Genomic DNA, 51,045 nt, shown 5'->3' with positions numbered 1-51,045 from the left:
TAATTACGCACTCCAGATCCGGATGAGCCCGTTTGCGTCGCGTGATGTGAACGGTGAGCGCAACAAAACCCCGGGGCCCTTTGGGCCCCGGGGATTCTTTCTTCCCGCCGTCCCACCGGAATTCGCGGTACCCGCCCCTACCAGCACGAGCAAGGGTAGCCTTGTCAAATGGGTGACGGGTCACCTATGGTGCTCCCGTGCGGCGGTGCGCCGCGTCAACGACGAACGGGAGTTCAGGATCGTGAACAACAACCATGGCCGGAAGATGATCGCCAAGGCGGTGGCGCTCGTGGCAGCGACCGCGCTGGCCGTGACCGGCTGCTCGCGCGGCGACGGTGGAGCCGAAACGGCCGCCGCCGGCGCGAACGGGGAAGGCGTCGAGCGAGTTGCGGCCGTCGGCCTCGGCGACGCCGACACGCTGCTGGCACTGGGCATCGACCCCGTGCTGATCGCTCCGTGGGGCGCCGAGGGCGACGTCGACGAATCCGGGGTGGGCCCGTGGTCGATGGAGCTGCTCGGCGACGCCAGGCCCGACGTCGTCTACGGCACGGGCACCGGCTTCACGGCCGAGACCGTGGAGAAGATCGCCGCGTCCGACCCGACGCAGATCATCGCGGTCAACAACGCCGTCGACGAGCAGGCCAAGAAGGACCTCGAGGCCATTGCGCCGGTGACCCTCCACGACGACGAGTACGCCGATTGGCAGGTGCCGTGGGATTCCCAGGTGCGAACCATTTCGGAGGCCGTCGGCAAGCCCGAGGAGGGCGCGAAACTGATCGCCGACACCGAGGCGAAGTTCACGGAGTTCAAGAAGGAGCATCCGGAGACCGCCGACCAGACCGCGGCGATCGTCATGCCCTACGACGGAAGGATCGGCCTGTACACCGACGGCGACGGCCGTGGCCAGTTCGTCGAGAATCTGGGCTACACCATCCCCGATGATCTGCAGAAGACCGACGACGGCACCTTCTACAAGGATTTCGCGCCGGAGAATTACGCGGATCTCAACGACGTCGACGTGTTGTTCGTGCTCGACTACATGGGCGCCGTCGATGCATTGAAGAAGGACCCGACGTTCATGAATCTCGACGTGGTCAAGGATGGCCGCGTGCGTTTCCTCGGTTCCGACACGGGCAACGCCATGAGCATGCCGAACCCGGTCACCATTCCGTGGACGATCGACAAGTTCGCCGACCAGCTGTGACCGGAGCCCGCCGCGTCTGGCCCGTCGCCCTCGCGGCGACGCTGATCGCCTGTGCGGCGGCGTCCGTGTTCATCGGCGCCAGGCCGACGTCTCCGACCGAGGTGCTCGCAGTACTCTGCGACGGGCCCTCCGCGGCGACCAGCGTCTTCGGTGACCTGGTCCACGTGGTCTGGGAGCTGAGGGTGCCCAGGACGATCCTCGGATTGGGGGTCGGGGCTTCGCTGGCCATGGCCGGGGCGATCGCGCAGACGTGGACGCGCAATCCGTTGGCGGACCCCGGGATCATCGGCATCACCTCCGGCGCCGCCTTCGCGGTTGCGGTGGGCCTGACCGCCGGGGCGGCGGGATCGTTCGCCCGGGCGCCGTTGGCCATGGCCGGCGCCGCCGCGGCCGCGCTTTTCGTGTTCGGGGCGTCGCGCGCATCGGCGGATCCGTTGACCCTGATCCTCGTCGGCGTCGGCGCGTCGGCGGCCTTCACCGCGGCCACGACGCTGCTGGCGCTGCAATCCCATGCGGTGCTCGACGGCATGCGGCAATGGACCGTCGGTTCCATGTCGGGAAAGGCGGCCGAGGACGCGGCGCTGGCGGTCGGCGGGCTGGTCGTCGGCGGAGTCATCGCCGCCACCTTCGCACGGTCGATGGACCTGCTGACCATGGGCGATGACGTCGCGGCGGGGCTCGGTTCATCGCCGGGGGCGGTCAGGGCCGCGATGCTCGCCGCCGTCGTCGTGCTCGCCGGCTCCGCGACGGCGGCGGTGGGGCCGGTGGCCTTCGTGGGATTCGCCGCTCCGCACCTGATCCGGCCGTTGACGGGGCCGTCGCTGGTCCGGTTGCTGCCGGCTGCTGCGGTCGCGGGAGCCGCGCTCACGGTCTTCGCCGACGTCGTCGGACGGATGGTGGTGCGGCCGGGCGAGGTCGAGGTGTCCATCGTGCTGGCCCTCGTCGGCGCCCCGTTGTTCGTGTACGCGGTCCGAAAGGGGGAGCGTCGTGCCCGCAGCTGATCGCAGGATCATCGCCGCCGGGCTCACCGCCGCAGGATTCGGGGCGGTCGCGGCAGTCGCGTACGTGCTCATGCTCGGCCTCGGTCCGGTGTCGATCCCGCCGTCGACGGTCCTGTCCGTGCTCATGGGCGGCGGCACCGGTCGCGAGATCGCCGTCGTATGGGATCTGAGGATGCCGGTGGCCATCGCCACACCACTCGTCGGCGCGGCGCTCGGTCTGGCCGGGGCGTGGACGCAGACGTCGTCGCGCAACCCGATCGCGTCACCGGACGTGCTGGGCGTGTCCGGGGGAGCGGCGGTGGCCGTGGTGCTGGGCACGCTGGTGGCGCGGCCGGAGTTCGCCGATGGAATCCCGACGTTCTGGTGGCGCTGTCTGCTCGCGATGACGGGCGCCGCGGCGATCGTCGCCCTGTTGTTCGCATTCGGCGGACTCGGCACGTCGAGCCGGGTCATCCTCGTCGGCGTCGCCCTGTCGCTGATGTGTCATGCGGCGGTGTCCTACCTCATGGTCCGCGCGGACCTGTCGCGGGCGGCCGAGGCGCAGACCTGGCTGGCCGGGTCGACCGGCCTGGTCCGCTGGGAGGCGATTCCGCCGCTGCTCGCCGCCACGGTGTCGTTTGCGGCGCTCGGTGCCTGGTGCACGCGGGACCTTCCGTTGCTGGCGCATGACGACGATTCGGCGCGCGCGCTCGGCGTCGACGTCGACCGAGTGCGGGCCACGCTGCTCATCGCGTCGACGGGCCTCGTCGCGGTGACCGTGTCGGTGGTGGGGCCCATCGGGTTCGTCGCGCTCGTCGCCCCGCAGCTGGCGCGGCTGGCGTCCCGAGCCCCCACCGCGCCGCCGGTGGCATCCGCCGCCGCGGGCGCGGCGCTCATCTCCGGGTGTGCGGTCATCGCGTCGCTGCTCCCGGTGACCGTGCCGGTGGGCCTGATCACCGCCATCATCGGCGGACCCGTTCTGGTCGCGCTGGTCGTGCGCGGATCGATTTCGAGGAGCATCCCATGAACATCACCGTCGAGGCGGTCGTCGCCGGATATGGCGAGGGCCCGGACATCGTCCGCGGGACGTCGTTGACCGCGTCACCGGGAGACGTGACCACGCTGCTCGGGCCCAACGGCTGCGGCAAATCGACTCTTCTGCGGACCATGTCCCGTCTGCTCGTGCCGCGTTCGGGTCGGGTGCGCATCGGCGACGTCGACGTCCACTCGCTCTCGGCCCGCGACTGCGCCCGCCGCGTGGCCGTGCTCCCTCAGCATCCGGTGGCGCCGGAGGGGCTGACCGTCGGTGAACTCGTCGCCCGCGGCCGACACCCTCACCGTCCTCGGTGGCGGGGGATCTCGGCCCGCGACCGCGCGGTCGTCGCCGAGGCGCTGGAACGCACCGGCACCGCCGAGCTCGCCGACGTCGACCTGGCCACCTTGTCGGGCGGGCAGAGGCAGCGCGCGTGGTTGGCCATGGCGGTGGCGCAGGAGACCCCGGTGCTGCTTCTCGACGAGCCGACCACCTATCTCGACCCCGCGCACGCCATCGAGATGCTCGACCTGGTGCGCGGGCTCGCCGACGAGGGCCGCACCGTCGTGATGGTGCTGCATGACCTGTCGATGGCGGCGATGTATTCCGACCGCGTGGTGGTGATGAAGGACGGTGCGATCCTCGCCGACGGCGGCCCCCGCGACGCCATCACCCCGGAGCTGCTCGCCGAGGCCTACGGCCTGCGCGCCGACGTCCTCGACGACCCGACCGGGGGGAAGGCGCCGCTGATCGTGGCCCGCGGCACCGTCTGAACCTTCAGGCGCCTTCGCGGCCGGCGCGCCAGTATCCCATGAACGAAACCCGCGACTTGTCGACGCCGAGGTCCCGCACCAGATGGCGGCGCAGCCCGGTCACCGCAGAGGCTTCTCCCGCCAACCACGCGTAACCGCCGCCGTCGGGATGATCTGCGGCGAGGTCCCAGACGACTTCTCCGGCGTCCGCCTCGACATCGTCGGGTCCGTCGTGCCCGGCGGTTCGTCCGCGGAGGAATCCCGGTTCGTCGGCGAGGAAGGCGCGCACGGCGTCGGAAAGCAATTCGCCGGGGGCGATGTCGTCCGGGCGGGCCAGCCTGACGACGTTCCATTCGGCGGGGGTGCGGAGATCGTCGAGATCGCGCAGATCAGGCGCTTCGACGACGATGCGCACCCGTGCGTCGGCGGGAACTCCGCCCTGTTCGACGATCCCGGCGATGGCGGGCAGGGCGGTCTCGTCGCCGGCGATGAGGATGGACGACGCCGCGCCGGGCCGCCACTCGATGCCGCCGAGACGCCCCGCGGACAACTCGTCGGGGCCCAGGATGGTGAGCGGATCGCCCGGCCGGACCTGCGCCAGCCAGCGCGCGGACGGGCTCGTGGTGCCGTGGGCGACCAGATCGACGTCGAGGGCCGTGCCGTCGGGGTCGATCCGGCGCACCGTATATGTGCGCACGTGCGGGGCGTCGGGCGCGGACTTGATCGACCGCAGCCGAGCGAAAGCGGTGTCGTCGCCGGCACCGTCCGCGTCGAAGAGATCCGGGCCGAGGTCGGGCAGGGGCAGTGCGCGATCGGTGACGTCGTCGATGCGGGGGAAGAAGAGCTTGATGCGCTGGTCGAGTCCGCCTCGACCGAAACGGCGGAGGCAGTCGCCGCCGAAGGTCACGCGGACTATGTTCGGGCGCGACCGATCGATCGTCGTGACGGTGGTCCGGAAAAGCCGGAAGGGCGCCAGACCGGGGGAGGAAGCGCTGATGACTTCTTGACTCATGAGGGTAGGCTACCCAAAACATCGATGCGCCTCCAGTGTTCGAGCGGCCCCACCGCATGGGATCCGGGGGTGGCTGCTGGCTAAGGTAAGACTTCCTTGCCGCCAGCATCGACCCGGGAGGTTCCCCTTTGCCGCTCATCACCGCGCCGGCCACGCCGCCGTCGATTGCGCCGCCCGCCTTCGACGCGACGACGTCGCCCGCGAAGTATCAGCTGCGGGTGATGTTCTCGCGCAAGCCGGTGACGATCCCGGCGATGCTGCTGATGATCGTGCACCAGGTGTGCGAAGCCCTGGTGCCCGTCGTCGCCGGGCGCACGGTCGACACCGCCATCGCCGACGGCAATTCCACGGCGCTGTGGTCGTGGATGCTCGTGCTGGCGGCGGTCTTCCTGGCGCTCGACCTCGCGGCACGCTTCGGCGGCCGTTTGGGCACCATCGCGATGCTCACCGTCGAGCACGCCCTGCGCATGCAGCTCACCGACCGCATCATCGACCGGCGCGGCTTCACCAACGGCACCCGTCCGCCGGGCGCGTTGCTGGCCGTGGCCACGACGGACGCGCAGAACACCGCCCGCGCGGTCATGGTGGGTCTGCGCCCCGTGGCGGAGGTCGCGGCGCTGATCTTCGCGTCGATCATCCTGCTCACCGTCTCCGTGCCCGTCGGCCTCGTCGTCCTCGTCGGCGGCGCCCTGCTCACCTGGGGGTCGATGGCGGCGGGGGCGCCGCTGCGCCGTCGGGTGGGCCGTCGTCAAGCCGCGGCCGCCCGGGCGTCGGCCACCGCAGCTGACCTGGTGGCGGGTTTCCGCACGTTGGCGGGTCTCGGCGCCCGCCGCACCGCCGCCTCCCGGTACCGGGCACGTTCCCGCGAGGCGCTGGACGCCACGGTCCACGCCGTCGACGCCGAGGCCCGGCTCATCGGCTCCGTGGAGGTCCTCGGCGGCGTGTTCGTCACCCTCGTCGCAGTAGGCTCCGGCGTCGCGGCGATTCAGGGACACCTCACCGTCGGCGAACTCATCACGGTCGTGGGGCTCGCGCAGTTCATCATCGATCCGATGACGGCCCTGGGCAAGAACGCCTCGGCGGTGTGGGCGACGTCGGTGGCCTCGGCCGAGCGTGTCCTCGGCCTGCTCCGCGAGCCCTACGCGGTGGAGGAGGACGGCACTCCGGTGGGCCGGGATCTGCGTGACGACGACCCCGCCCGCATCGTCATCGACGGCGAGGCCGTGTCGCCGGGGGCGCATCGCGTCATCGCCGTCGGCGCGGAGGAGATGCAGACGATCGTCGACGCGCTGACGATCACCCGTCGCCCGCAGGCGGGCACGTACTTCGTCGACGGCGTGGACCTGGCGGAGGCCGACCTCGGCGACGTCCTGGACCGCGTGGTCACCGCCCCGCATTCGGCGGACCTGTTCGATGGCACCGTCACGGAGAACCTGCTGGCCGTGCGCCCCGACGCCACGGGGCCGGAGATCGACGCCGCGCTCGCCGCCGCAGGCTGCATCGACGTCATCGAGGTACTGCCCGACGGCACGGACACCCGCATCGGCGACGCGGGGGTCATGCTCTCCGGCGGCCAGCGACAGCGCATCGCATTGGCCCGGGCCCTGCTGGCGGATCCGCCGGCATTGGTGCTGGTGGATCCGACCACGGCCGTGGACTCGGTGACGGAGCAGGCCGTCGCCCGCGGCGTCGCCCGGCACCGAGCCGGCCGCACCACGATCGTGCTGACCTCCGCCCCGGCGTGGGCGGCCGAAATGGAGGTGGCGTGACATGCGCGCCATGAATCGCCTGGCCCGGGCACTGCGGCCGACGTTCGCCGCCGACAGCCGCGACGCCTCCGTCACCGCCGACCGGTTCCCGGTGGCGAGTGCGGGGGAGACCCTCCGGCACCTGCGCACCCTCGTGCGCGGGCGCGGACTCCGGTTGGGCGTCGCGGTCACCGTGCTCATCGGCGCCGCGTGGTGCGGCGTGCTCGTGCCCAAGCTGATGGGCGGCATCGTCGACGTCGTCGCCGGGGGCGGCACCACCGGCGACATCGGGGAACTCGCCCTGCGGATGGTGGCCGCGGCGATCGGCTCCGGCGTGCTGTCGGCGGTCGGCTTCACCCTCGTCGCCCGGCTCGCCGAGACCGCCATCGCCGACCTGCGCGAGGACATGGTCGCCACCGCGCTGGGCCTGCCCGTCGAGCGCGTCGAACGGGCCGGCGCCGGCGACGTGGTCTCCCGCGCCACCGACGACGTCGCCCAAGTGTCCGCGTCGGTCACCCAGACCCTGCCCATCGTCGCCGGCGCCGCGTTCACCGTCCTGGTGTCCATCGCCGGCGTCGGTTCGGTGGATTGGCGGTTCATGGTGGCGTTCCTCATCGTCGCGCCGGTCCACGTCATCGCGGTGCGCGGTTACCTGCGCACCGCCCCCGCCGTGTTCGCCGCCGAGCGCGGCGCGATGGGCGAACGCGCCCGCACGGTGCTGTCGACCATCCACGGCCTGCCCGCGGTGCGCGCGTTCGGCCTCGCCGCTTCACGACGACACGGCATCGCCGACTGGTCCTGGAAGGTCGTCCGCCACGGCGTCGACGCCCGCATCACCAACAACATCATCATGGCGCGCATGCACCTGGCTGAGTACCTGGGCATGGCGTCGACGCTGGTGCTGGGCTTTTATCTGGTGCGCGCCGGGCACACCACCATCGGCGGCGCCACCGCCGCGATGCTGCTCTTCATGCGCCTGTTCGCACCCCTGACGCGCATGGTCATGGTCCTCGACGTCGCCCAGTCCGGCGCGACGTCGCTGACCCGCATCGTCGGCGTGCTCGCCGAACGTCGCCCCGAACACGCCGACGCCGACCCCGATCCCTCCGCCGGCGTGGAACTGCGCGGCGTGAACTTCTCCTACGGTCGCGGCAGCGCCGTCACCGACGTCGACCTGATCATCGCACCGGGGGAGACGGTCGCACTCGTCGGATCCTCCGGCGCCGGCAAGTCCACCCTCGCCGCCATCGTCGCCGGTCTGCGCATCGCCGACTCCGGCACCGTCTCCGTCGGCGGCCAGGATCTTACAGTCGACGCGGAAGCCGCCCGCGGGCGCACCGTCGCCCTGGTCACCCAGGAAGTCCACGTCTTCGAAGGGGCCCTGCGCGACGACCTGACGCTGGCCGCCCCCGACGCAGACGACGCCGCCGTCGTCGACGCCCTCGAGCGGGTCGGGGCCGACTGGTTCCACCGCCTGCCCGACGGCCTGGACACCATCGTCGGGCTCGGCGGCCACCGTCTCGACCCCGTCGCCGCCCAGCAGGTGGCGCTGGCCCGGGTGCTGCTGTCCGACCCGCCGGTCATCGTCCTCGACGAAGCCACCGCCGAAGCCGGATCCGTCGGCGCGGACTCCCTGGCCGACGCCGCCGACGAAGTCACCCGCGACCGCACCGCCCTCATCGTCGCCCACCGCCTCGACCAGGCCGCCGCGGCCGACCGCATCGTCGTCATGGAAGGCGGCCGCATCGTCGAATCCGGCCCCCACGCCGACCTCGTCGCCGCCGGCGGCCGCTACGCCACCCTGTGGGCCGCGTGGTCCGAAGGCCGCAGGAAACAAGCCTGATCCGCCCCCGAACAACGGACAAACGCCCGGCCCGCACACTCCGAAGGGAATGTGCGGGCCGGGCGTCGCAAAGCGGGGGAGAGGCCGTCGGCCCCGGACCCTACTTCTGCTTCATGGAACCGGTCTCGACGAAGCGCTGGTGCCAGCCCAGGGCCTCCTTGAGGTCGTGCGGGGTGTGCAGCGCCGACTGGCCGCCCTTCTCGGCGCGCTCCACGTACTCGTACAGCGCCTCCTTGTAGTCGGGGTGCGCGCACTTGTCGATGACGACCTTCGCGCGCTGGCGCGGGCCCAGGCCACGCAGGTCGGCCAAACCCTGCTCGGTGATGATGACCATGGTGTCGTGCTCGGTGTGGTCGTGGTGCGACACCATCGGCACGATGGCGGAGATGTCGCCGCCCTTCGCCGTCGACGGGGAGACGAAGGTGGAGATGTAGGCGTTGCGGGTGAAGTCGCCGGAACCGCCGATGCCGTTCATCATCTTCGTGCCCATGATGTGGGTCGAGTTCACGTTGCCGTAGATGTCGGCCTCGATCAGACCGTTGCAGGAGATGACGCCGAGACGACGGATGACCTCGGGGTTGTTGGAGACGTCCTGCGGGCGCAGCACGATCTTTTTGGCGTACTCCTCGGCCTGGTCGTTCATGCGCTCGGCCGCCTCCGGGGACAGGGCGAACGAGGTGGCCGACGCCACCGACATGGTGCCCTTGTCCAGCAGCTCGACCATGCCGTCCTGGATGACCTCGGTGTAGGAGGTCAGGTTCTCGAAGTCGGAGTCCAGCAGGCCGGCGAGCACGGCGTTGGCGATGTTGCCGACGCCCGACTGCAGCGGCAGCAGGTTCTCCGGCAGGCGACCCTGGGCGACCTCGTTTTCGAAGAAATCGATGAGGTGGCCGGCGATGGCCTTCGAGTCGTCGTCAAGCGGCTTGAACGGCGAGTTGCGGTCCGGGGCGTCGGTCTCGATGACCGCGACGACCTTCGACGGGTCGATCTGGATGGCGGTCTCGCCGATGCGCTGGCCGGAGCCGACGATCGGGATGATCTGGCGGTTCGGCGGCAGGCCCGGGTTCCAGATGTCGTGCATGCCCTCCAGGCCGAGCGACTGCCAGGAGTTGACCTCGACGATGATGCGGTCCGCGGCGTTGAGGTAGGAGACGCTGTTGCCCACCGAGGAGGTGGGGACCAGGCCACCGGACTCGGTGATGCGGGTGGCCTCGACGACGGCGACGTTGAGCTTGCCGAAGAAACCCTCCTCGGTCTGCGGACCCGAGTGCGACAGGTGCATGTCGGAGTACAGCGACGTGCCGTCGTTGATGGCCTTGCGCATGCTCGGATCGGACTGGTACGGCATGCGCCAGGCGACGCCGCCGGTCTCGGCCAGCACGGCGTCGAGTTCCGGAGCGGTGGAGGCGCCGGTGAGGACCTTGACGCGGAACTCCTCGCCGCGCTCGGTGGCCTCGGTGATGCGCTTGGCCAGCGCGCCGGGCAGCTCCTTCGGGTAACCGGCGCCGGTGAAGCCGGAGAAACCGATCATGTCGCCGGGGTTGATGAAGTTCGCGGCCTCATCGGCGGTCATCACCTTGCCGCGGAGACCCGCGTGTGCGATGCGGTCGGTCATGTCGTTGATTCCTCCTGGATTGTTCGGGCCAATGTGCGTGCGGCCTCGTGCGTTCGCCGGTGCGTGATCTCCGGCATTGGTCCACCGTCGAGTGTGGGCGATCACACCTTCGGTTTGGCCCTGAATCTACCAGATCGCTAACGGTGGTTCTCGGACCGATTTCGGGGTGGTTGGCGGCGATGCTTCCCGGATGGAAAATATTCATGAAGGGCCATTGGCGGGCGCACGTTTCGGTGCGGAATTCCCCTGTGGCGCACGTCGTGGGCTATCACTGTTGTGCTGCATGTCACGTCGTCGTCGGCGGGTGTCGACGATCGGGGGAGGGTGTCCATGGCGCCGATAAAACTATGCATGACGACGGATAGGATTGGGGCAGCGGCCCACCGTCGCTTCAGCCCGTTTTTTTCAAGGAAGGATTCACGATGCCCGATCGCATCGCCCACGCGGGTCTCCGCGGGAAGATCATGTCCGCCGAGGAGGCGGCCGCATTCATCAACCACGGCGACCTGGTGGGTTTCGCCGGTTTCACCGGCGCGGGCTACCCCAAGGTCGTTCCCCCGGCCCTGGCCGAGCGCATCAGGGCCGCCCATGCCCGTGGCGACGAATTCAAGATCAAGATGATGACGGGCGCGTCGACGGCCCCGGAGCTCGATGGTGCGCTGGCGGACGTGAACGGCGTCGAGTGGCGCATGCCGTACCAGTCGGATCCGCACATGCGCAATCGCATCAACGCCGGTGACGCGGGATACTCGGACATTCACCTGTCGCACTCGGGTCCGCAGGTCGAGCAGGGCTTCTTCGGTCCCGTCGCCGCGGCCGTGGTCGAGGTGTCGCGCATTCGCGAGGATGGTTCGCTGGTGTTCGCCTCCTCCGTCGGCAACAACCTGTCCTACCTCAACGCCGCCGAAAAGATCATCATCGAGGTCAACTCCTGGCAGTCAGAGGATCTGGAGGGGATGCACGACATCTACGACGTGGGCCTGCCTCCGCTGCGCAAGGAGATCCCGATCACCAACCCGGGCGATCGCATCGGCTCCCCGTGCATGACCGTCGACCTGGACAAGGTCGTCGCCGTCGTGGAAACCCACGCGGAGGATCGCAACTCCGCGTTCAAGCCGCTCGACGACGATTCGAAGGCCATCGCCGGCTACCTGCTCGATTTCCTCGACGGCGAAGTCAAGGCCGGCCGTCTGCCGGAGAATCTCCTGCCGATGCAGTCGGGCGTGGGCAACATCCCCAACGCCGTGCTCGCCGGCCTGTTGGACTCGAAGTACGAGAATCTGACCTCCTTCACCGAGGTCATCCAGGACGGCATGATCGACCTGATGGACGCCGGCAAGCTGACGGTCGCCTCCGCCACCGCGTTTTCGCTGTCGCCGGAGTACGCCGCGCGCATGAACGAAAAGGCGGCCGACTACCGCGAGAAGATCGTGCTGCGCCCCCAGGACATCTCCAACAACCCGGGGCTGGTGCGCCGCATGGGGCTGATCACCACCAACGGCATGATCGAGGCCGACATCTACGGCAACGTCAATTCCACGCACGTCGCCGGCTCGCGGATGATGAACGGCATCGGCGGTTCGGGCGACTTCACCCGCAACGCCTACATCTCCACCTTCGTGTCCCCGTCCATCGCGAAGGGCGGCGACATTTCCGCCATCGTGCCGATGGTGTCCCACGTGGACCATACCGAGCATGACGTGATGGTCATCATCACCGAGCAGGGTCTGGCCGACCTGCGCGGACTGGCCCCGCGCCAGCGTGCCCGGAAGGTCATCGAGAACTGCGCGCACCCGATGTACAAGGAGGCGCTCCTCGAATACGTCGAGCGCGCCGAGAAGGCCACCCCGTTCATGCACACGCCGCATGACCTGGACACCGCCGCCGACTTCCACCGCCGTTTCCTCGCTAACGGCTCCATGAAGCCGGAGTAGGCCGGAGCCCGTCGGTTACCCGCGTTCGGCCAGCAGCGCCATGGTCTCATCGTCGGTGAGCATGGCGGCGTCGAACGCGGCCACTGCGGCATCGGCGTCGAAGTTCACGCCGATGAGCACGACCTCGTTGGACGGCGCCACATCGGTGCGTGCCCACTCCACGGCCGGCTGGATGGACAGGTTCGGGCCGGCCTGGCTCCACACCTGCGCGATCTCCAGCCGGTCGGCGATCCAGCAGTGGCCCTTCGACCGCACCAGCCCGCGGGTGCCGCGCAGTGCGGCGATGAGGCGATCCCGGTCGAAGGGTCGGTCACCGCGGAACGTGACGGAGGAGATCCCGTACTCCTCGGTCTCCGGGGTGTGGGGAGCGGCGAGTTCTTCGGCGTAACCGTGGTAGGTCGCGGCGGTGGCTTCGTCGTAAAGCCCCGCATCGAGGATGACGCCCGCGCCTACCTCGCCATCGGTGACGCGCAGGATGCGCGCCCGGGGATTCATCGCGCGCACCGCATCCTCCGTGGCTCGGGCGACGCGCTCGTCGACGAGATCCGTCTTGGTGACGAGGATGAGATCCGCGAACTCGACCTGATCGACGAGAAGATCGGACACCGTGCGCTCGTCATCCGGCGTGGCCTGGCGATCGGCGTCGGCCAGCGCCGTGCCCGAGCGCAGCATGGTGAGGAACTGGGAGGCGTCGACCAGCGTCACCATCGTGTCGATGGGGGCGATGTCCGCCAAACGCGTGCCGTCGTCGAATTCCCACTCGAACGTCGCGGCGACCGGCATCGGCTCCGAAATGCCCGTCGACTCGATGACGATCTGGTCGTACTTGCCCGAACGGGCCAACGCTCCGACGCCCTCGACGAGGTCCTCCCGCAGCGTGCAGCAGATGCAGCCGTTGGACAGCTCGACGAAACGATCCTCGCCGCGGGTGAGATGCGATCCGGCGGCGATGAGCTCGGCGTCGACGTTGACCTCCGAGAAATCGTTGACGATGACGGCGAGTTTGCGGCCGCCGCGATTGGCGAGCAAGTGGTTGAGCAGCGTGGTCTTTCCCGAGCCGAGGAATCCGGAGAGGACGGTGACGGGGGTTCCGGCGGAGACGGGGGCGGGGTTCGTGTTCGGCATGGGGGACATCATCACGCAAGTGAAAACCGATTGCAACAAGGTGGAAAAGTCCCGCTGGATGACCGTGGCCTGAATGTGACCTGAACGCAGGCTTGACATTGATGGTGGATTAGGTCACAAAAGTAGGTAACCGTCAACGGTGCAATTCACGGTTTACGAGGGTGAATGACGCAAATTCGCCCGTTCCACCAGGCAACCGACGGGCGGAACCCTCCCACAGCCCCGGGCCACCACCCCGGGACCGACGAAAGGCAGGACCATGAAGTCACAGAAGAAGGCGATCCTCGCCGGACTCACCGCCATCGCGGCGAGCGCCGCGATGGTCGCGTGCAGCTCCGACGACGGAACCGGAGGAGGCGGCGACGGATCCGCCGTCATCAACGCCTACGGCTGCGAACCGCAGTCGCCGCTGCTGTCCACCGACACCAACGAAGCGTGACCAACGAAGCGTGCGGCGGCAACATCATCGACGTCCTGTACACCGGCCTGGTCACCTACGACGTCAACGGCGAAACCGACATGGCCGTCGCCGAGTCCATCGAGGCCAACGACGACGCCACCGAGTTCACCATCAAGCTCCGGGACGACTGGACCTTCACCAACGGCGAGGCCGTCACCGCCGATTCCTTCATCGACGCCTGGAACTACGCCGCCGCCTCGAAGAACGCCCAGAAGCAGCAGTACTTCTTCGAAAACATCCAGGGCTACGACGAGGTCGCCGAAGAGGGCGCCACCGCCGACGAGATGTCCGGCCTGGAGAAGGTCTCCGACACCGAATTCATCGTCAAGCTGACCAACCCGGAGGCCTCGTTCCCGATGCGCCTGGGCTACGCCGCGTACTACCCGTGGCCGTCCGTCGCCTTCGACGACGTCGAGGCCTACGGCCAGGCCCCCATCGGCAACGGCCCCTACAAGCTCGAATCCGACTCCGCCTGGCAGCACAACGTCGGCCTGAACACCGTCGTCAACGAGGACTACGCCGGCGACGCCCCGGCCAACGGGGGCGTGAACTTCGTGTTCTACCAGAACCTCGACACCGCCTACGCCGCCCTCCAGTCCGGCCGCCTCGACGTCATGGACACCATCCCGACCTCCGCCCTGTCGAACTACGAAAACGACTTCCCGGACTCGCACGACTCCAAGGCGAAGATGGTCTCCCAGACCTTCGTCATCCCCGAAAACCTCGAGCACTTCGGCTTTGACGAGGAAGGCAAGCTCCGTCGTCAAGCAATCTCCCTCGCCTTCGACCGCCAGCTGATCGTCGACACCATCTACGCCGGCGCCGCCGACCCCGCCGTCGACTTCGGCGTGCCGACCCTGCCCGGCCTGCAGTCCCCGGACAGCTCCGACACCATCGGCTACGACCCCGAACGCGCCAAGGAGCTGTGGGCCGAGGCCGACGACATCAACCCGTGGTCCGGCAAGTTCGAAATCGCCTACAACGCCGACGGCGACCACCAGGCATGGGTCGAGGCCGTCACCAACGGCATCGCCGACACCCTCGACATCGAAGCCACCGGCAAGGCCTACCCCTTGTTCAAGGGCCTGCGCGACGACGTGACCAACAAGACCATCGGCTCCGCCTTCCGCTCCGGCTGGCAGGCCGACTACCCGTCGCTGGCCAACTTCCTGGAGCCCCAGTACATGACCACCGGCTCCTCCAACGACGGCGGCTACTCCAACGAGGAATTCGACCGCCTGCTGGCCGAAGCCGCCGCCGAAACCGACGAGACCAAGGCCAACGAGCTGTACAAGCAGGCCCAGGAAATCCTCGTCGACGAGCTGCCCGCCATCCCGATGTGGGTTCCCCGGGCCTCCTACGCCTGGAACCCGGACGTCTCCGGCGTCGACATGCTGTGGAACGGCACGTTTGACTACGCACCCATGAAGAAGGGCTGATCGCGGTGCCGTGGTACATCGGCAAGCGGCTGCTCCAAATGATCCCGGTGTTCTTCGGGGCCACCTTCCTCATCTACGCGATGGTGTTCCTCACCCCGGGCGACCCGATCCAGGCGTTGGCGGGCGACAAGCCCCTGACGCCGGCGGTCGAAAACGAGCTCCGCGAGCGATACAACCTGGATAAGCCGTTCCTCGTGCAGTACCTCATGTACGTCGGCGGCATCTTCCAGTTCGATTTCGGGCAGACCTTCTCCGGTCGGCCCGTCACGGCCGTTTTGGCGGAGGCGTTCCCCGTCACCATCAAGCTGGCCCTGATGGCGCTGGTGATCGAGACGGTGTTCGGCATCGGCTTCGGCGTCATCGCCGGCCTGCGCAAGGGCGGCTGGTTCGACTCGACCGTCCTGGTCGCGTCGCTGTTCATCATCGCCGTGCCGATCTTCGTCATCGGCTTCGTCGCCCAGTACCTCTTCGGCATCAAATGGGCGGTGGTGCCGCCCACGGTGGGCGGAAACGCCGGCTTCATCGACCTGATCATGCCCGCCACCGTGCTGGGGCTGGTGTCCTTCGCCTACGTGCTGCGACTGACCAGATCCTCGGTCGCCGAAGCCGTCGGCTCGGACTTCGTCCGCACCGCCTACGCCCGCGGCATGTCCCGCAGGGAAGTCGTCGCCTCGCACGTTCTGCGCAATTCGCTGATCCCCGTCGTGACGTTCATCGGCGCGGACCTGGCGGCCCTGATGGGAGGGGCGATCGTCACCGAGGGAATCTTCAACATCCCCGGCGTCGGCGGCCTGATCTTCCGGTCCGTCACCATCGGCGAGACGCCGACCGTCGTCAGCGTGGTCACCGTCCTGGTGATCATCTACATGGTGGCCAACCTGCTCATCGACCTGCTGTACGCGGCACTCGACCCGAGGATCCGATATGCCTGACCCAAGAAACGTCCCCGCGGGCACCGGCCTCGCCGCCGACGACCCCAGGCTGGTGCGCGGCCATGCGCCCGTGTCCACCGAGGACGTGCTCACCCGCGACCAGAAGCTCCCCGACACCGTGCCGCTGGGCATGTGGGGGGAGGCGTGGCGACGCATGCGCCGGCGCCCCCTGTTCTGGGTGTCGATGGCGATCATCGCCCTCGTCGCCGTCGTCGCGATCTTCCCCGGCTTGTTCACGTCGGTGGATCCGCGCGCCGCGGACCTGCGCAACTCGCTCGGCGACCCCGTCGACGGGCACCCGTTCGGGTTCACGCAGCAGGGCTACGACGTCTACTCGCGCGTCATCTACGGCGCCCGCCCGTCGGTGATCGTCGGCGTGTGCGTGACGTTGCTGGTGACGCTGCTGGGCATCCTCGTCGGCGCCACCGCCGGTTGGGTCGGGGGCATCCTCGACTCCTTCCTGTCGCGCATCACCGACATCTTCTTCGCCATTCCGCTGCTGCTGGCCGGCATCGTCCTGATGCAGGTCTTCCCGCAGCGCGACGTGTGGACGGTGACGCTGGTGCTGTCGCTGTTCGGCTGGCCGTCGATGGCCCGCGTGGTGCGGTCGGCGGTGCTGTCGGTGAAGAACAACGAGTACGTCATGGCGTCGCGCGCGCTGGGGCTGTCCGGCGGGCGCATCCTGCTGCGGCACGTGCTGCCGAACTGCCTGGCGCCGATCATCGTCATGGCGACGACGTCGCTGGGCATCTACATCGTCGCCGAGGCCACGCTGTCCTACCTGGGCATCGGCCTGCCGCCGACCGAGGTGAGCTGGGGCAACGACATTTCCGTCGCCCAGAACACCCTGCGTCAATCGCCGGCGACGCTGTTTTACCCGGCCGGCGCCCTGGCCATCACCGTGCTCGGCTTCATCCTGCTGGGCGACGTGGTCAAGGACGCCCTCGATCCGAAGGAGAGGAAGAAGTGAGCGAAGCCCGCGAACCCGCTCACGCGGACGAGCCGCTGCTGTCGATGCGCGGCGTGGACATCGCCTTCGGCGGCAAGAAGGACCCGGCGCCGACGGTCTTCGACGTCGACCTGGACATCTATCCGGGCGAGACGGTGGCCATCGTCGGAGAGTCCGGTTCCGGCAAGTCGACGCTGGCGCATTCGATCATCGGCCTGCTGCCGGGCGGCGGTCACGTCACCGGCGGCACGATCACCTTCGACGGCGAGGACATCACCCATGCGTCGCAGCGCCGCATGACGGAGATCCGCGGCGCGGAGATCGGTCTGGTTCCGCAGGACCCGATGTCGAACCTGAACCCGGTATGGAAGGTCGGCCACCAGATCAAGGAGTCGTTGCGCGCCAACGGCATCGCCACCGGGTCAAAGGCGCACGCCCGCGCCATCGAGCTGTTGGAGGAGGCGGGGCTGCCCGACGCCGCCCGCCGCATCGACCAGTACCCGCACGAGTATTCCGGGGGCATGCGCCAGCGCGCGCTCATCGCCATCGGGTTGTCGGCGCGGCCGAAGCTGCTCATCGCCGACGAGCCGACGTCGGCGCTGGACGTGACGGTGCAGCAGCAGATCCTCGACCACCTCGACGGCCTGACCAAGGAGCTGGGCACGTCGGTGCTGTTGATCACCCATGATCTGGGCCTGGCGGCCGAGCGTGCGTCGCGGATCATCGTGATGAGCCAGGGCCACGTCGTCGAGTGGGGTCCGGCGTTGGAGATCCTGCAGGATCCCCGGCACGAGTACACCAAGCGTCTGGTGGCGGCGGCACCGTCGTTGCGGGCCCGGCGCGATGACGTCCTCGACGCGCGTGCGGAGGTCCGCGAGGAGGCCATGGTCCAGGCGACGGAGGTCGTCGAGGAGCAGGAGCTCGCGCCGGAGGTGCCGATCCTCGAGGTCCGCGAGCTGACGAAGGTGTTCAAGGTCCCGGGCGGTCGCCCGTGGAAGAAGGACACGTTCACCGCCGTCGACGACGTGTCGTTTTCCATGCCGCGCGGCACGACGACGGCCATCGTCGGCGAGTCCGGTTCGGGCAAGTCGACGGTCGCCCAGATGGTGCTGGGTCTGTTGGAGCCGACGTCGGGCACTGCGGTGTTCGACGGCATCGACGTCGCGAAGCGGTGCGCGCACCGGCGGGGCGAGTCCGGCGAGCTGGATTTCCGGCGCCGGGTGCAGCCGATTTTCCAGAATCCGTACGGTTCCCTCGACCCGATGTATTCGGTGTACAACACCATCGCGGAGCCGTTGCGCATTCACGGCATCGGCGACGAGAAGTCGCGGCAGGAGCGGATCAACGAGCTGCTCGATCGCGTGTCCATTCCGCGGCAGATGGCGCACCGGTACCCGGGTGAGCTGTCCGGCGGTCAGCGTCAGCGCGTGGCCATCGCCCGTGCCCTGGCGTTGAATCCGGAGCTGGTGGTGTGCGATGAGGCGGTCAGCGCGCTGGATGTGCTGGTGCAGTCGCAGATCCTCGATCTGCTCAATTCGCTGCAGGCCGAGCTCGGTTTGTCGTACCTGTTCATCACGCATGACCTGGCGGTGGTCAAGCAGATCGCCGATCAGGTGCTGGTGATGGAGAAGGGCCGCATCGTCGAAACCGGCGGCACCGACGAGCTCTTCGAGAATCCGACGGAGCCCTACACCCGTCGCCTCATCGATTCGATTCCCGGTGGCAGCATCGAGCTCCACGCGGGATAGGGTCACCGCTTTTTCGCTTGACGACGCCCCGTCCCCGACCTTCGTGGTCGGGGGCGGGGTTTCGCCGTGGTGCGGTGGTCAGCGAAGGTCGTCGTCCTCGAGTTCGTCCTCGAGTTCCAGGATGGCGTCGCGGAACGCGCCGTCAGACAGTCGGACTTCGCCGGTGATGGGGTGCGTCGCGAACGTCACGGCCTCGATCTCCATGTCGCCGCCGTTCCAGTGCATGAACCACGTGCCGGGCATGCCGGTCGGGTCGCGTCCGGCGCGAACGGCAGCTTCGAGGCGACCAGATTCGAGTCGCCCTTGAACGACCACAGCATCGCCCCGGTTTCCGGGTGGGTCATGATGTCGACATCGCAGTGCAACAGCTCGGTGTTTTTGCGGGCGGCGTCGTAAAGCAAATCCACGTCCCGACCCTCGACCTGGAGATCCGACAGGTACGCCAGGTGCGGTCCCATCTTCATCTGCAGGACCTCGTGGAACGGGCCGAACTTCCGCGCGTAGGTGTAGGCGTCGGGTCCGAACTCGGCCGGCAACTCCCACAGCAGGCGCGAGTACGTGTTCCGCAGTAGTTCGACCTCGCCGATTCCCGGCACGTCCGGCGGCCCGTCCACCGCCGGCTTGATGAAGTCTTCGATGATGCGGCGCCATGTCGTGCACGGGGCGTTGCCGAGGATGTGCTCGAGATCGTGCGTGTTGAAGATGGTTCCGTTGTCCAGCTCAAGGCGGGCGCCGACGCCATCGTCGACGATCCCCTCCACCGTGATGCCGGACCACTTGAGCGTGCGGATGATCATTGCCAGGGACGGCCGTGCCGTCGTCGTTTCCCCCATGGCACGAAAAACTAGCGGGACCGAGGCGGGTCCGCAGAAGTGCAGTCACGGGGGTACGGCGACGGGGGAGACTGGACGTCGTTGGCCGCTGGTGGCGCCGGGTACTATCGTGGGCGATATCAATCGGCGCTGGCGCCACGGAAAGAAGGGCGGCACGCGATGATCCGCAGCGAGAAGGACGAGAAGGAACCGCTTTTCGACGACAACCCGTGGGACGACGGAAAGCCCGGAAATTTCGGTCCTGCCGACAACCGCCTGTCAGCGGGGATGAAGGCGGCGATAATCATCGCCGCGTTGGTGGCGGTCATCGCCGTCGCCGTGGCGGTGGCCGTTGTGGCGTTGACGGGGAACGACGGGGAGCCGGCGGCGGCTGCATCGTCCGAAACGGCGGGTCCTGCCATGGGCTCCACTTCTTCGTTGGAGACCGATGCCGAGACCGAACCCGAAGAACCGGCCATGGATTCGGCGGCGATGCTCGAGGGGGCCGGTTTCGACGTGGTGATTTCCGGGCCCGCCCCGAAGGCCGTCGAGAGCTGGGGCGACTACCGGCTGGAACGTTCGACCGATGGGCGTGTCCGCGTATTCGAGCACACGGGCCCGATTCAGGCGACGCTTGATGGCGGCCAGTGGCCGATGTCGATGAACTCCTGCGGCTCCGTGATGTACCTGGTGGTGTTCAGGGGCGCCAACGAGAACGTCATGCTCAACGCGAGCCTGGTCGATTCCGTGGGCACCGTCGTCGCCTCTCAGCAGGGCGATCGGGGTTGGATGCTGCTGACCAACTGCGCGACCCCGCAATGGGAGTTCATGTCGTCGACGGACGAGGGCAATCTTGATGACGTCGTCTACGACGTCCACGAGTACCGGCAGTCGGCGACGGGTGCGGGCGCCGCTCCGGCGGCGGCCCCGGCGACGGAGGTCGCTGCGGAACCGACGGTGGTGCGGGGTCACACGGGGCTTGGCGCCATGGCTGACATGAGCGACGGCACCGTGCAGCAAAGAGATGAATGCATCGACGAGCGCGCGCTCATGGGAGAGCGGTGCTGCGGTGGCCTTTACGGTCGCCAGGAGTGTGGCGAAGAGTTGTGGCAGGAGTTGTGTAACTCGGTCCCGCCACCGTGACCCCGCCAATCTCATTTGGTAGGATTGCCGCGTCCATATAGTGAGAAGGGATCCCGTGACAATGAGCGACACCACCGGCACCACCGGTCCGCTGAAGATCGCCGTCATCGATGGCGACGGCATCGGCACCGAGGTCACCGCCGAGGCACTCAAGGTCCTCCGCGCCACCATCGGAGACTTCGAGACCACCGAGTACGACCTGGGCGCCCGCCGCTACGAGCGCAACGGCGAGCTGCTCACCGACGCCGACCTCGACAGCCTGCGCGAACATGACGCGATCCTCCTGGGCGCCATCGGCGACCCGCGCAAGGTGCCGCCGGGGGTCCTCGAGCGCGGGCTGCTGCTCAAGATGCGCTTCGCCCTCGACCACCACGTCAACCTGCGCCCGTCGAAGCTGTACCCGGGCGTCGAATCGCCGCTGAAGAACCCCGGCGACATCGACTTCGTCGTCGTCCGCGAGGGCACCGAGGGCGCCTACACCGGCAACGGTGGCGCCATCCGCGTCGGCACGCCCCAGGAGGTGGCCAACGAAACCTCGGTCAACACCCGCTTCGGCGCCGAGCGCGTGGTCCGCTACGCCTTCGACCTGGCCATGACCCGCCGCAAGAAGCTCACCCTGGTGCACAAGAGCAACGTGCTTGTCTACGGTGGTGGCCTGTGGCAGCGCACCGTCGACGAGGTCGCGCGGGAGTACCCCGAGGTCACCGTCGACTACAGCCACATCGACGCCGCGACCATCTACATGGTCACCCAGCCGTCGCGCTTCGACGTCATCGTCACCGACAACCTCTTCGGCGACATCATCACCGACGAGGCCGGGGCGATCTCCGGCGGAATCGGCCTCGCCGCGTCCGCCAACATCGACGCTTCCCGCACGAACCCCTCCATGTTCGAGCCGGTCCACGGTTCCGCCCCGGACATCGCCGGCCAGGGCATCGCCGACCCGACCGCGGCGATCCTCTCCGGCGCGATGATGCTGCGCCACCTCGGCCGCGAGGACGACGCCGCCCGCATCGAGCGTGCCGTGGAAGCCGACGTCGCCGCCCGCGGTGACGCTCCCATCGTCACCTCCGAAGTCGGAGACCGCATCGCGGTCGCCGTCGCGCAGGGGTAGGTCCACTCCGCAAGCGTCCATGGGGTGGCGGTGGCGCCGCCCCATGGAACGGCGCCGGGGACTGCCCTACGGTGGGTCAGGTTAGGCTAAGATTGGTCCATTCATGAAGTAGGTCCCAACCTTTTCCACCGTCAGGATTCAGCATGTCCCACGCAGACCACACCCGGCACGGCTTCGACCTCGAGCGCGCAATGGCCTCGGCGAAGGCGGACTGGGAAGCGGGTGCCACCCTGGGCACCCTCCGCCGCAACATTGACGAACTCGACGAGGAGATCGTCGCCCTGCTCGCACGCCGCCAGCACTGGGTCACCCTCGCCGCATTCGTGAAACGGGAATCCGGGGAAGAGGCGGTGCGGGCGCCCGAACGCGTCGACGAGGTCCTGGGCAAGGTGAAGGCTCTCGCTGATGAAAACGGGCTGTCCCACGACATCGCCGAACCCACCTACCGCGCTCTGATCGCCGCATCCATCGACCATCAGCTGGGGGCGCACCGCCTGTTGCGGGCCCGGAGCGCCGCCCCGCGGGTCACCGCGGGACGATGAGGGGGCCGCCCGCAACCGGATCCTCCACGATGAGGGCATCCAGGCCGAAGACGTCGGCAAGCAAACCCTCCGTGAGCACCTGCCCCGGCGACCCGGTCGCCGCGATCGCCCCCTCGTACATCACCACCAGATGATCCGAGTGGCGCACGGCCAGGGTGAGGTCGTGGAGGACCATCACGACCGTGCGCCCCAGGCGGTCCCGCAGAGTGCCGACCAGCTTGAGCACGTCGATGGCGTGGGCCAGATCGAGGTACGTGGTCGGCTCATCGAGCAACAGGGTCGGCGTCTGCTGGGCCAGCACCATCGAAATCCAGACCCGCTGGCGTTGCCCTCCCGACAACGACGACAACGGGCGCTCCGCCAGATCCGAGATGCCGGTCAAGGCCAGGGCCTCCGCGACCTCCATCTCGTCCGACCCCGACCACTGGCGCAGCCAACTCTGATGCGGATGGCGCCCCCTGGACACGAGATCCGCCACCACGATCCCATCCGGGGCCAACGGCGACTGCGGGAGCATCCCCACCATCCGGGCCAGCTCCCGCCGCGCCACCGACGTCACGTCGCGCCCATCGACGTGCAGGGAGCCCTCCGCCGGGTGCGTGCGCGCCAATGACTTCAGCAGCGTCGACTTCCCGCAGCCGTTGGGGCCGATCACCGTGGTGACGGCCCCCTTGGGGATGTCGACGTCGACGCCATCGAGAATGACGCCTCCGCCGTAACCGGCCCGCAACCCGCGCGCCCTGATTCCGATTTCGGTCGTTGTGGTCATGTGGTGGTCCTCCGATTCGAGCGGATGAGCAAATGGATGAGGAACGGGGCGCCGATGGCGGAGGTGACGATGCCCACCGGCAATTCCCACGGCGCGATGCCGCGGGCGATGACGTCGGCCACCGTCACCAGCGCGGCACCCGCCGCGGCGGAAGTGGCCAGGGGAGGGGACGGTACGCCGGCGAGCCGCAGCGCCAACTGGGGCGCGACGAAGGCCACGAATCCGATCGGGCCCGCCGCGGCCACCGACGACGCGGCCAATGCGACGGCCACGAGCAACAGGGCGACCTGGCTGAGCTGGACCCGGCCGCCCAGGGCCGACGCCGTCGCCGGCCCGAGCTGCAGGACGGACAAGCGAAACGCCATCCACCCGAACAGGCCCATGGCGACGGCGACGCACAGCGCCACCGCCGCCAGCCCCGACCACGACGCCCCCGACAGGCTGCCGGACAGCCAGGTCCGCGCCGCGGCCGCATCCCGCAAATCGGACGCCGCCATCAAGTAGATGATGTACGCCTGCAACAGCGCCGACACGGCGATGCCGATCAGCACCAGCCGGAAGGGATCCACGCCGCGGCGCCACGCCAGCAGCCAGATCGCCGCCGTCACCGTCAACGCGCCGGCGAACGCGGCGAGCGGGATGCCGACGCCCGACAGCGTCGGCGCCGCCGCCCCGTAACCGCCGCCGCCGAGAACCGTGCCCGCGACGATGATCGTCACCGCCATCGCCGAGGCGCCTTCGGTGATGCCCAGGACATCGGGGCTGGCCAGCGCATTGCGCGCGATCGACTGCGTCAACGCCCCGGCAATGCCCAGGGCGGCGCCCACGATCACGCCGCCCACCACCCGGGGCAGGCGCGAACCCAGCACCACCGTCCGGTCCAGCGAGGAGCCGCCGCCGAAGAGGACCTCGATGACGCGGGCCGGCGAAATCGCGTAGTCGCCCATGCCCAGGCCGACGACGACCGTCGCCAAGCACAGGATCGCGAGGCCACCGGCGGCGAGGGCCGCACGCGGCCGCCACACCGCCGACATGCCCGCGAACCGCAGGGGCGGACGCCCCGGCACCATCGGTGGGCCGATCAATTTGGGGGTCATGCCGTCACCAACTTCCTGCGGCGCACGACCGCGATGAAGAACGGGGCGCCGACGAACGCGAGCACGACGCCGACCTCGAGTTCACCCGAAGGGATGATCACGCGCCCGACCACGTCGGCGAAGGTGAGCAGCGCGGCACCGGCCGCCGCCGAGGCCGGTAGCAGCCAACGATGGTCCGGCCCCGTGAAACTGCGGACCAGGTGGGGGACCATCAGCCCGACGAAGCCGATCGGCCCCGCCGCGGCCGTCGAGGCCCCGGCCAAAACCGCGACGATGACCATCGCCGCGATCCGGGCCACCGGGACGTTGACGCCGAGCCCCGCCGAGACGTCGTCGCCCAGGGCCAGGAGATTGAGCGTCGGGGCCGTGGCGAATCCCGCGAGGATCCCGATCGCCAGAATTGGGGCGATGGTCAGCGCCACCCCCAGATCGCTGGCGGCCACCGACCCCACCGTCCAGAACCGCACCCGGTCGAGGGCCCGCGCATCCGACAGGACCAGCGCGGACGTCAGCGAAGCGAGCAGGGCGGTGATGGCTGCGCCCGCGAGGATGAGCGTCAGCGGGTTGAGCCCGCCCCCGAAGGAGGTCACGCCGAACACCGCGAATGCCGCGATCGCCGCGCCGACGAAGGCCAAGGCGGCCGTCGCCGGAGTGGACAGCGAGCCGGCGAGCAGTGTCCCCGCGACCACCGCGAAGGCGGCACCGGCGGAAATCCCGAGAATCCCGGGCTCCGCGAGGGGATTGCGGGTGTGGCCCTGGATGATCGCCCCCGCCACGCCGAGCGCGGCGCCCACGGACAACGCCAGGATGGTGCGGGGCACCCGGAGGTTGGCGATGATCTCGCCGTCCGACCCGCCGCGCGACCCGGTGCGCAGGGACTCCAGGGCCGGCCCGATGGCATCGGCCAGTTGATCGGCCGACATCGGCCTCGAGCCGATGGCCAGGCTTAGTGCCGAGGCCGCGATGATGAGCACGGGCAGCGCGATCATCCAGCCGGATCTGCGCCGGCGGCATGGTGCGCCCGCGACTCCGGCGCTCGGGGCCCGGACGGTTGTGTGTGACATGTGATTCTCCGCAATAGGGGTTCCATGAATGGGGGTTGCATGGATGCTGGCCGGGACATAGATTAGCATTCAGGTAAGGCAAGCCTGCATTATCTTTGAATGGTGGGCCTAAATCCCGTGCGTGGCGCGGGTGGCGCACCCCGGAACGAGTTAAGGAAACCAGATTCAGTGAAGCGAACCATTGGGAAAGTCGCGGCGATCGTCGCGGCGGCCGGCCTCCTCCTGACCGGCTGCTCGAAAGTCGATGAACCCGCGGAAGGCGACCGGAAGGACGCCGGAACGGTCAGCATCGCCCACGCGTGGGGAACCGACGAATACCCCGTCAAGCCCGCCAAGGTGGTGGCCTCCGGCGTCGCCGTCGACAACCTCCTTGCCCTGGGCGTGACCCCCGACGTGGTCATCGAAACCCCCGAGGACAAGGACGTCCCGTGGCGCGCCGAGGCGCTGAAAGGGGTCGAGCGCATCGACGTCCCCGATTTCCGCACGGTTCCCGTCGAGAAGATCGCCGCCGCGAAGCCCGACTTCATCGTCGGCGACTTCTGGCGGATCACGCAGGAGACCTACACGAGCCTCAAGGAGATCGCCCCGACCCTCGGCGGCATCGGCGCGGAGGGCGAATCCCTCGGCTGGAAGCCGCAGCTGGAGGCCCTGGGCAAGATCTACGGCAAGGAGGGCGAAGCGACGAAGGTAATCGACGAAGACGCCGGGCGCTTCGACTCCGTCAAGTCGGACCTGCCGAAGCTCGAGGGCAAGACGGGCGTCATCGCCCAGTATGCGCCGCAGCGGGGCATGGGCGTGGTCGCGGATCCGGAGGAGCCGGGCAACTCCGCGCTCTATGACCTGGGCATGAAGGTGCCCGATTCCTTCGCGTCCCTCCCGCAACGATCGGGTCGCGCCATGGTGTCCCCCGAGAACATCTCCGTGATCGACGCCGACTTCATGGCCGTGTACGCCGTCTCCGGCGGTCCCGACGAGATTCGCGCGATCCCCGGCTTCTCGGACCTTCGCCAGGTCAAGAACGACACGACCATCTTCGGCGATGCCGTGCTAGTGCAGGCGCTGAACAACCCGAGTTCCCTCAGCCGCGCCTGGGTGCTCGAGCAGCTCCGCCCGACCCTCGAAAAGGTCGCGAAGCAGTAGTCCCCGACGGGCCCCGCCCGGCGGGGCCCGAAGAAAGGTGCAAACGATGAGTTCGAAACTGCTGCGGCGCTGCTCCGTGGCGTGCGCGCTGAGCATGTCGCTGGCTTTCGCGGCGGCTCCGGTCGCCGAAGCCGGCGTCGTGCGGGGCCCCGGTCCCGCCGCGTCGATCGATGAGTCCGAGAAGCTGCCGGTCATCTACGTCTCTGGCTCGAACGAGCCGAAACAAATGGCGGATGCCTTCGCCGCCTCGATGCGGCGCTTCGACGTGGACGTCCACCCGTTCATGGTGTGGGAGCCGTCCGATCCCGCCACCAGCCCCTATGTCACGGTGAAGGGAAATTCGGCCCGGATTCCAGCTTTCATCGAGAAGCTCAAGGCCGAGACCGGCCACGACAAGTTCGACGTGGTCACGTATTCGCAGGGTGGCCTGGTGACGAGGTACTGGCTGAAGGACTTCGACGGAGCGCGCCACGTCCGAAAGGTCGTGAGCCTCTCGGGGCTGATCAAGGGGTCGCCGTTCCAGGCCGATGCGGTGCGCAACGGCCAGTGCCCGCCGCCCGGGCTGGAGCTACTCGTGCCCCCGGAACTGGCGAAGAACCCCTCCGACGCGTGCCTGGAAATGTCCTCGGAGGGTGATGAGGTGCGCCGGTTGAACACCCCGTCCGAGGCGTTGCCCGGCATCCGGTACTACAACATCACGACGACCCTGGAATACGATGCCTCGCCCTACCGCATCAATCTGATGGACGGTCCGGGCGACTACTACAACATCGTCACACAGGACCTGTGCCCGAACGATCCGGTCGTCCATCTGACGATGACGATGACCCCGTCGGTGCAGTCCCTCGTCGCCTCCGCACTGAAGGGGGGTCCGCTGGAAATGAAGTGCATGACCCCCGATTCTCCGCCGGGGGCGCCGTCCCTGAAGGACGTCCCGCCGGTCGAAAACGGCCCCAAGGTCATCTGATCCGGTGGCCGGGCCGATGGGCCCGGCGGAAATGAAGCGGTGCCCTCCTCCTCGGCGGGCACCGCTTTCGCGTGCGCGGGGGCTTTCCTTCCGGGGCCGTTCAGGGCGGATGCCGCAGTGAAAATATGATTATTGCCACAGAGTGAGGAAAGCCTGGCCATAGCAAGCGAGGGCAACCTAATATCTTGCTTTGGCCCGGCCCCGGTTTCCCCGGAGGCCGGGAACCGACACCCCGGGGCCGCCGTACGCGGCGCACCCCCAGAAAGGAACCAATCAGATGACGAACCTCATGATCGTGGGCGCCGGGCCCAAGGCCGTCGCCGTCGCGGCCAAGGCGCACGCAATGCGGGAAGTCGGCCTGGATGCGCCGGAGGTCACCGTGGTCGAGCCGCACGGGATCGGCGCGAACTGGCGGGCGGTCGGCGGCTGGACCGACGGCAAGCACCTGCTGGGCACCCCGCCGGCCAAGGACATCGGCTTCCCGTACCGGTCCGAGATCGCGGGAACGCTGGGTCCCGCGGTCGATCAGCGCCTGCTGGCCAATGGATGGGTCCAGTACCTCATCGAGTCGGGCCGCTACTCCGAATGGATCGACCGCGGCAACCCCTGCCCCCGCCATGACCTGTGGGCCGACTACCTCGAATGGGTCGCCGGCCGGGTCGGCATGGACGTCATCGCCGGAACGGTCACCCGGGCGTCGCGGCACCCCGGCGATCCTGCGGCGTGGAGCGTCTCCATCGACGAAGTCGGCGGGGGCACGCGCACCATGTCGGCCGACGCCCTGATGATCACCGGACCGGGCCGCAGCGACCGGCGATTCGCGGAGATCCCGGGGGTGCTCTCCGTGGCCGCCTTCTGGGAGACGGTGGTGGCGGGTTCGCTTCCCGACGCCGCCCGTGTCTCGGTGATCGGCGGTGGGGAAACCGCGGCCAGCGTCATCGACGAGCTCGTGCGCCACGACCTCGAGATCATCGACGTCATTTCGCCCCTGGCCGCCATCTTCTCCCGCGGTGAAAGCCAGTTCGAGAACGCCCTGTACACCGATCCCCGGAAGTGGGCGATGTTGGACGACGACGAGAGGCGGGACGTCATCCGCCGCACCGACCGCGGTGTCTTCTCCGGGCGCGTGCAGGGATCCCTCCATGCCGAGGATCGGGTGCATCACGTCCACGGCCGCGTCGAAAGAGTGAACGCGGCGGGCGACGGCGGGCCCGCGCTCGCGGTCACCGTCGTCGACAGCCGGCATTCGGCGCAGGTGCTGAGCACGGACCTCGTCATCGACGCCCGCGGCAACTCCCCGATGTGGTTCGCGGGCTTGCTCGGCGACGACATCGTCGCCGAGCTCCGCGTCGCCGCCGGGGGCGACTTGGCGGTCGAATCCGTGGAGGCGGTGATCGGCCGCGACCTTTCGGTCGAGGGGATGACGCCGAAGCTCTTCCTGCCCGGCCTCGCGGGCATGGCGCAGGGCCCCGGGTTCGCCAACCTGAGTTGCCTGGGCGAGCTGTCGGACCGCGTCCTCGGCGGTTTTCCGCCCGCCTCCGCGCAGCGCGCACTCGAAGCCCGGGCGGAGGTGAAGGCATGAGCCGGGCCCTGGCTCGCTTCGCCGCCCGCGTCATCGGCCCGGACCGGCCGCATGACCGGGTCGCGGCGGACGCGGCGGCCGTCGTGGGCCCCGAATCCGTGCGCGTCGCGGATGACCCGTCCACCCCGGTGCCGGCGATTCTCTGCGCCGACGCCGACGCCGATGCCGGCGAGGACCTCGGGGAGCCCCGCGTCGCCGTTCATCCCCGGCCCTCGGGAACGCTGGTGACCGTATGCGGGAACGATGCGCCGTCCGTGGCACATCGCATCTGCGCGGGGTCGGGCGACGGCGTAACCGCCGCCCCGACTCCGTCCGGCGACGCGGCGGAGAACGCCGCCCGGTTCTGGACCGATGAACTGGAGGGGACCGTCGGCGTGCCCGCCATCGCCGAAGTGCCCGGCATCGAGGAGGACCGGGCGATCGGCGTGGCGAAGGGGAGGGTGCCGCGCGAGGCGTTGGGCGCGAACCCCGTCGCGGCGTTGGTCGCGGCAGTCGCGGCCTGCACCGGGGCACCCCGCGATTCGGTCGTGGGGGTCGTCCCCGAGACCGGCCCGGACACGTGGTCCGGGCAACCCCTGCCCGTTCGCGTGCGGCCGCGGCCGGGGCAGTCCCGCGAAGACGCCGCCGCCGAAGCTCTCGCGCGGATCGCAGCGGCCGACGATGGCGTCCGCTGTGTGGGTTTGCCCGGCATCGTGGCGGCGCTGGGCAGGCCGCCGTTTCCCGTGGCCGTCGTCATTCGGTCGCCCCACGATTGCGGAGGGGCGCGGATCGTCGACGATCGCGCCCCCGTGCCGGAATTTTGCCTGGCCGGAATCGACGCGGTCATCGGCGACGCCTCTGCGGTGTCCCTGAGCGTGCGTGCCCGCGGCGGGCAGGCCGGCGCCCGCTCACTCCTCGCCGCGGTCACCGCCGCGATCGAGGGGGCCGGGCAGAAGGCCGCCCCGTCCGGCGCATCGGAACTGGGCGCATCGGAACCCGGCGCGGAAGCCGGCTCCGGGGCGCCCGGAGGCGCCGCCGACGCGAACCTCGGCGTCCTGTGCGCCGCGGTGGCCGAAGTCCTCGACCTTCCGGAGGAAAAGGCGCCGGGCCCCGGCGACGACTTCTTCCGGCTCGGCGGCGACAGCATGGCCGCGTTGAGGCTCAGCGCCGCGTTGTCCGCGCGCGGGATGTCCCTCGAGGTCCGCGGCATTTTCGAGCATCCGGTGCTCGGCGAGCTCGCCGGCCTGATGCGCCCCGGCGCCGCGGATGGGTCCGGAACGGATGCCGCCGGCGGGGCGGCGGAGACGGCCGCGTCCGCCGAACCCATGTCCGCGTCCGGGCTCAGCGCCGAGCAGCTCTCGGCGCTGCTCGGGGAGGAGAACCGATGACGGGTGCCATCGCCGACGTCGTCGCGCTGACCCCGCAGCAGTCGGGCCTGTGGGCGACCGGCGCCGCAACGGAAGAGTATGACCCTTACCTGGTCGTCCTCCGGCTGCGGCTGACCGGTCCCGGAGCGCTCGATCGCTTTCGGGAGGCCCTTGGCACCGTCGTCGGGCGCCATCCGCACCTCGGGGGCCGGGTGCTGTCCGCCGGCGTGCCCCACCCCGTGCTCGTCGTGCCCGGGGCGCCCCGGTTCGACTGGTCCGAGATCGACGCCCGTGGGGCCGCGGATCCCGGCGCCGAATTGCAACGGCATGCGGAGCGGGAGCAGGCCCGGCCCCTGGACACGATCGCGGGCCCGTTGACCAGGGTCAAAGCCGTCCGGCTCGGTGAATCTGAGTGGGGGATCCTGATCACCGTCCATCACATCGTCATTGACGGATGGTCGATCCCGATCTTCCTGGGCGAGATCGTCGCGGCCATGGCAAACGAGGCCGACGAGCTGCCGCCGGCGCCGCCGATCCGCGATCACGCCGCTTGGGTGGCCGCGGCGGATCCCGGGGAAGCCCGCGACGCCTGGCGCCGCGCCTTCTCCGGATTCGCCGAAATGCCGATGGTGGGGCCCGCGGGAAGGCCGGCGGGCGCCCCCGAAGTGGGCGAAGTCGTGCTCGGCGAGGCCGATACCGCCGGGCTGCTGGCCTTCGCCCGGGAATCCGGTTTGACCGCGAACACACTCATGCAGTTGGCGTGGGCGCGGATCCTGTCGGGGCTCGTGGGCCGCGACGACGTGTGCTTCGGGCAGACCGTCGCCGGCCGGCACCCGTCGATCCCCGGTGCGGACCGCATGATCGGGGGCCTGGTTTCCACGGTCCCGGTCCGCGTGGACGTCGGCGATGCGTCGCCCGCGGAGGCGGGTGCCCGTCTCCAGTCGGTCACCGGAGCCCTGCGGGACGCGGATCACATCGGCATGTCCGACATCATCAAGTCGATCGGCGCGGGCGACCTTTTCGACACCCTCCTCGTCTTCGAGAACACGCCGCGCGGGGACGCCCCCGCCCACGGCGACGATTTCGATTGCGGCGGCGGTGCGCGCCTGGGCCTGGACCGCATCGACTCTCCCAGCCACTATCCGCTGACGGTCGTGCCGGTCATCGAGGGCGGGCGCCTGGTGGTGCGGGTCGAATCGGCTCCCGGGTCGGGATTCGACCCGGACATCATGGCGCGCCGCTTCGTGGCGGTTCTCGGCCGTTTGGCGGGGGCGGGCTCGCTCGCTTCCGTGGACGTACTGCTCGATTCCGAGACGCCGATCATCCGGGGCGCCCGGCCGGATCCCGGGCCGGGGCCGGAAACGGCGGATGAAGCGCTGCGCGCCATCGCGGACGAGTGCCCCGGTGCGGACGCGATCGTCGACGTGCACGGGACCGTCGATTTCCGGGGCGTGGCCGAGCTCGCCGAGGCGATGGCGTCGGGGCTGCGCGCCGCCGGGGTCTCCGCCGGCGACGCCGTGGCCGTGATGCTGCCGCGGGATCGCCGCGTGCTCGCGGCCCCCTTCGCGGTGGCGGCCCTCGGGGCGCACACCATCCACATCGATCCGGATTCGCCGCCGCAGCGCGCCGCGGCGATCATCGAGGATTCCGGGGCGCGCCACCTGTTGGCCGCCGACGGCGTCGCCGGCCGGGTGCGCGCTTGCCTGGGGGAGGACGACCCCGGGAACGCGCCGTCGTCGGAAGAGGACGCCAACTGGCGCTTGACGACGGCCATGCCGGACCTCTCCGGCGAACTGCGCTGGTGGGGGCCGCTGCGTGCTTCGGCCGGGACGAAAGCCCCGGCACCGGAGGACCCCATGTACGCGGTGTTCACCTCGGGCACGACGGGCCGGCCGAAGGGCGTCCTGGTTCCGCACCGGGCGCTGCTCAATCTGTGGCGGCACCACGGCCGGAACATCCTGGCGCCGCTCGCCGCCGAACTGGGGCGGCAAGTGCGCGTCGGGCATGGCTGGTCGACCGGGTTCGACGCCGCGTGGCAGCCGGGGATCGCCCTGCTCAGCGGGGCGACCGTCGTCATGCTGGACGGCCCCGACCGCTCGGATCCGGCGCGGCTGGTCGCGGCCCTGCGCGACAACGCCATCGATGTCTTCGACACCACCCCGTCGATGCTGGCGGAACTGGAACGCGCCGGGTTCTTCGCGGAGGGCGCGCCCCTGTCCGTCCTCGCATTGGGCGGGGAGGCCATCTCCCGCGACGTCTGGCGGAGGCTGCGCGGCATGGCCGGCCTCGAGGCGATCAACTGCTACGGCCCGACGGAAACCACGGTCGAGGCCCTCATGGCCCCCTTGTCCGAGTACCCGGAGCCGACGATCGGGCGACCGTTGGACGGGATGGCCGTCGCCGTCGTCGACCACCGTTTGCGCCCGGTGCCGCCCGATGGGTCGGGCGAACTGATCATCTCGGGCCCGCAGTTGGCGATCGGCTACATCGGCCGGCCCGAACTGACGCGGCGTTCCTTCGTAGAAAGTGAGGGCCGCCGCTGGTACCGCACCGGGGACATCGTCCGCCGCCGCAGCGGCGACGGGCTGCTGGTGTTCGGGGGGCGCGCAGACGAGCAGATCAAGATCAACGGTTACCGCGTCGAACCGGCCGAAGCCGGAGTGGTGCTCCGCTCCATCGACGGAGTCGAGGCCGCCGAAGTGATCGCGCACCGGGTCGGCAACCGGATGCGGCTGGCGGCCCTGGTCGTCGCATCGTCGCCGGTGGCGGACATCCGGGCTGAGGCGGCGAAGCTGCTGCCGTCGTACCTGCTGCCCTCGCCCGTGGTCGAATGCGCGTCGATCCCGCTCAACCGCAACGGCAAACTGGACTCCGCCGCGGCGGCGGCGATGGTCCGCGAAGAGATGGCGCGCACCGACGGGGCGCCCTCCACTCCCGAGGAGAAGGCGGTGGCCCGGTGCGTCCGCGCCATGACGGGCATGGACGTCGCATTGTCCTCCGGTCTCGCCGACGCCGGCATCGACAGCCTCGGCGTCATGGATCTCATCGTGCGCCTGCGCGCCGAGGGGCTCGACGTCGGCGCGGCCCCGGCATTGGGCGCCGCGGACCTCAGGTCGCTGGCGGCGATCGTCCGGCCGATCGCGGCCGAGCCCCCGGCTCCCGCTGCCGGCGCCGACCCCGGCCGGCCGATCGAACTGGCCCCGCTGGCGGCCCGGTTCGCGGTGCTCGGCGGAGCAGTTGAATCGACCCATTCACAGGGCCTGCGCCTGCGCCCGGGCATCTCGGCCGATGCCGCCGAGTCCGCGTTGCGGCGCGTGATCGGCGCGCACCCCGCACTCGGCGCCCGGTACGACGATTCCGGCCCCCGGGCACGGCTGATCCCGCGGGAGGACCCGGAATTCGTCTTCCGCATCGCCGGATCCGGCGAACGGGACGAGGGCGGCGTCCTCGATGCCCACCACGGCGCACTCGATCCGGCCGCCGGCCGGATGGTGGCCGCCACCTATGGCGGCGGAACCGAACCCTGGCTGGTGGTCACCATCGCCCATCTCGCGGTTGACATGATGTCGTGGCGCTTCATCCTGGAGGATCTCGCGCTGGCCCTGGGCGGGCAGCCGCCCCTCGGCGAAGAAGCGCGCGGCGATGCCCCGCACGGCCCGTCCGAGACGGAAGCCCCCGGCAGCCCGTTCCGGCGGGTGCCCGTCCCCCCGGTGGGGCTGCGGCACGCGGACCCGCGGGTCGACCGGCCCGCCGACGTCCGCGCCCGGCACGAGGTTCTCGACGCCGCGACCACCGCCGCGGTGGAACGCGCGGCGCTCGAGCGCGGCGCATCCCTGCGGGACGTCCTGGAATCGGCCGTCGCCGTCGCCGCGACCCCAGATGAATCGGGGATGACGGCAATCACCCGCACCACGCTGGGCCGCCCCGACGGTGGCGCCGATCGGCGGGTCGGCTGGTTGACCGCCGAAGAAGCCGTCCTCATTCCCGCGGCCGACGCGAGGGGCTTCATCGCGGGCGGCGGGCCCCCGCCGTCGCCGACGACGGATCCGTCGGCGGTGGGCGCCGTGAACGTCAACTACCTCGGGCGCATGGACATGGCGATGCCCGAGACCCGCGAATGCCGGCTGATCGGCCAGGGGGAGTTCTTCCGGCGATTCGGCGCACCGGGCCATTCCGCCGTCCCCCCGTGCCACGGAGCGCAGATCACGGCGGCCATGGACCGGGGCCCCGGGGGACCCGTGCTCGGCCTGCGGTTCGAAATCGACGTCCCCGCCGTCGGCGAGGACGCGGCCGCACGATTCCGCACCGGCGTCGTTCGGGCGCTGGAAACCTTCGCCGGATCGGCGATGAACGAGAAAGACGAAAACGACTAATGATTGACCTGGAAACCCTCCGCGGCATCCTCGCCGAAGAACTCGGCGTGAGCCCGGCCGACATCGGCGCCGGCGATGATCTGGTGAACCTCGGCCTCGATTCCCTCGGCGTGATCGGGATCAGCGAGGAACTCCGCCGCAGAGGTTGCGGCGTCCACTATTCGGCCCTGGTGCTGGAGCCGACGCCCGAAGCGTGGTTGCGGATCATCGGCGAATCCGCCGCCGCCGAAGGTGGGGCGGACCCCTCGGGCGGGATGACCGTCCCCGGTGGCGCGGACGAGGATGATGGCGAGCCTTTCCCCATGGCTCCCATGCAGCACGCCTACTGGGTGGGCCGGCGCGACGACCTCGGCCTCGGTGGAGTCGCGGCGCACCTCTACGTCGAGTTCGATGGCGGGGGAATCGACGCCGCGGCGCTGGAGCGCGCCGCCCGCGCCCTCATCGACCTGCACCCGATGCTCCGCACCCGGGCGCTCGGCGACGGGCGGCAGCGGGTGCTGCCCGCCTCGCCCGGGCCGGCCCTGACCATCGACGACGCGACCTGCCTGCCGGAAGAGGAGATCGAGCGGCGGCTGCGGGAAAAGCGGGAGGCGAAGAGCTACCAGAAACTCGACGTGGATGCCGGCGAGGTCATCGACCTCACCCTCACGCTGCTGCCGGGGGACCGCCATCGCCTGCACGTCGACGTCGACATGTTCGCCTGCGACGCGATGAGCTACCGCACGCTCCTGGACGACCTCATGCGCATCTACCGGAGCGAGCTGGCGCACGGGACGGAGCCCGCCGACGGCGACGACGACCGCACCGTCCCCGAGCGACCCGGCGTGACGTACCGGGAGTACCGCCTGGCCATGGCGGATTCCGGCGGACCGGACCCGGAGGACGCGCGGTACTGGGAAACGCGGGTGCCCGAACTGCCGCCGCCCCCCGCCCTGCCCTTCGTCGAGGAGGCCCGGCGCGCCGACCCCCGGCGCAGCATCCGGCTCGAGCACAGGGTCGGGGCACTCGACGCGGCCCGGTTCGGCGATGCGGCCCACGCCGCGGGCGTGACGCCGGCGATGGTGCTGGCCACGTTGTTCACCGAGGTCATCGCCCGCTGGTCGACGCAGCGGAGGTTCCTGCTCAACGTGCCGTTGTTCGCCCGCGAGCAGGTGCACCCGGACATCGGCGGCGTCGTCGGCGACTTCACGAACTCCGTGATCGTCGGGGTGGACGCGGGTCCGGGAGCATCGTTCCTCGACCGCGTCCGGGCGCTGTCCCGCGAAGTCCATCTCGCGGCCTCGCACTCGACGGTGACGGGGCTCGACGTGCTCCGGTCGCTCGGCGCCCACCGGGGCGAGCCGGTCATGGCCTCGGTGGTGTTCACGTCCGGCCTCGATCTCGGCGAGGTCTTCTCGAGCCGGGTCCGGGACATCGCCGGCGATCCCGTGCACATCCTTTCGCAGGGCCCGCAGGTCGACATCGACGCCCAGGTCGTGGAATTGGACGGGGGACTGTTGGTCAACTGGGACGTCCGGCGCGATTGCCTGCCCGAGGGCGTCATCGGCGACATGTTCGGCGCGTTCACGCGCCTGCTCGACGCGGTCGCCCGCGATGTCCCGGACTGGAACCGCCCGCTGTCGGTGCCGCTGCCCCCGGCGCAGGCCTCGCGCCGGGCGGCCATCGCCCGCGACTCGGCCGATGGCGGCGCCGCGATCGGGCGGCGGACGCTGCACCGGGAGTTCCTGCGCCGCGCGGAGGAGGCCCCGGAGCGGGTCGCGGCCGTGTCCGCGGACGGCGCCGTCTCCTACGGCGAATTGGCGGACGGAGCCGCAGCGCTGGCGGCCGAACTGCGCCGTCGCGGGGTCCGATCGGGAGACGTCGTCGCAGTGTCCCTGCCCCGGGGAGTCGGCCAGATCACCGCGATCCTGGCCGTCCTCATGGCGGGCGCCGCCTACCTGCCCATCGGCGTCGGGCAGCCGGGTCCGCGCCGGGATGCGATTCTGCGGAGCGGCGGTGCCCGGCACGTCATCGCCGATCCGGCCCGCATCGGCGAACTGCCCCCGGAGGTCGCCGTCGTCGATCCCGCGGCCGTCCCGGACGGGGCGGCGGATGGCGTGGACGCCGGCGCGGGGCCGGAGGACCTGGCCTACGTGCTGTTCACCTCGGGTTCCACCGGCGAGCCCAAGGGGGTGGAGGTCGCTCATGGCGCGGCGGCCCACACCATCGACGCGATCGCGTCGAGGTTCGGGTGCGGGCCGGAGGACCGGACCATCGCCCTGTCGGCGTTCGACTTCGACCTCTCCGTCCTGGATCTGATGCTCCCGCTGTCCGTCGGCGGCGCCGTGGTGCTCGTCGGCGAGGAGTCGACCCGCGACGCGGCGGAATGGGCGCGTCTGATCCGCGAGCACTCCGTCACCGTCGTCAATGCCGCGCCCGGGCTGGTGGGGATGCTCCACGACATCGCGTCGGACGACGAGCTGGCGGGCGTCCGGCTGATCCTCACCGGAGGTGACCGGGTGCCGCCGTCGTTGGGCCGCGCCCTGTCGAGGCGCGTCCCGGGGCTCCGGTTCATCGCCATGGGCGGCGCCACCGAAGCGGCGATCCACTCCACCCGCGAGGAGGTGGGGCCCGATTACCCGGACGACTTCGCGTCGGTCCCGTACGGGCTGCCTCTGGACGGGGTCCAGCTGAAGGTGGTGAACGAACGCGGCGAGGAATGCCCCGATCACGTAATCGGCGAAGTGTGGATCGGCGGCGCCGCCGTCGCGCGGGGCTACCGCGGCATGCCGGAATTGACCGCGTTGAAGTTCATCCGGTCCGGTTCCGTGGATTGGTATCGCACGGGCGATCTGGGCCGCGTGCTGCCCGACGGGCGCGTGGAGTTCATCGGCCGCGCCGACGGTCAGCTGAAGATCCGCGGCTACCGCGTCGAGCTGGGCGAGGTGGAGGCGGCGCTCGAATCTCTGCCCGGGGTTTCCGGTGCCGCGGCGACCGGGGCCGATGGCGCGATCGTCGCGGCGATCGTGCCGGCGCCGGATGCCGGGCGTGTGCCCACCGGCGCCGAGGCGCGCGCGGCGCTGGCGGGGATCGTGCCGGAGTACATGATCCCGGATGCGATCGCCGTCATCGAGGAGCTGCCCGTGACCGCCAACGGCAAGAAGGACCGGGCCGCCGTGTCCGCTCTGGTCGACCGTGGGCCGCGCGGCGTCGCCGAGCCCCCGGACGGTCCGGTCGAGTCGGCGGTGGCCTACCTGTTCGGGGCCCTGACCGGGGCCGGCGGCTGTTCCGCCGCGGACGATTTCTTCGATGTCGGCGGCAACTCGATCCTGGCCACGACCCTGACCGCCCGGATCCGCGAGCTTCTCGACGCCGCGGCGTTCTCGGTCGCGGACGTTTTCGAGGCGCGGACGGTGCGCGGCATCGCCGCGCGGGTGAGCGAGTCCGGCCGATCGCCGGGGGACGTCGCCGCGATGGCGGCGATGCTGATGGAGTTCGCCGATGGCGGGGAGGACGCGCGATGAGGGACCTGGAAGAGGTGCGGCGGCTGATGGCCCGGCACCGCGGCGAATCCGGCACGGTGGCCGACCGCCCGGCCCGGTCGCTGCCGGATCGGGCGCCCGCGTCGGCGGCGCAGAAATCCGTGTGGCTGGCCTCGGCGCTCGACCCGGACGACGTGTCGTACAACCTCTGCCTGAAGTTCACCTTCGAGGGCCGCATCGACGCCGAAGCGCTCGCGGGGGCCTTCGGGGATCTCGTCGACAGGCACGAAGTGCTGCGCACGACGTATCACGCAGACGACGAAGGAGCCCTGCAACAGCGCATCCACGCCGACCTCGAACCGGAGATCACCCGGCACGCGATGCCGCCGGGCGACGCGGGCGACGCCGCCGTCGATGCGCTGGCCGCCGAGCAGGTCCGCCGGCCCTTCGACCTGGCGGCGCAGTCGCCGCTGCGCTTGGCCATCTGCGAACGGGGCCCCGGGCGGGTGGATGCGGTGATGGTGATCCAGCACATCGCCTGGGACGGGATGACCATGCCCGTGCTGGCCCGGGACGTCGCCCGCGCGTATCGGCTGCGCACCGGCCGGCCCACCGAGGGGGACGGCTCCGTCCCGCCGTTGGCCGTCCAGGTCGCCGACTTCGCGGAATGGGAGGCGACCCATCCGGACGCTTCCGGAGAGGACCATTGGCGTTCCGTGTTCCCGGACGGTGTGCCGCAGATGAGGCCGATGCTCGGCGGGGCCGCGGATGCTCCCCCGAACGCCGGTGGACGGGTCGACGCAGTGCTTCCCGACGACGCCGCGCGGGCGCTGACGGCCATCGCGGAGGAGTCGTCGGTGACCCCGTTCGCCGTGTTCCTCGCGGCGCATCATCTGGTGCTGCGCGCGGTGACCGGGGCGCGGGACACGGTGACCGGCACGACGGTGGCCAACCGGGAGGCCGTCGGCGCGGATGAGCTGATCGGCAATTTCAGCAACCAGGTGCCCATCCGGATCTCGGACGGGGGAGCGGAGACGTTCGGCGATCTGGTGCTGCGGGCCGCGAGGTCCATCACCGGCGCGATGTCGGCGAAATCCATCCCGTTCGATCGGATCGCCGCCATCGCGGGGGTCGACCGGGCGGCGGGGGAGACCCTGTTCCCGGTGCTCGTCCTCTTCCTCCACGAGGGCATCGCCGGGCCGCGGCTGCCGGGCGCGGAGACCTCGTGGGAGCTGGTCCACGCCGATGCCGCGCTCCACGCGGTGGCCACGGAGGCGTTCATGCACCCGGGCCGGGTGGAGGTCCAGATGACCCACCGCCTGGACTCCGTGTCGGCCGAGGGGGCGCGGGCCCTGCAACGGGCGTTGGCCGCGGTGCTGTCGAACGCGGGCGCCGACGTGCCGACGGAGGAATTGGCGCAGGTGGCGCGGGCCGAGATCGAGTCGGCCGCCGCGCCCGCCTCCGCGATGGGCCGGGGCCGCCGGGTGCCGGTCGAGCCCGGCGACGTCGACGCGATGATCCGCGCGGCGTCGGCCGCGTCGCCGGATGCGGTGGCGGTGGTCGCGGAGGACCGCACTCTCACCTACGCCGAGTTCGATGCGCGGGTCTCGGCCTTGGCCGCGCGGCTCGCGGAGGCGGGGGCGCGCGCCGGCGAGATCGTCGCCGTCGTCGCCGAACGCGGTTCGTGGCTGCCCTGCGCGATCACCGCCGTGATCCGCACGGGCGCGGCGGTGGTCCCGGTGGATCCCCGGTACCCCGCCGAGCGGATCCGGATGATGCTCGACGACGCCGCACCCGCGGCCATCGTCCGCGCCGGCGATGTCCCGCTGCCGGACACGGCGGCCGCGATCATCGACGTGGAGCGTATCGATGAGGAGGGGCCGGAAGCCGGAACGCCCGAATTCGTTCCGGCGCGGCCCATCCGAGGCGACGACCCGGTCTACCTCATTTACACGTCGGGGACGACGGGCCGGCCCAAGGGAGTGGTCAACCACCACCGGGGCGTCGCGTCCCATCTGCAGTGGATGGCCCGCACCTTCGGCGACGGCCCGATCCGGATGCTGCACAAGGCGCCGATCTCGTTCGACGTGGGCATGGGCGAAGTGCTGCTGGCCCTGACTTCCGGGGGCACGGCCGTGATTCCCCCGGCCGATTGGTGGGCGGGGGACGCCGAGGGCCTTGCCTCGATGATCGAGGAACACCGGGTCACGGTGCTGTCGCTGGTGCCCGGCCTGCTGCGCGAGCTGCTCGCGGCGGGTGCGGCCGGGCGGCTGAGGACGCTGCGCCACCTGCTGCTCGGCGGCGAAGCGGTGCCCACCGATCTCGCGCGCCGGGCGAGGGCGGAGATCGGCTGCCGCGTGCACGGCCTCTACGGCCCGAGCGAAACTGCGATGGACGTCGCCTGGGTGGAATACGGCGATGATTTCCCGGAGGACGGCTTCCTGCTCGGCGCCGCCGAGGACAACAACGACCTCCACGTCCTGGACGAAAACCTGCGGGAGCTGCCCGTCGGCGAGGCCGGCGAGCTGTGCATCGGCGGGGTGCAGGTCGGCCACGGGTATCACGGGGCCCCGGACGCCACCGCGGATGCCTTCGTGGACGACCCCTTCGAACCCGGCGGAACCCTGTACCGCACCGGCGACGTGGCGAAATGGGGAGCCGACGGCATGCTGCGCTTCCTCGGCCGCATCGGCGACCAGGTGAAGATCCGGGGCAACAGGGTGGAACTGCTCGACATCGACGCGGCGCTGTGCAGGGTGCACGGGGTCGCGGCCGGCGCGTGCCGGCTCTTCGGGGTAACCGGCGCACCGGCGCGGCTCGTGGGCTACGTGGTCGCGGCCGACGGCGGAAAGCCGGACGAGCGCGCCATTCTCGCGGAGCTGGACCGGGCCCTGCCCGCGTACATGGTGCCCAGGACGATCGTCGCAGTGGATTCCCTCCCCACGACCGCGACCGGGAAACTCGACCGCGCGGCCCTGCCGGAACCCCCGGGCGCACATGCCGCCGGAGGCGACGCCGACGAACCGCGCGGGGCGGCCGAGCTGGCCGTCGCCGATGCGTTCGCGCGCGCCATCGGGAAGGATGTCCGGCCGACCGCGCAGTCCGGGCTGATCGAGCTCGGGGGCGATTCCATCACGGCGATCCGCGCGATCTCGCTGTTGCGCCGCAGCGGCTGGGAGGCCGAGGTGCGCGACATCCTCGGCGGCGGGACCGTCCGCACCGTGGCCGCCGCCGCGCGGCCGGTGTCCGCGACCGATCCCGCCGACGGGGCGGACGGCGGGGGATTCGCCGCGCCGGCTCCCGTCCATCCGTTGGCCGCGGCGCTGCTGGAGTCGGCCCCCGGCGGCGGTGGCCTGTGCCAGGCGCGGCTGCTGACCGCGCCGGCGGATTTCGGCGCGGAACGGCTGTCGGAGGTTCTGGAACGCCTGGCCGGGCTCCACCCCATCCTCTCCCGCGCGGTGGCCGGCGACGGCGGATGGCCGATGTTCGCGGAGCCGCCCGCCGGCGCCGAACCATTCACGATGGCGGAGGCGGAGGCGGAGGTCGCCGCCGCGGACGGGGCCGGGGAACTGATCGGGGAGCTCGCCTCCCGGCTCGATCCCGCCCGCGGGACGATGCTCGCCGGCGCGGTGGCCGAACTCCCCGCCGGGCGCCGCATCGTGCTGGTCGCCCATCACCTCGTCGTCGACGCGGTGTCCTGGGAGACCCTCATCGACGACTTCCGCGATCTCCGCGGCGTCGCAAAGCACACCGCCGCCGCCCGCCGGCCGGAAGCGGCCGTCGCGGACCATGCGCGCCGCCTGCGCGCCGCCACCCTGTCGGGCGAACTCGACGAAGATCTCGCCGCCTGGGAGAAGATCGCCGCGGACGCATCGGGGACGCTGGCCATCGACCCGGCCCGCGACACCGAAGCGACGGTCGACATCGCGGAGATCACCATGCCCGAAGCGTCGTCCGCCGCACTCGCTGCCGGCGTGGAGCGGGCCTTCGGGTGCCGCGGGCAGGACCTGCTCATCGCCGGGCTGGCCATGGCGCTGCGCCGTCTGGGCCTCGACGCCGACGGCACGGTCGGGATGACCCTCGAATCCCACGGCCGCGACGCGACCGGCTCCGTGCCACCGGTGCCGCCCGACGCGGTGGGCTGGTTCACCGCCGCGTACCCCGTCGCGGTGGAGGTCGGCGACGGCCTCGACCCCGTCGCCGCGGTGCACGCCGTGCGCCGGGCCCGCCGGCGCCTGCCCGATGACGTCCACGTCCACGGCTGCGCCATGTGGGTGGGCGGGCGACCGGCGCCCCGGCCCATCGCCTGCCTGAACCACCTCGGGACCGTCGCCTCCGATGCCCGGGAAGGGGACTTCGCGCCCGCCCCGGAAGCCCCCGCCCTCATCGGCGCGGCCGATGCGTCGGCGCCGCTGCCCAACGTCATCGACGTGACGTCGCACGTCGGCGCGGACGGGCTGCTGGCCGCGACCATCAGGGTCGCCGCGGAGGTGCCCGGCGCACCCGGCGCCGCGGACGTCGGCCGGGAGCTCGGGGCCGCGCTGGCGGACATCGCGGCCGCGGCGGCGACGGGGGATGCCCGGCGCGCACCCGCCGATTTCACCGCCCCCGGCATCACGGACGCCGACGTCCGCGCCTGGGGCGGCGAGATCGAGGACGTGCTGCCGCTGACGCCGATGCAGGAAGGGCTGATGCTTTCGTCGCTGACCTCGGGCGATCCCGCGGGATACGCGGTGCAGACGCCGCTGCGCGTGCGCGGCCGCGTCGATGCCGCGGCGCTGGGCCGAGCCGTCGGCGCCGTGCTGCGGCGGTTCCCCAACCTGCGCATCCAACCCGCGGCCACGGTGGACGGCACCCCGGTGGGCGTCGTCAGGCCCTGCGGCGCGTTCGGCTGCCGGGTCCGCGACGCGAACCGGGCCCCCGACCTCATCGCCGCCGACGCCGCCGAGGGATTCGACTTCGCCGCCGCGCCCCTGCTGCGGATCACGGTCGCGCACCCCGGCGACGGCGCCGACGGCGAGACGCTGGTGCTCATCTCGGCCCACCACATCCTCACCGACGGTTGGACCGGGCAGCTGCTGCCCTTGGCCATCTTCGCCGAATACGCCCGAGAGATCGGGGCCGACCCGGGCGTCGGCCGCATCGGCGACCCCGGGGCGTTCCCGGCGCTGCTCGAGGCGATCGCGGAAGACGGGCCGGAGGCCCGGAGGGCCTGGGAAGCCAGGCTGCGCGGGGTCGTCCCGGCGCTGGTCGGGCCGGAGGCCACGCCCACCCGGGCGGGTCAGTCGTCGCGGATGAGCTCGGTCGGCCAGGACGTCGTGGACCGGCTCCACGCGGTCACCCGCCGACTCGGGGTCACCCCGGCCGTCGCCTACCAGGCGGCGTGGGCGCGGACCCTCGGGATCGTCCTCGGCAGGGACGACGTCGTGTTCGGGGAGGTCGTGTCCGGGCGCGATCCCTCCATCGCCGGAGTGGCGGAGGGCATCGGCTGCTTCGCCAACCTCGTCGCCGTCCCGGCGTCGGTCGACCCCTCCGGCACCTGGGCCGGCGCGCTGGCGCAGATGCGCGACGAGCGCCTGCCGCTGCTGGGCCACGACCATTTCCCCATGACCCGGGCGCTGTCCGTCACGGGCGCGCGCCGGTTGTTCGACACCATGTTCGTGCACCAGTCCTACCCCCCGCACCAGGACCGGCTCGCGTCGATCCTGGAGTCCTGCGGGCTGGGCCACGTCGGCACCGACCCGGGCGGCACCACGGACAACGCGGCGCTGCTGATGGTGTTCCCCGGGGACTCCGTCATCGGGGGAGCGGGGACCCGGTTCCTGTTCACCTTCGCCGCGGGCGTCATCGACGACGCCGCGGCGGAGGTCATCGAAAAGCTCTTCCTCGGGTGCGTGCGCGCCATCGCCGACGCCCCGGACGCGGCGATCGCGGACGGGCCCGTGCCCGACGAATTCGATGCCATGGCCCTCGGGGGGATTCTCCGCTGACGACCCCGACCGGGACCCGAATCACACACTTCGAAAGGAAACACATGCAGACCCAGATCGGATCCGCTTGGCTGCGCCGCTTCGGGCGCGCAGCGGTGCGGGGGGCGACGCCCCTCGTGATCTGCCCCCACGCGGGCGGCGGGGCGGCGGCCTACCGGCCGTTGGCCGCGGCAATCGAGGAAGCGGCGCAAGGGGCGGTGGACGTCATCGCGCTGCAGTACCCGGGCCGCCAGGACCGCATCGCCGACCCCGCCCCGGAGACCATCGGCGGCTACGCGGACGGCGCGCTCGCCGAGCTGCGATCCCTGCTTTGCGACGGCCCGGCGCCCATCCTGTTCGGCCACAGCATGGGGTCGATGGTCGCCTTCGAACTGGCGCGCCGCCTCGAGGAGGAGGGGGTCGCCGTGGGGCGCCTGTTCGTCTCCGGTGCCGTGGCGCCGTCGCGGGTGGCCGACCTGCCGCCCCATCCCACCGACGATGAAGGGATGGTCCGCCACCTGGCGGCGCTGCGCGGAACCGGCGGGGACGTGCTGGGCCACCCGGACATCATGCGGCTCGCGCTGCCGGCCCTGCGCGCCGACTACGCGGCCTTCGACCGCTACGAGACGGCCGGGGAGGCGCCGCTGGCCGCCCCCATCAGCGCCTTCGGCGGCGAGGACGACGAACACGTCACGCCCGGCGACCTCTTCGGTTGGTCGGGGCACACCTGCGGCGGCTGCGACGTGCGGCTGTTCCCCGGCGGACACTTCTACATCGAGGACCGCGTCGGGGCCGTCGCCGCCGCCATCGTGGGACTGGTGCGGCCATGAGCTCCATCGTGATCACCGGAATGGGCGTCGCCGCCCCTGGGGGCGTGACCGGGCCGACCTCCCTGTGGCGGATGCTGGAGGCCGGGCGCGACGTGCTCGGCCCCCTGCCCCGGGACCGCGGCTGGCCGTTGGACCTGCTGTTCTCCCTCGGCGACCGGCCCGGCTGGGCGCCGGTGCCCGATTCGGGCGGGTTCCTGGACGATGCCGCGGAGTTCGATGCCGCGTTCTTCGGGGTGGCTCCCCGCGAAGCGCCCGCGCTCGATCCCCAGCAGAGGGTCGGGCTGAGGGTCGCGTGGGAGGCGCTGGAGAACGCCGGATTGAACCCGGCGTCCCTGTCCGGGCAATGGGGCGGCTGCTTCATCGGGGCGTCCTACACCGAATACGGCCCGCGCATCGACGAAGTCAACGAGCTCTCCGGGTTCCGCGGGACCGGCGTGTCCCTCTCCGCGGTGTCGGGGCGGGTGTCGCATGCGCTCGGCCTGCATGGGCCGTCGATGACCGTCGACGCCGCCTGCGCGTCGTCCCTCGCGGCGATTTCCGCGGCCGTCGCCTCCGTCGCGTCGGGGGAGAGTGACTGGGCGCTGGCGGGCGGGGTCTGCGTCATGGGCTCCGCGGCACCCTTCGTCGAATTCTCGGCGAACGGCGCGATTTCGGCGGACGGGCGCTGCCGGCCGTATTCGTCGCGGGCGTCGGGGACCGTGTGGTCGGAGGGGGCGGCCCTGTTCGTGGTGGAACGGGAGGACGCCGCCCGGGCCCGGGGCGCGCGGATCCTGGGCCGGGTGCGGGCGGCCGTGGTCAACCACAACGGCTCCGGTGCCCCGCTCGCGGTGCCTTCCCATCGGGCCCAGGAGGCGCTGTGCCGCAGGGCGCTGGCCGTGTCCGGCCTGGCCGCGGCGGACATCACGATGATCGAGGGCCATGGCACCGCCACGGCCGTCGGAGATCCCATAGAACTCCGGGCGCTGCACGGCACCTACGGGCAACCGGGCCCGGATGGCGCTCCGTCGGCGTCGATCGGGTCCATCAAGGCCAACCTGGGCCACGCCCAGGCCGCCGCCGGTGGCCTGGGCCTGGCCAAGGTCCTGCTGTCGGGATGGCACGGCCGGATTCCGCGGAGCCCGCACATCGGGGAGCCGACGCGGGCATTGGATTGGGAAGAGACGAGACTCCGGCCGGCGATGGCATCCGCCGAGTGGCCCGCCTGCGACGGGCGCCGCTGCGCCGTGGCGTCCTCCTTCGGGATGGCGGGGACCAACGCGCAGTTGATCATCGAAATGGACGAACGCGGGGGCGATTCCGCGCCCGGCGACACTGAAGGAGCATCACGATGAACACCGCACACCACGATGGCGCGCCGCCGATGGTCGTCGTCTCGTCGGCGCACCGCGGCGGAGTCGCCCGCGAGGCCGCCGCCATCGCCGCCTTCCTGCGGGAGTCGCCGGACGTCTCCGTCGGCGACGTCGCGGCGGCCCTCGACGCGACCCGCGGGTGGAGGCGCTTCCGCGCCGTCATCGTCGCGGCCGACCGGGCGGAACTGCTCGAGAACCTGGACGCGCTGGCGCAGGGCCGCGCCGCCGGGAAAACCGCGGCCGGCGAAGCCTCCGCCCGAACCATCGCGATGGTGTTCCCGGGACAGGGGTCCCAGCGCCCCGGCATGGGGCTGCTGGCGCACTCCGCGTCGCCCGGGTACCGCGCGACGGTCGCCGAATACGACCTGCTTTTCGACGAGATCTTCGGGTTCCGCCCCGGCAGGTACCTGCTGGAACCCGAACACGGCGACGACATCCGCGTCGTGCAGCCCGCCCTGTTCGTGCACATGATCGGGCTCGCCGAACTCTGGCGCGAGCACGGGGTGGAACCGGACATGGCCATCGGGCACAGCCAGGGGGAGATCGCCGCCGCGCGGGTCGCCGGGCTGATCGGGGCGCGCGACGCCGTCAGGGTCGTCGGGTCGCGGGCGCGGCTGGTCCACGACCTCATCGCCGACGGGCGGTTGGCCGCCGACAACGCGATGGCGGTGATCGGCGCGGACCGTGACACCGTCGAGGCGGCCCTGGCCCGGCAGGTCGGATGGGCGGAACTGTCCGTGGTCAACGCTCCGGGCATCCACGCCATCGCCGGAGAGACCCCCGCCATCGACGGCATCGTCGGCGACATGGCCGACCGGGGCGTGTTCGCCCGCCGCATCCGGGTCGACTACCCGGCCCACACTTCGCTCGTCGGCGCCTTCCGGGACGATTTCCTGGGGCTGCTCGATGACCTGGATGAGCCGCGCTTCGATCCGGCGGCGATCCCCTGTTTCGGCGGTGCGCTGGGCGGGCCGATCACCCCCGACCTCGACCCGGCGACGTACTGGTACTGGAACCTGCGCAACCGGGTCCGCTTCGATCTCGCGGTCGAACGGGCCGCCGAAGCCGGCGCCGACGTGTTCATCGAGGCTTCCGAGCATCCCACCCTCCAATTGTCGATCAATGGGATCCTCGCGGGAATCGGCGGGGCCGGCGGCCCGGGCGCCGTCAACATCGGGACGTTGCGCCGGGATGACGGCGACCTCTCCGGCTTCCTCGGGTCCCTCGCCGCCGTCCGCGCGGTGCATCGGGGCCTGGACGCGCCGGTCGGGACGTCGCCCGGGGCCGTGCCGTGGGGTTTCCCCGCCACCGTCTGGGAACGGGCGGAGTACTGGGCACCGGGACCGGACGCCCCGGTCCCGGGCGGCGGCGTGCCCGCGCGTCCGGCCCCGACTCCGGCCCCGGTTCAGAATCCGTTGACGCGGGCGGGAGAACCGCCGCTCGTTTTGTCGGAACGATGGTCCGCCCTCGGCGAAGGAGAGCTCGCCGCACCGGACTCCCTGTGCATCGTCGGCGCGGATGACGCCTTCCGCGCCGAATTGGCGGCCGCGGCGGCCCGCTTCGGCGACCGGATCGTCGATGAGCCGGCCGCCGCGGGACGCATCCTGGTGCTGCCGCCCGACGGCGGGACCGGAGACGAACCGGCGGAGGCCATGGCGGCGTTCCTCGCGGACGCCCACCGGGAGCTCGCGGATGCCGCGGGCACGGCCGGCACCGCATGCCTGGTCACGCGGGGCGGGGAATCCGCCGGAGACGCGGCACCGGGACGGGTCGACGCGGGGCACGCCGCGGCGGCGGCCATGATGCGCTGCATCGGCGCCGCGACCGGCCCGGGACCGATGCGCATCGACGTCGAACCGGACGACGACCCCGCCGAGACCGCCCGATCGGTGATCAGGGCCCTCCACGCCACGGGGGAACCGGAAATCGCCGTCCGGGGCCGCGAGCTTCTGGGACGCCGGTTCGTCCCGATTTCCGCCGGCACGCCCGACGTTCCGCCCACCGTGGTGATCATCGGGGGCACCGGACCCGTCGGCAGGGCCTTCGCGGCCCGGTGCGTCGCCCTCGGGGCCGCCGACGTGGTGCTCGTGTCCCGCAATGCACCGTCGGCGGCGGTCGCGGCCGAGATCGCCGGGCTGGCGGACGGGGGAACCGCCGCCGTCCGCCACGTGCGCTGCGACGCGACCGATCGGGCGCAGCTCGCCCGGCTGGCCGCGGACCTGGGCTCCGCCGGCCCGCGCCTGATCGTCCACTGCACCGTCGATTACGCCTCCGCCGAATCGGCCGCCGCGGACGACGGTGCCGCGGATGCCGGTGCCTGGCACCGCGCGGACGCCGCCAAGCGGGGATCGTTGGCCGCCGTCGTGGCGGAGCTGGCCCGCCCCGGGGACCGGGTGCTGGCCTGTTCGTCGCTGTCCGCGGGAATCGGGGGTCGGGGCCACGCCGCCTATGCCGCCGTCAACCGGCTCCTCGAAGTCGAGGCGGCCCGGGCCCGCGAAAACGGGGTGGACGCCCTCGCCATCCGGTGGGGCCTGTGGCACGGGGTCGGGGCCGACAACGACGGGGCGATCGGCGAGATCGAGGCCATCGGCCTTCGCCCGATGGACCCGGATGCGGCCGTCGATGCCGCGCTCGGGCTGTTCGGCGGCGATGACGCGATGGCCACGGTCGCCTCGGGCGATTGGCGCAAGGTGGCGGCGGTCCACGAACTCCGGGGAATGCCCGGGCTGTTCTCGCGCATCGCGGGGCCGCCTGCCCCGGAAACACCGGTGAAGGACGGGGAACCGGCGGCGGCCGAAACCGCCCCGGCCCCGGGAGCCTCCGCCGGAGCGGGGGCGATCGCCCGGTCGGTGCTGCTGGAGACCCTCGGATACGCCGAAGGCGACGACCCCGACCCGACCGTGCCCCTGGTTTCCCTGGGGCTGGACTCGGTCCAGGCCCTCGACGCATGCAACCGCATCACTTCGGCGACGGGTGCGGAGGTGCCGATCGCGGGCATCCTCTCCGGCGCCTCCCTCGACGACGTAGTCGCAATGATGACCGAGAAAGGACGAGATTGATGGACAACGATGACCGGAACGCGACGGAGACGGAGGCCGGCGGGTACCCCGACATGGTGGAATACCCGGCCGACGTCGCGCGCGCCTACCGGGAGGCGGGGTACTGGACCGGGGAGACGCTGCCGGGGTTCATCGGCCGCGTCTGCGCCGAGCACGGCGACGCCCCCTGCGTGACGGACGAATCCGGCACGCTCACCTACCGGCAGTTGATCGAATCGGCGGATCGCGCCGCGCAATGGCTTCGCGAGAGCGGCATCGCCCCGGGGGACCGGGTGCTGATCTACATGCCGAACACAGTCGCCTTCGTCGAGGTCTTTTGCGCCATCCTGCGGGTCGGCGCGGTACCGGTGCTGGCGCTGGCCGCCCACGGGCGCGCCGAACTCGTCCACGTCGCACGGCACTCCGGCGCGCGGCTGCTGGTCACGGAGGAGCGGAAGGGCATGACCGACCCCCTGGCCATCGCCGAGACGGTGGCCGGGGAAGTCGGCGATCTCCGCGTCGCGGCCGTCGGCGCGCCCGGGGCGAGGGCGTGGCGGGCATGCGGGGACGAGGGCGAGGCGCCTCATGAGGCGCCGCCGTCCTCGATGGCGCTGATGCTGCTGTCCGGCGGCACCACCGGGGCGCCGAAGCTGATCCCGCGCACGCACGACGACTACCTGTACTCCGTGCGGGAGAGCGTCGACGTGTGCCGGCTGCGCAAGGGCGACGTCATGATGATCGCGTTGCCGTGCACCCACAACTTCACGCTCAGCGCCCCCGGGATCCTCGGCGCGATGCAGGTGGGCGCGGAAATCGTGATGGCCCCGGACCCGTCGCCCGCGACGTGCCTGGAGCTCGTCGGCCGCCACCGAATCACCCACGTGGCGCTGGTTCCGCCGCTGTTGCTGGCATGGCTCAATTCGCTGGACCTGGCGGGCTCGGACCTGTCCTCGCTGCGGACGGTGTGGGTCGGGGGCGCGAAGCTGTCCGAGGCGGCGGCGCGCCGGGTGACGCCGGAGCTGGGCTGCCGGCTGCAGCAGGTCTTCGGCATGGCCGAGGGGCTGTTGAATTACACCCGCCTCGACGACCCCGACGAGGTCGTGGAAAAAACCCAGGGGCGGCCGGTTTCGCCGGCCGACGAAGTGCTCGTCGTGGACGACGGTGGAGAGCCGGTGCCCGCGGGAACGGAAGGCCATCTGCTGACGCGTGGCCCGTACACCATCCGCGGCTACTACCGGGCCCCCGACCACAACCGCCGCAGCTTCACGGACGACGGCTTCTACCGCACCGGGGACCTGGTGCGGGTGGACGAGCGGGGCAACATCACCGTCACCGGCCGCTCGAAGGACATCATCAATCGGGGAGGGGAGAAGATCGCCCCCGAGCTGGTCGAAAACGGCCTGCTCACGCACCCGGGGGTCCACGACGCCTCGGTGGTCGGCATCCCGGACGAGGTGCTGGGCGAGAAGATCCGGGCGCTGGTCATCCCCCGGTCGCGGGAGGAGGGGCAGTGCCCCACCCCGGCGCAACTGCGAATGCATCTGCGGCGCCACGGGCTGGCCTCGTTCTCGATTCCCGATGTGATCGACCTCGTCGACGAATTCCCGTTTACCGCGGTGGGAAAGGTGGACAAGGGCAATCAGCGGACCGGCGGCCGGTGACCCGGGCCTGGGTC

33 protein-coding genes are annotated in these 51,045 nt (G+C 70.9%); 26 read left to right on the top strand and 7 right to left on the bottom strand.

The window, feature by feature from the left end; translation table 11 throughout:
- The first annotated feature begins 265 nt into the window (after window positions 1-265).
- From HMPREF3121_RS06815 to HMPREF3121_RS06800, 4 genes are read left to right on the top strand one after another with little or no spacing between them, the layout of a single operon-like run.
- The gene (locus tag HMPREF3121_RS06815) at window positions 266-1,204 is read left to right on the top strand and encodes an ABC transporter substrate-binding protein (protein WP_070521369.1); all 939 of its coding nucleotides are present in this window, start codon (window positions 266-268) and stop codon (window positions 1,202-1,204) included.
- Complete coding sequence (locus HMPREF3121_RS06810) at window positions 1,201-2,205, top strand: FecCD family ABC transporter permease (RefSeq protein ID WP_070521353.1); 1,005 nt, start codon at window positions 1,201-1,203, stop codon at window positions 2,203-2,205. Before HMPREF3121_RS06815 ends, HMPREF3121_RS06810 begins: the two co-directional genes overlap by 4 nt.
- Window positions 2,192-3,211: a FecCD family ABC transporter permease gene (locus tag HMPREF3121_RS06805; RefSeq protein WP_239251306.1), complete on the top strand. Its 1,020-nt coding sequence runs from the start codon at window positions 2,192-2,194 to the stop codon at window positions 3,209-3,211. Before HMPREF3121_RS06810 ends, HMPREF3121_RS06805 begins: the two co-directional genes overlap by 14 nt.
- A complete protein-coding gene (locus HMPREF3121_RS06800) occupies window positions 3,208-3,990 on the top strand; it encodes an ABC transporter ATP-binding protein (protein ID WP_070521350.1) in 783 nt (260 codons plus the stop codon). Before HMPREF3121_RS06805 ends, HMPREF3121_RS06800 begins: the two co-directional genes overlap by 4 nt.
- Before the next feature lie 4 nt (window positions 3,991-3,994).
- Here the strand turns inward: HMPREF3121_RS06800 and HMPREF3121_RS06795 are convergent, their stop codons facing one another.
- Window positions 3,995-4,981: a siderophore-interacting protein gene (locus HMPREF3121_RS06795; RefSeq protein WP_070521348.1), complete on the bottom strand. Its 987-nt coding sequence runs from the start codon at window positions 4,979-4,981 to the stop codon at window positions 3,995-3,997.
- Window positions 4,982-5,109: 128 nt separating this feature from the next.
- Here HMPREF3121_RS06795 and HMPREF3121_RS06790 point away from each other — a divergent pair, with 128 nt between their 5' ends.
- Together HMPREF3121_RS06790 and HMPREF3121_RS06785 are read left to right on the top strand one after the other, a co-directional pair.
- The gene (locus HMPREF3121_RS06790) at window positions 5,110-6,750 is read left to right on the top strand and encodes an ABC transporter transmembrane domain-containing protein (RefSeq protein WP_070521345.1); all 1,641 of its coding nucleotides are present in this window, start codon (window positions 5,110-5,112) and stop codon (window positions 6,748-6,750) included.
- A 1-nt stretch (window position 6,751) separates the two neighbouring features.
- The gene (locus HMPREF3121_RS06785; RefSeq protein ID WP_224371749.1) at window positions 6,752-8,572 is read left to right on the top strand and encodes an ABC transporter ATP-binding protein; all 1,821 of its coding nucleotides are present in this window, start codon (window positions 6,752-6,754) and stop codon (window positions 8,570-8,572) included.
- A gap of 100 nt (window positions 8,573-8,672) precedes the next feature.
- Here HMPREF3121_RS06785 and HMPREF3121_RS06780 read toward each other — a convergent pair whose 3' ends face one another.
- Window positions 8,673-10,187: an acetyl-CoA hydrolase/transferase family protein gene (locus tag HMPREF3121_RS06780; protein ID WP_070521342.1), complete on the bottom strand. Its 1,515-nt coding sequence runs from the start codon at window positions 10,185-10,187 to the stop codon at window positions 8,673-8,675.
- 422 nt (window positions 10,188-10,609) lie between these two features.
- Between HMPREF3121_RS06780 and HMPREF3121_RS06775 the strand changes: the two genes are divergently transcribed.
- Window positions 10,610-12,121 carry an acetyl-CoA hydrolase/transferase family protein gene (locus tag HMPREF3121_RS06775; protein ID WP_070521339.1) on the top strand — a complete coding sequence of 504 codons (1,512 nt, stop codon included), beginning with the start codon at window positions 10,610-10,612 and terminating at the stop codon, window positions 12,119-12,121.
- A gap of 15 nt (window positions 12,122-12,136) precedes the next feature.
- Here the strand turns inward: HMPREF3121_RS06775 and HMPREF3121_RS06770 are convergent, their stop codons facing one another.
- Window positions 12,137-13,246, bottom strand: a complete 1,110-nt coding sequence (locus HMPREF3121_RS06770) for a GTP-binding protein (RefSeq protein WP_141743016.1) — start codon at window positions 13,244-13,246, stop codon at window positions 12,137-12,139.
- 259 nt (window positions 13,247-13,505) lie between these two features.
- On the opposite strand from HMPREF3121_RS06770, the gene HMPREF3121_RS12885 reads away from it, so the two are divergent.
- The 5 genes from HMPREF3121_RS12885 to HMPREF3121_RS06750 are packed head-to-tail and all read left to right on the top strand — an operon-like array spanning window position 13,506 to window position 18,774.
- Window positions 13,506-13,685 carry a hypothetical protein gene (locus HMPREF3121_RS12885; RefSeq protein WP_246816092.1) on the top strand — a complete coding sequence of 60 codons (180 nt, stop codon included), beginning with the start codon at window positions 13,506-13,508 and terminating at the stop codon, window positions 13,683-13,685.
- The gene (locus HMPREF3121_RS06765; RefSeq protein WP_371327332.1) at window positions 13,682-15,145 is read left to right on the top strand and encodes a peptide ABC transporter substrate-binding protein; all 1,464 of its coding nucleotides are present in this window, start codon (window positions 13,682-13,684) and stop codon (window positions 15,143-15,145) included. The genes HMPREF3121_RS12885 and HMPREF3121_RS06765 overlap by 4 nt, the downstream gene beginning before the upstream one ends.
- Before the next feature lie 5 nt (window positions 15,146-15,150).
- Window positions 15,151-16,077, top strand: coding sequence for an ABC transporter permease (locus HMPREF3121_RS06760; protein ID WP_070521334.1), 927 nt, complete (start codon window positions 15,151-15,153; stop codon window positions 16,075-16,077).
- A complete protein-coding gene (locus HMPREF3121_RS06755; RefSeq protein WP_224371757.1) occupies window positions 16,070-17,047 on the top strand; it encodes an ABC transporter permease in 978 nt (325 codons plus the stop codon). The genes HMPREF3121_RS06760 and HMPREF3121_RS06755 overlap by 8 nt, the downstream gene beginning before the upstream one ends.
- A gap of 44 nt (window positions 17,048-17,091) precedes the next feature.
- Complete coding sequence (locus HMPREF3121_RS06750; protein ID WP_083291393.1) at window positions 17,092-18,774, top strand: dipeptide ABC transporter ATP-binding protein; 1,683 nt, start codon at window positions 17,092-17,094, stop codon at window positions 18,772-18,774.
- Window positions 18,775-18,959: 185 nt separating this feature from the next.
- On the opposite strand, the gene HMPREF3121_RS06745 is transcribed toward HMPREF3121_RS06750, so the two are convergent.
- Window positions 18,960-19,607 carry a hypothetical protein gene (locus HMPREF3121_RS06745; protein ID WP_141743015.1) on the bottom strand — a complete coding sequence of 216 codons (648 nt, stop codon included), beginning with the start codon at window positions 19,605-19,607 and terminating at the stop codon, window positions 18,960-18,962.
- A gap of 159 nt (window positions 19,608-19,766) precedes the next feature.
- Here HMPREF3121_RS06745 and HMPREF3121_RS06740 point away from each other — a divergent pair, with 159 nt between their 5' ends.
- The 3 genes from HMPREF3121_RS06740 to HMPREF3121_RS06730 all read left to right on the top strand — a co-directional run bounded on the left by HMPREF3121_RS06740 (window position 19,767) and on the right by HMPREF3121_RS06730 (window position 22,385).
- A complete protein-coding gene (locus HMPREF3121_RS06740) occupies window positions 19,767-20,729 on the top strand; it encodes a hypothetical protein (RefSeq protein WP_070521326.1) in 963 nt (320 codons plus the stop codon).
- Window positions 20,730-20,820: 91 nt separating this feature from the next.
- The gene (locus HMPREF3121_RS06735) at window positions 20,821-21,843 is read left to right on the top strand and encodes a 3-isopropylmalate dehydrogenase (protein WP_141743017.1); all 1,023 of its coding nucleotides are present in this window, start codon (window positions 20,821-20,823) and stop codon (window positions 21,841-21,843) included.
- A 143-nt stretch (window positions 21,844-21,986) separates the two neighbouring features.
- Complete coding sequence (locus tag HMPREF3121_RS06730; RefSeq protein ID WP_210387254.1) at window positions 21,987-22,385, top strand: chorismate mutase; 399 nt, start codon at window positions 21,987-21,989, stop codon at window positions 22,383-22,385.
- Here the strand turns inward: HMPREF3121_RS06730 and HMPREF3121_RS06725 are convergent.
- From HMPREF3121_RS06725 to HMPREF3121_RS06715, 3 genes are read right to left on the bottom strand one after another with little or no spacing between them, the layout of a single operon-like run.
- On the bottom strand, window positions 22,369-23,154 hold the full coding sequence (locus HMPREF3121_RS06725) for an ABC transporter ATP-binding protein (RefSeq protein ID WP_070521321.1): 786 nt from the start codon (window positions 23,152-23,154) through the stop codon (window positions 22,369-22,371). The genes HMPREF3121_RS06730 and HMPREF3121_RS06725 overlap by 17 nt on opposite strands.
- Window positions 23,151-24,251: a FecCD family ABC transporter permease gene (locus HMPREF3121_RS06720; RefSeq protein ID WP_070521318.1), complete on the bottom strand. Its 1,101-nt coding sequence runs from the start codon at window positions 24,249-24,251 to the stop codon at window positions 23,151-23,153. Before HMPREF3121_RS06720 ends, HMPREF3121_RS06725 begins: the two co-directional genes overlap by 4 nt.
- Window positions 24,248-25,240 carry a FecCD family ABC transporter permease gene (locus HMPREF3121_RS06715; protein ID WP_070521315.1) on the bottom strand — a complete coding sequence of 331 codons (993 nt, stop codon included), beginning with the start codon at window positions 25,238-25,240 and terminating at the stop codon, window positions 24,248-24,250. The genes HMPREF3121_RS06720 and HMPREF3121_RS06715 overlap by 4 nt, the downstream gene beginning before the upstream one ends.
- Window positions 25,241-25,483: 243 nt before the next feature.
- Here HMPREF3121_RS06715 and HMPREF3121_RS06710 point away from each other — a divergent pair, with 243 nt between their 5' ends.
- The 11 genes from HMPREF3121_RS06710 to HMPREF3121_RS06660 all read left to right on the top strand — a co-directional run bounded on the left by HMPREF3121_RS06710 (window position 25,484) and on the right by HMPREF3121_RS06660 (window position 51,031).
- Window positions 25,484-26,455: an ABC transporter substrate-binding protein gene (locus HMPREF3121_RS06710; protein WP_070521312.1), complete on the top strand. Its 972-nt coding sequence runs from the start codon at window positions 25,484-25,486 to the stop codon at window positions 26,453-26,455.
- A 46-nt stretch (window positions 26,456-26,501) separates the two neighbouring features.
- Window positions 26,502-27,422 carry an esterase/lipase family protein gene (locus HMPREF3121_RS06705; RefSeq protein ID WP_035122877.1) on the top strand — a complete coding sequence of 307 codons (921 nt, stop codon included), beginning with the start codon at window positions 26,502-26,504 and terminating at the stop codon, window positions 27,420-27,422.
- Window positions 27,423-27,699: 277 nt separating this feature from the next.
- On the top strand, window positions 27,700-29,004 hold the full coding sequence (locus HMPREF3121_RS06700; protein ID WP_070521310.1) for a SidA/IucD/PvdA family monooxygenase: 1,305 nt from the start codon (window positions 27,700-27,702) through the stop codon (window positions 29,002-29,004).
- Window positions 29,001-30,371, top strand: coding sequence for an acyl carrier protein (locus HMPREF3121_RS06695; RefSeq protein WP_070521307.1), 1,371 nt, complete (start codon window positions 29,001-29,003; stop codon window positions 30,369-30,371). Before HMPREF3121_RS06700 ends, HMPREF3121_RS06695 begins: the two co-directional genes overlap by 4 nt.
- Window positions 30,368-34,723 (top strand): non-ribosomal peptide synthetase, encoded by a 4,356-nt coding sequence (locus tag HMPREF3121_RS06690; RefSeq protein ID WP_070521305.1) that lies wholly within the window; start codon window positions 30,368-30,370, stop codon window positions 34,721-34,723. Before HMPREF3121_RS06695 ends, HMPREF3121_RS06690 begins: the two co-directional genes overlap by 4 nt.
- Complete coding sequence (locus HMPREF3121_RS06685; protein ID WP_070521302.1) at window positions 34,723-38,226, top strand: non-ribosomal peptide synthetase; 3,504 nt, start codon at window positions 34,723-34,725, stop codon at window positions 38,224-38,226. The genes HMPREF3121_RS06690 and HMPREF3121_RS06685 overlap by 1 nt, the downstream gene beginning before the upstream one ends.
- Window positions 38,223-44,174 carry a non-ribosomal peptide synthetase gene (locus HMPREF3121_RS06680; RefSeq protein WP_070521299.1) on the top strand — a complete coding sequence of 1,984 codons (5,952 nt, stop codon included), beginning with the start codon at window positions 38,223-38,225 and terminating at the stop codon, window positions 44,172-44,174. Before HMPREF3121_RS06685 ends, HMPREF3121_RS06680 begins: the two co-directional genes overlap by 4 nt.
- A gap of 44 nt (window positions 44,175-44,218) precedes the next feature.
- Window positions 44,219-44,983, top strand: a complete 765-nt coding sequence (locus HMPREF3121_RS06675; protein WP_070521296.1) for a thioesterase II family protein — start codon at window positions 44,219-44,221, stop codon at window positions 44,981-44,983.
- Entirely contained in the window at window positions 44,980-46,314 is a 1,335-nt protein-coding gene (locus tag HMPREF3121_RS06670; RefSeq protein WP_070521293.1) for a beta-ketoacyl [acyl carrier protein] synthase domain-containing protein, read from the top strand. The genes HMPREF3121_RS06675 and HMPREF3121_RS06670 overlap by 4 nt, the downstream gene beginning before the upstream one ends.
- Window positions 46,311-49,391 carry an acyltransferase domain-containing protein gene (locus HMPREF3121_RS06665; RefSeq protein ID WP_070521290.1) on the top strand — a complete coding sequence of 1,027 codons (3,081 nt, stop codon included), beginning with the start codon at window positions 46,311-46,313 and terminating at the stop codon, window positions 49,389-49,391. The genes HMPREF3121_RS06670 and HMPREF3121_RS06665 overlap by 4 nt, the downstream gene beginning before the upstream one ends.
- Window positions 49,391-51,031, top strand: coding sequence for a (2,3-dihydroxybenzoyl)adenylate synthase (locus tag HMPREF3121_RS06660; RefSeq protein WP_371327331.1), 1,641 nt, complete (start codon window positions 49,391-49,393; stop codon window positions 51,029-51,031). The genes HMPREF3121_RS06665 and HMPREF3121_RS06660 overlap by 1 nt, the downstream gene beginning before the upstream one ends.
- Window positions 51,032-51,045 lie beyond the last annotated feature (14 nt).

The sequence above is a fragment of the Corynebacterium sp. HMSC11E11 genome (assembly GCF_001807025.1).
GTDB lineage: Bacteria > Actinomycetota > Actinomycetes > Mycobacteriales > Mycobacteriaceae > Corynebacterium > Corynebacterium freneyi.
Note: the sequence above shows the minus strand (reverse complement) of the source record. Positions and strands in the feature narration are given on the sequence as shown.

Excerpts from the sequence above, each read along its gene's own strand:
- HMPREF3121_RS06815 (WP_070521369.1), top strand. The coding sequence starts at position 266 with ATGATCGCCAAGGCGGTGGCGCTCGTGGCAGCGACCGCGCTGGCCGTG.
- HMPREF3121_RS06800 (WP_070521350.1), top strand. The coding sequence starts at position 3,208 with ATGAACATCACCGTCGAGGCGGTCGTCGCCGGATATGGCGAGGGCCCG.
- HMPREF3121_RS06795 (WP_070521348.1), bottom strand. The coding sequence starts at position 4,981 with ATGAGTCAAGAAGTCATCAGCGCTTCCTCCCCCGGTCTGGCGCCCTTC.
- HMPREF3121_RS06785 (WP_224371749.1), top strand. The coding sequence starts at position 6,752 with ATGCGCGCCATGAATCGCCTGGCCCGGGCACTGCGGCCGACGTTCGCC.
- HMPREF3121_RS06780 (WP_070521342.1), bottom strand. The coding sequence starts at position 10,187 with ATGACCGACCGCATCGCACACGCGGGTCTCCGCGGCAAGGTGATGACC.
- HMPREF3121_RS06775 (WP_070521339.1), top strand. The coding sequence starts at position 10,610 with ATGCCCGATCGCATCGCCCACGCGGGTCTCCGCGGGAAGATCATGTCC.
- HMPREF3121_RS06770 (WP_141743016.1), bottom strand. The coding sequence starts at position 13,246 with ATGCCGAACACGAACCCCGCCCCCGTCTCCGCCGGAACCCCCGTCACC.
- HMPREF3121_RS12885 (WP_246816092.1), top strand. The coding sequence starts at position 13,506 with ATGAAGTCACAGAAGAAGGCGATCCTCGCCGGACTCACCGCCATCGCG.
- HMPREF3121_RS06755 (WP_224371757.1), top strand. The coding sequence starts at position 16,070 with ATGCCTGACCCAAGAAACGTCCCCGCGGGCACCGGCCTCGCCGCCGAC.
- HMPREF3121_RS06750 (WP_083291393.1), top strand. The coding sequence starts at position 17,092 with ATGCGCGGCGTGGACATCGCCTTCGGCGGCAAGAAGGACCCGGCGCCG.
- HMPREF3121_RS06745 (WP_141743015.1), bottom strand. The coding sequence starts at position 19,607 with ATGGGGGAAACGACGACGGCACGGCCGTCCCTGGCAATGATCATCCGC.
- HMPREF3121_RS06740 (WP_070521326.1), top strand. The coding sequence starts at position 19,767 with ATGATCCGCAGCGAGAAGGACGAGAAGGAACCGCTTTTCGACGACAAC.
- HMPREF3121_RS06730 (WP_210387254.1), top strand. The coding sequence starts at position 21,987 with ATGTCCCACGCAGACCACACCCGGCACGGCTTCGACCTCGAGCGCGCA.
- HMPREF3121_RS06725 (WP_070521321.1), bottom strand. The coding sequence starts at position 23,154 with ATGACCACAACGACCGAAATCGGAATCAGGGCGCGCGGGTTGCGGGCC.
- HMPREF3121_RS06720 (WP_070521318.1), bottom strand. The coding sequence starts at position 24,251 with ATGACCCCCAAATTGATCGGCCCACCGATGGTGCCGGGGCGTCCGCCC.
- HMPREF3121_RS06715 (WP_070521315.1), bottom strand. The coding sequence starts at position 25,240 with ATGATCGCGCTGCCCGTGCTCATCATCGCGGCCTCGGCACTAAGCCTG.
- HMPREF3121_RS06705 (WP_035122877.1), top strand. The coding sequence starts at position 26,502 with ATGAGTTCGAAACTGCTGCGGCGCTGCTCCGTGGCGTGCGCGCTGAGC.
- HMPREF3121_RS06700 (WP_070521310.1), top strand. The coding sequence starts at position 27,700 with ATGACGAACCTCATGATCGTGGGCGCCGGGCCCAAGGCCGTCGCCGTC.
- HMPREF3121_RS06695 (WP_070521307.1), top strand. The coding sequence starts at position 29,001 with ATGAGCCGGGCCCTGGCTCGCTTCGCCGCCCGCGTCATCGGCCCGGAC.
- HMPREF3121_RS06690 (WP_070521305.1), top strand. The coding sequence starts at position 30,368 with ATGACGGGTGCCATCGCCGACGTCGTCGCGCTGACCCCGCAGCAGTCG.
- HMPREF3121_RS06685 (WP_070521302.1), top strand. The coding sequence starts at position 34,723 with ATGATTGACCTGGAAACCCTCCGCGGCATCCTCGCCGAAGAACTCGGC.
- HMPREF3121_RS06680 (WP_070521299.1), top strand. The coding sequence starts at position 38,223 with ATGAGGGACCTGGAAGAGGTGCGGCGGCTGATGGCCCGGCACCGCGGC.
- HMPREF3121_RS06675 (WP_070521296.1), top strand. The coding sequence starts at position 44,219 with ATGCAGACCCAGATCGGATCCGCTTGGCTGCGCCGCTTCGGGCGCGCA.
- HMPREF3121_RS06670 (WP_070521293.1), top strand. The coding sequence starts at position 44,980 with ATGAGCTCCATCGTGATCACCGGAATGGGCGTCGCCGCCCCTGGGGGC.
- HMPREF3121_RS06665 (WP_070521290.1), top strand. The coding sequence starts at position 46,311 with ATGAACACCGCACACCACGATGGCGCGCCGCCGATGGTCGTCGTCTCG.
- HMPREF3121_RS06660 (WP_371327331.1), top strand. The coding sequence starts at position 49,391 with ATGGACAACGATGACCGGAACGCGACGGAGACGGAGGCCGGCGGGTAC.